Below are 57,671 nucleotides of genomic sequence, written 5' to 3'. Positions count from 1 at the left end.
CGAGATCCCGCTCGACGAGGGTTACCTTTACTACTTCACCGGTGGCACCGGCCCCTGGGACATGCAAATCACTATACACAACTGCCACAGCGGACAAATGGTCAACCAACACATGGCGACCCAAGGCCTCGACGCCACCACCGACAACTTCGGCGACTAAATACCTAAAACGGCCCAAAGGCAGAAAGACAGTACGATGCACAAACGACGGAACCGTATCATCGGACTGCTGACAGCACTCGCCCTGACCACCACCACACTCAGCACCTGCGGCAGCGGACAACCCAACACCACCACCAAATACCCGCTGTAAAAACAACTATCACCCAAACGAATGAAAGGCAAACGATGAGCGGCACCATAGCCAAGAAAGAATCAGCGCGCAAGACTACCACAACCCTCAATGGGACAGTAACCATCGAACTGCCAGACGAATATGAGCCAATCACTGCAGAGACATCTGCTCCCACTGAGACAGAGGCGGCAACAGACACAAAGACCACCACGGAAACACCCGTCAGCAGCACCGCTCTTGGCGATATAGCACAGCAACTTGCCACCTTCGTCGGCGCCGAGTTCTTCCATTACCGCGATGAGGCGTATGTCAGCATCACATCGAGTGACAAACCTTGGCCGGACGATATCAGACCGAGCCTCACCGCCATGGCCCGCTCGTTTATGACACTTCTGCCCCAAGCACAGATAAGCGGCTTCTCCACCAAGCACTACGACAATTTCGACAAGAACGGTAAATACCACACAGCGGATATCGGCATGATACGCTGCACGTTCTCGTCGGCAGAGCGGGATTGCTACGATGTCATGGTGCTGTTGCCCTCGCAAGGCCACGAAGCCACGCTCAATATGATCTGTACTTCCGAACATTTACTGGCACGGGCCATGGAATTCAATGCCATAGCCAATTCCATCGAGTTAATCGAAAATGAAGAGAATCAGAACGAGCCCAGTGATGATTGACTCCCTTGTTGTTGTCATAACCCGCATGACGCAAGTCGCTTCATCAACCGCTATGGTCAAGGCCCCTCAATACGCTGACAAATTTCCTACAGCCCAAAGCGTATAGATGCTTCCCGGAAAAAGATTCAACATGTATCCGCATCGTACTGATGATGCCTAACCGGATTTGACATCGCCCATTATTATGGCCTCATATCAAGCTCGCGCACTGATAACCTCAACACCTCGCTTACTGACGTAAAGTGGTTACACTTGCCACTCGTTCTTCACTATCCGCCTCATATAAAGCCATTTATTGTTATAGACCGGTTCCAGCGAAATTGACCGATCTACCGTAGAACCAATCCAGCGATACGGGCTTGATCGGTCGGACTCGGGGCAGGACGGACAGACTAACACACAAGCGGATCCGTGCTGCCCCCTATATAACCCGCAGTCGGAACCAATCAGACGCCATACACAGTCTTTGTGGTGCGCCGCGTCGCTTCGGCGACTTTACCTACCGGCAAATCAAGAGTATCCGCAAGCGCTTTCAAGGTATAGGGAATCATATATGGGGCGTTGGTGCGGCCGCGATACGGCATCGGCGTGAGGTAGGGGGCATCGGTTTCGACCATGATGTGGTCGAGGCCCACGACGGCGGCGGACTTGCGGATCTCCTCGTTGCCCTTGAAACTGGAAGCACCGGAAAAGCTCAGGTACCAGCCCTGCTCACGCGCGATTTGGGCGAGCTCAGTGTCGCCGGACCAGCTGTGGAAAACGGTGCGTTCGGGACTGCCGTCTCTGATGAGGGTTTCGATGACCTCTTTGTGGGCATCGCGGTCGTGAATCTGCATCGGCAGATTGAGTTCCTTGGCCAGCGCGATATGGGCGCGGAAAGCGTCACGCTGGATCCCCATCGCCGCCTCGCCGGTGCGAAAAAGATCCATACCGGTCTCGCCGATGGCTACCACGTGCTCGGGGTATGTCACGGCCAAACGGTGAACCTCGGCAAGCGCATCCTCGAAACTCACGTCGTGCCAGGGCTGGTATTTCAACGGCAGACCGTCCGGCCCCGGCACTCCCCGATGGCCATGCAGCACCGCCTCGTTCGGGTGAATCGCAAGACCGGCGTGCACCGTACCGGGATGGTCGAGCGCCATCTGGACCGCGACTTTCAGGTTCGGCAGCTCACAGCCCACGTCGATGACGCCCTCGATGCCGACCGCCCTGGCCTGGGCCAAAATCTCGTCGACGCTGTACACCGGCACCGGCGGCTGGTCGCGCTCGAGCGCCTGCCGGTTCATCTCACGCGCGAACGGCACCACACTCGCCACGTGCGTATGGTCGTCGACCACATGCACCCCGTCCGGCAACGCCTCCGGCGCCGGCGCCCAACTACGATCCCGATGTTTCTTGCCCATGCCGCCCAAGTCTAGTGAAAGCCGTAACAGAGCACGCCAGCAAAAGCCAACGATTCTGTGACTTTCAGACGTTCGTTGCCAGTTGTGCTTTAGGAAAATCAACAAAGAGAAAACACAACGCACAGCATAAAACTCACTGCGATGATGAAATATAGCTCAATGATACCTACCGAGCCAATCGCGAACATCACGACGTTAATGAAACCATGACTGAAAACGAATTGGCGGAGATTTTTACGGGACACCCTCGTACCGAACTCAAGCTGCCAATCAAAGGAGAGGCACCAGCTTCTGCTGCTAGGTTGTCTACTCGATCGCTCCACATAACGAACGCGATGCCTACTCCGATTCTTATCTTACCTGTACATCAATCAGAAGAAAAGATGCACCAGGAAAGGAATCAACCCGTTCAAAGGGCCGAGTATCGCGTGAAAAGCACCGATAAGAGGGCCAACAATAGGTCCGAACATCAAAATCACCTCCTTCCATTAAATCGACAACACGCCGTTTTATATCATAAAAGACTGGACATTAACGAAATATCATCATCTATACGTTTTAACTTCGCTCTCGACGCCTCAGCCCACTCACTTCAGCTTGAGAGCGGCAGTGTAGATGGCCTTACGGTTCGGCAGCGAGCCATCAGGAAGCGGATGTTCCTTAATCACCTCGGCGATGGCGTCCTTGATACGCTCGTCGGTTTTGGCGGAACGCTCGACGGCGAGCGCAGCCAGATCATCGACACTCAGGACCGTCGCCGTCGCTTCGCCCGCCTTCAACGCTTCTTCCTCGCTCGCGCCGCCGATGACCAAGACGATTTCGCCGCGCGGCGGGTCGTCGACCACCGACTGGTGGATTTCGGCGATAGTGCCGCGGCGGATCTGCTCGTAGTCCTTCGTCAACTCGCGGCACAGGGCCATCGGGCGATTCGGGCCGAACATTTCAAGCAAATCATCCATTGTCTCGGCGATGCGGTACAGGGTCTCGTAGAAGACGATCGTGCGCCGCTCACCCAGCAAGGAGCGGAAGCGCTGGATGCGTTCGCCCCGCTTGCGAGGCACGAACCCCTCGTAGCAGAACCGGTCGGTCGGCAGGCCGGAAAGCGCGAGCGCGTCAAGCACCGCTGACGGGCCGGGAGCGCAGGTCACCGGCAGGTCGCGCTCGATGGCGCGGCGCACGATGGCCACGCCCGGGTCGTTGACAGTGGGCATGCCCGCGTCCGAAACCACCAAGACGGTCGCCCCGCGTTCGACCTCGTCCAAGAGACCGTCGGCCTTCGCACGTTCGTTGTGGTCATGGTTGGCCACCACACGCCCGCCGACATGCACGCCGAGCCGGTTCGCCAGATCGTAAAGCCGTCGCGTGTCTTCCGCAGCGACGATATCCGCGCGCTCAATCAGCGCCCGCAGCCTAGCCGAAGCGTCGCCGACATTGCCGATCGGCGTCGCCGCCAGCACCACCGTTCCGCGCGGAATCTCGACCATCACGCCGTTCTGCGCCATGTTCTGCTCGCCGGCCTCGTGTTCCGTCGCGTCGCGGACGACGGTTTCATATTCCTCGGATTCCATATCACTAGTCTGCATACTTCAAGTATCCACCACCGCGATGACGCAGGACGTCGAACCGTCTGGCAAGCTTCCTAAAATCCAAGGTAGACGCCGGCACCGCGTATACATCGTGAGAAGTACCAACATACGCAGGCGATCGGCCACGGAAGAAGGGACATCATGCAATACATCACCAAGACCATCAAGGGCATCGATGGCAGTGAGGCAAGCCTGACCGGCTACATCATCGACAATTCCAAGGAAATCGACCCGGATCGACGCCGTCCGGCGGTGCTCATCTTCCCCGGTGGTGGCTTCAACAAGGTCACCGACCGCGAGGCAGAGCCCATCGCAATGATGGCGCTTGGGGCCGGTGTGCAGGCGTTCGTGCTGCGCTACTCCATCGCACCTTCGCGCTATCCGGTGCAGATGCTTGAGGGCGCCGAAGCCATGAAGCTCATCCGCGACAACGCCGAGGAATGGCACGTCGATCCACAGGCCGTCACCGTCATCGGTTTCTCCTGCGGAGGTCAGCTCGCCGCGTCGATGGCCACCACCACCGGCGATGACGTCATGCGCGCCAACGGCTACGATCCGGACGCGGTGCGCGCCAACGGTCTGGCGCTGGGCTACCCGGTGCTGACTGCCGGCGAATACCGCCACGAAGGCACCATCACCAAGCTGCTTGGAGACAAGAAGAGCGACCAGAAGATGCTCGACGAGATCTCCTGCGAGAAGCACGTCGACGCCAAGACCGCGCCGACCTTCATCTGGCAGACCATCACCGACGCCGTGGTGCCGGTGCAGAACTCGCTGCTCTTCATCAACGCCTGCGTCGAAGCCGGGGTGAGCGTCGAAGCGCATCTCTTCCCGCAAGGTCCGCATAGCCTCGCCTTGGCTACCACCGAGACGGCCGCCGCTGGTAACGCCGCGCAGATCGAGCCGAGCGCCCAGGTCTGGCCGAGCCTTTGGGCCGCGTGGATCAAGCGCAATTTCGCAAAATAAAGTATCGAAATCGAAGGGCTGGTTTGTCCAATGACGCAGAAACCAGCCCTTTGACGGTAAAACCGCAGCATTAAAAACTGACCGCCGTTAAAAGCAGGACATCCGTAGCATTGAAGCCAGAAAACACTCGTTTCACGCTTCAATGCTACTTAACACAAAAACATTTAGGGACAGATTCGCGCAATAATGCCGTTTTCTGAATAACGCTCAATGTGCGGACCACCAAAACGCAGCATTAAAGCCCAAAATCACGGTTCCTGTCGTTCCGCGCTATACGCACCGAGGAATATACCACCTCAAAGCGCAAGTTTCCCTGAAATCCAAGAAAGTCAGTCGCCGGATTCTCATTCGGCACTCGAGCCTGCATACCCGTTTCATACAAGGCATTTTGGCCGATAACCGACATTTGGCCGGTCACTCGATTGTAGAGGTGACCGGCCAAATATTTATAGAAAGAAAGGTATGAAATGGGACTGCGATTGCCTGGCCTTACTCGCTCAGGGCTTCGATCATATAGTTGTTGATCGTGGCCTTGACGCTCTCGAGGTGATCGGAGTGCGTGGAGGCGACGAGCTCGCTCTGCGGCTTGTCGATCGCATAGTCCTCGAGCGTGGCCAGCGTGGCGCTGCCGTCTTCGACGCTCTTGCCGATGCCGGAGTCGAAGGAGCTGTAACGCTGGGAGACGAGATCCTCGATGTACTTGTCCTCATGCATCTTCGCGGCGATCAGCAGGCCCGCAGCGAAGGAATCCATGCCCGCGATGTGGGTACGGAAGAGGTCGATGGCCTCAAAGGAGCTACGACGCGGCTTGGCGTCGAAGTTCAGGCCGCCGTGGGGGCCGATCTGGCCTTCGGCGAGGACCTCCCACATCACTGCGGTGGTCTCGTAGAGGTCGGTCGGGAACTCGTCCATATCCCAGCCGATGAGCTTGTCGCCCTGGTTGGCGTCGAGCGAGCCGAGCTCACCGGCGTCGCGCGCGATGCGGATCTCGTGCTGATAGGTGTGGGTGGCGAGGTTGGCGTGGTTGCCTTCGAGGTTCAGCTTGAAGGTGCCCATCAGGTCGTACTTCTGCAGGAACGAGATGGCGGTGGAGGCATCGAAGTCATACTGCAGGCTGCAGGGCTCCTTGGCCTTCGGCTCGATCAGGAACTGAGCGTTCATGCCGATTTCCTTGGCGTAGTCCACGCACATATGGAAGAACTTGGCCATGTGGTCCTTTTCACGGGCCATGTCGGTGTTCCAGAGGTTTTCGTAGCCTTCACGGCCGCCCCAGAAGACGTAGTTCTCGGCGCCGAGGCGCTTGCCAATCTCGAGGCTGTGCTTGAGCTGAGCACCCGAATAAGCGAAAATGTCGGCGAACGGCGAAGTCGAAGCGCCGTCGACGAAGCGCGGGTTGGTGAAGAGCGATGAGGTGTTCCACAGCAGCTTGATGCCGGTGGCCTTCATGTTCTCTTCGATCTTGTCAACGACACGATCGAGGTTGGCGTTGGTCTCGCGCAGGGTGTCACCTTCCGGTGCCAAGTCACGATCATGGAAAGCGAAGTACTCTACGCCAAGCTTTTCGAAGAGCTCGAAGGCGTAATCGACCTTGGCAAGCGACTGATCCATCGGATCGCTGTACTTGTAATAAGGACGATGGGCGGTGCCGTCGCCGAACGGGTCGACGAGCTGCTGATCGAAGGTGTGCCACCAAGCCACGGCGAAGCGCAGCCAGTCCTTCATCTTCTTGCCGGCGACCACGCGGTCGGCGTCATAGTAATGGAAACCAAGCTCTTCCTTGACTCCCTTGTCGTGTCCGACATACGGAATCTTTTCAACATCCCACAACCCCATAGGTTGCTCCTTTGCACACGTGCCGTCGTTGCAGACGACATTGGTTAATTCGTTTCACTTGTATCGTAAACCGCCCGACCCTATTATGTCAAATCATTTAATTATTGTGTGGGAAAAATTCCGTGCTCGCTCGAAGCTATGTTCAAGGCGTCAAATAGCCTGCGCCGATACCCTCACCAATAACGACCTAATAACGACAAACAAAATCCGCCGCCAGCAACATCAATTGCAGGCGGCGGATTCCGTTTCCCCATAAATATTTAATTTAATTGTTTGCGTTAGCCTTCAAGGCTGCGGGCACGCAACTGCGTCTTTCCGATCGTACCGGAGCCGTCGCTATGTTCAATATTGATAGTGGCGCTCGGCGACGCGCCGGACCCGTTGCCGCCATCGAACGTGAGGACATTGGTCGTTGCCTCATCCGCCGTTCCCTCCTGCCAGCTAACCGCCGAAGGAGCAACGGCAACATTGGGGTCGGCACCCCAGAATGTTATGGAACCTTTGAGAGAAGCATCATCAGAGGAGTTCGACCTGGTAAACGAGACGGAAACCGAACCATCGGAGAACTGTTGGGCTTGATAATTCGCACCGTCACTCTGCCACGTTATTGGCGAGTGATCCGAGGACGGCGCAGGTTGCGCGGCGAGAGCAACGGCCGGGCTGACAAACGCCACGCTAGCAAGTAGCGCCACACAGGCAGACGCCGCGCCCAAAAACTTCTTTTTGCTGTTCATGATGCACTTCCTTCGCCAATGAATCGGAGTCGATAAACCGCTTAGCGACAGATTATACCCTATAAGGCAAGCCCAGCGATACCACCATCAATCACATATATGTCGAGAAATACGCACTGCCGATATCGTCAGAAACCACCAAAGAGCACCAAACATCCCGGAGAAAAGACGCCGCGGAAAGTGTTGGTCACAATTCAGACCGTACGGGACTCTCCTTTGACTTTGAGGGTCACCGGGTCGCCGGAAAGGCGATGGATCGAGACCTCGCCGTGGGTGACGTTGACGATCAGACGTGAGCCGCGGACGGTAAGTCTGTAGGTGAGGCTCTCCCAATCTTTCGGTAGGTGCGGGTCGATCGAAAGCTCTTCGCCGCCGGAATCGCGCAGGCCGCCGAAACCGGCGACCACCGACATCCACACGCCGCCGGCCGAAGCCAGATGGATGCCATCGGACGTGTTGCTGTGCAGGTTGGCCACGTCGGCGTAGAGCGACTCCAGGAAGTACTGCATAGCCAGGTCGCCATAGCCGACCTCGGCGGCAAGAATGCACTGGGAAGCCGCGGAAAGCGAAGAATCCCCAGTGGTCAGCGGATCATAGAAGTCGAAATCTCGGCGTTTGGCATCGAGCCCGAACTTCGAGGACAGCAGATACAACGCCAGCACCGTATCCGTCTGCTTCAGGACGCGTCGGCGGTAGATCACCATCGGGTGATAGTGCAGGAGCAGCGGACGCTCGGTGTCGTGCTCGAAATCCCACGGCTCGCGGCGCATGATGTCATCGTCCTGAAGATGGATGCCGAGCTTCTCGTCGTACGGCAGCTTCATCAGTTCGGCGATCTCACGCCAACGCATCGACTCTCCGGGCTTGACCGAAAGGCGCTGGACCACGGCGTTGAGCTCGTCGCCACTCAGCGATTCCAAAGCCTCCGCGGCCTTGCGCAGGTTGAATTGCGCCATGACGTTGGTGTAATAGTTGTCGTCCACCAAAGCGGTGTATTCGTCTGGGCCGGTGACCGTATTGATATGGAAGGTGCCGTCCCAGCCCATATAGCCCAGGCTCGCCCACATCCTCGCGGTCTCGACCAGGATGTCGATGCCTTCGCTCGCCAGAAAATCGTGGTCGCCGGTCACCGCAACATACTGGCAGACGGCGTAGGCGATGTCCGCGTCGATATGGTATTGGGCGGTTCCGGCCTCGAAGAAGGCCGAAGCCTCCTCGCCGTTGATGCTGCGCCACGGGAAAAGCGCGCCTTCCACGCTCATGATGCGGGCACGCTTGCGGGCCGCCGGCAACATGCGGAAGCGGTAGGACAGGATGTCGCGGGCCAGCGCCGGGTTGGTGTAGATGAGGAAGGGAGCGATGTAGGTTTCGGTGTCCCAGAAATAGTGGCCGGAATAGCCGGTGCCGCTCAGGCCCTTGGCCGATACGCCATTGGGAACGGTGGCCGTTGCCTGCGCGAGTTCGAAAAGCTCCCAATGCAGGGTCTGCTGAAGACGGCCATCACCGCCGTCATCGACTTCGACGTCCGATTCCTGCCAGAACCGGGCCAACCATGCGCGTTGCTGCTCCTGCAGCGCCTCAAAACCTTGCGCGACAGCCCATTGCAAGGTTTGCGCGCAAAGCCTGATAAGTTCTGCGGAATTCTGGGTTTCGATGGTGGCAACCTGTAACCCTTCATCGATTCCGATAGGATTTATCCGATATGTATTATAAGCGGCGTACCGCAGCACCCGCTTCTCACCGCCGTCCGGCACAGCGACGTCGAAGACCGCGGGGACCATCTCGCCGTCAACCTGCTGGCAGAAGCCGACGCCCATCGTCAGCTCGGAATGCAGGCAATGGAAAGCACCGAAGCTCTCGTCGGCCACGCCACGCGAAATCGCGTCGACCTCAAGCTTGCGCAGGCCGCCGTCGGCGATCAAATCGGCCTTGCGCGGGTCGACATCGCGCGACACCACCGGCTGATCGGTGTTCATTTTGCCTTCGACATGAACGTTCAGCGCACATCCGTGAGCTTTGAACGTCAGAGCCGTGGCCATAAGGTCGGCACGGAACAGGCAGACCATGGTGACGATATCGACTTCGAGGCTCGCGCCATTGCCGATGTCGTATATATAGGAACGCGTCGCGGTGCCATCCTTGAAATCGAAGCTCTGCGAAACCTGCTGCGCGCGGCCGAGCTCCTTGCCGTCAACGGAGAACTTGAAATCGACTGTGTCGGGCACACCTTGCACGACCTGACCCACGCGCGCGAAACCGTAGGCCTCCTCGGCGTGGCGGATGGCAAACGTCTCATGGAACCCGCTCAGGAACGTACCCGAGCCAAGATTTCGCGGCGCATTGGCCTCACCGCGCACGCCGATAGTGCCGTTGGAAAGGGAAAACAGCGTCGCGCTTTCGGCACTCGGCTCGCCATATTCCGTGAATTTCCATGGGTCGATGGGATAACGGCGAGCGTCAAGCGGGTCGCCTTGCAAATCCAGTTTCCGGATCTCGTTACTGTCCAACGCTTTCCTCCAATATTTTTAATATCGTGCCGTCTACCGGATGCCTCCGCCGATATTACTCACGGTTGGTAAGCATACTCCATATGGAGTAATGGCGCGGCCTGAAGACAACTTTAAAAATCCATAATTTGCGCCATAAACAAGCCACTGACAAACCCCCAGCGGCCCAAAAATGGCGCAACCCGGCAGCCTCGCCATAGGCAAAGCCATGGGGTCTGCTCAGCGGCTTGCTTATGGCGCAGGCACGCTCGAATTGGCGGCGCGGAGGCCCTGCCAGAAGCGCGGAGGCTGGCCGCCGACCAGAGCATGGTGACTCGGACACGGATTTTGTGCCGACTCCGAAGACCAGCCCCCTCACCAGCTTTTTATCGCCGGCAATCTCACCAAAGTTACCTAGGCTGGCGGAAACGGCGACTGCCAATCGGCGGGAAGGGTGCGTGCGGCTCGCACTGATACCAATAGGCGACGCTGGCCACATCGTCGCTGCGCTCGAAGAGTCCAGTCTCGTCGGCACCTATCTGCTGTATGGTCACGCGCAGGTCATCCTCAAAATAAATCGGATCAGGGATGTGCCAACGGTAAAGGCCGCGCGTCACCGGCGTGGTCTGGTCCCAATAGTCGCTTTCGCGACCGACCAAGCTCTGCGAACGGAACGGGAAACCGACGAACGGGGCGCGCAATACGTCTGCTCGTGCATGCGATGATTTTCATCGAAAGCGGCGAAGCTCCAGGCCCCACCGAAGTAATCCTCGGTGCCGGTGCTGGTAATCGTCGGAAAATCGGTGTCGCCATCGAGATAGAACTTGACCTCGCCCTCGCCCCACCAGCGGCTTTCCAACGCCGTCAACGCCAGGTAGGTGCCAACATAGGTGCCCTGGCCACGCACGTTGTCGAGAATGGTGTAATCCCGCTGTTCCTCGGTGATCCGCTCGCGGCGCCACTGGGCATGGAAGCGCATCGCATCAGCCGGCAGCGCGTCGTATTCGGTGTAATCGATCTGGTAGAAGAACGCCGGAACGTCTTCGTTGTGGTCGCTGCGCAAGACGATCTTCGCGTGTTCGAAAGGCATGGCGAAATAGCAGTTGAAACCGCGGTTGGGCGCGACCACGACGGGCATGGAGTTGACGCGGCAATCCTGCGCATGGCCGCAGCAGAAGAAGTCGCCGATCGGGCAGACAACCGACGGGTTTTCTTCGCCGTCCCAGTAGAACTCGAGGATGAGGTTGCGCAAGACGTTCGGGCCGGTAGGGCTGGTCTTATCGGTCACGGTCATCCAGATATGACGGATCACGCCCGGGCCGTCGACGTCCATCAGGGTCACGGATTCGCCCGCCGGAACAGAACCAAGGCAAGGCGTCCCCTTACGAGAAGGGCCAAGTTTGCTGGCGGTTTGCGCCGCGCCCCCTTGTCACCGGTCGGGTTTTCGGCGTTGATGCAACGCGAGCGCCCGCGCGAGGCCATCGCCAGACCGTCCATTATGCCGAGCCCGTAACCTCCAAGCCCTTGGGCCGCCTCCGTCGTTACATCGTTCATCGATTTCGCCTTTCCTTGATTTATATATCATTATTCTTACTGGCACATATGACACTCGCATGACATCGAATCCGATGCCAAAAACCTCCGGTTGCGCCATATATCAGCCACTCATTCACTTCCAGCGGCCCAAAAATGGCACAAAATTTTAATCCCACCATTTTTAAGCCACTCAACTTCTCTCAGCGGCTCGAATGTGGCGACAACATGCACTTGCGCCATATTCAAGCCGCGAGACCGGCCGAAAGCCGGCTACTTCACCGCGCCGGCGACGATGCCCTGGTTGAGCTTACGCTGGAAGATGATGAAGAAGATGATGGTCGGGATGATGCTCAACAACGACGCGGCGGCCAAAGTGGTCGCATCCATCGTGTGCTGGCCCTGCAGGGTGGCGAGCGCCAGCGGGACGGTCTGCACGTTGTCATCCATCAGGAAGGCCATCGGGATCATGTATTCGTTCCAGGTCCATACGAAGAAGAAGACGAACAGGACGCTGATGGTCGACCATGAAATCGGCAGCACGACCTTCAGCAGCGTCTCCCAGCGGGTGGCGCCGTCCAGCGTGGCCGCCTCAAGGATGGCCTGCGGGAACGTGCCGTATACCGAGGAAAGCAGATAGGTGCCGTACGCGCTTTGGATGATGGTGAAGATGACGACGATCGCCCATTGCGTGTTGTAGAGGCCGATATGCTTGAACATCGTGTAAAGCGGGAACAGCAGCGCTTCCTGCGGCATCATGTTGGCGAGCATGATCGCCAGGATGATCCAACGGTTGCCCTTGACCTTGCCGATGCCCAGCGCGAAGGAGTTGAGCACGGAAAGCACCACGCCTAGCACGGCGACGATCAGCGAGATCAGCAGGGAATTGCCCAGCTTCACCGGGAAGTCGCTCATCTTCCAGAAGCCGACGATACCGCTCATCGTGGGGTGCGCCGGCAGGGAAAGCGGACCGGTGGCGTTGTAGTCGCCGATGGTCTTGAAGGCGTTCATGGTCAGGATGATGATCGGGAAAAGCATGATCACAGCACCCACAATCAGGAGGATCAGCGCCATCCAATCGCCCCACGACCTGATGTGCTTGGCTTTGGGATTGACCTGCGCGGTTTTCACCTCACCACTTTGTTCGGCCACAACGGTTTTTGCATTATTTTTTGTTGCGGCAGCGCTGGCCTGCCTCATCTGCGCGTTACGCACGTTGCGCGCGTTGCGCCGTACGGTTTTGATGGCCCTTGACTTGGCACTGGATTGGGCACCGCCCATAGCGGCAGCCGATATTGTTGCTTCAGACATGTTGCACTCCCCTCAGTCGTCCATGTTCTTCTCGACATGGCCCTGGAAAATCGTGAACACCACGGAGAACACGATGATGACCAAAGTCAGCGAAGTCGAGATAGCGGCGCCGTAGCCGACCTGATGGATTTGGAAGAATTGGTTGTAGGAATAATAGGACGGCACGATCGTTGTGGTGCCGGGGCCGCCTTTGGTCAGCAGATAGACCGGGCCGAAGGTCTTCAGCGCGCCGATGGTGGCGGTGAGGATGACGACCATCAGCTCCGGCATGATCGACGGCAAGGTGACCACACGGAACTTCTGCCACCAGTTCGCGCCGTCAAGTCCTGCGGCTTCGTAAAGCTCGGGGTCCACGCGCTGCAGGCCGGACATGAATATCACAATCGGATAGCCCAGCTGAATCCAGATAAGGATGAACATCAGGCTTGGCAGGGCGAGTTTCGGGTTACCGAGCCAGTTGATGGCGACCGGGTCGCTGGTGAATTTGGCGATGAGCGCGTTGATGGCACCGTCGTCCGGGCGGAAGATCCAGCCCATGATGATCGCGGCCACGGCCACCGGCAGCAGCTGCGGAAGATAGTAGAGCGCGCGGATGAACGAGGCCGTCTTGGAGCCGAATTTCTTCTGGATGACGTCAGTCAGTACCGAGGAAATCAGCAGGCCGAGGATGGTCGGGATGACCACGATGGCCACGATGATCCAGAACGAATTGAGGAACGATTTCCAGAACGTGGCGTCGGCCATCAGCCGGATCCAGTTCTTGGTCCCGACGAACTTCAACGGCCCCACCCCGCGCCAACGCGTGAAGCTCAGGCAGACATTCCACAGGAACGGGACGATGATGATGACCGCCAGCCCGAGCACGCCGGGAATGAGGTAGGGAATGAATTTCGAGGATTTATTGCCGGGAAGGCGCGACATTGCGGGCCTCTTGGCTTTGTCTTTTGCATTACAACCTCCTTGGAAGTAATGAACTACTGAATTGATGACTGCGCCGATTGGGGCAGCTCGGAACAGAACGAAAATGCCGCTCAGTCCTTGAAGCCCATGTCGACCACACCGGTGTCGTAGGACTTGTGAAGCGAGTTGAGCACCTGCTTGGGCGTCTCGGTGCCGTTGACGAGCTCCTGGAATTGCGCGGAGATGTCGTCGGTCAGGTTCGAAGCCGGATAATCCGGGTAGTAGGAAAGGTCGCCCTTTTTGGAATACTGCGAATATTCCTTGATCATCTCCTGGTTCTTCACGTTGGTGATCTTGCCCATATCGGCCGCCAACGGGATGCCGCCGGCATTGCCGATGCCGTCTTGGTTCTCCACGGACAGGACGTTGTTCAGGAGCTTCGCGGCGAGGTCCTTGTGATGCGATTTGGTGGGGATCGTCAGCAGATTGCCTGTGCAGCCCTGCAGCATCTTGGTGCCCGGCAGCGCGGCCGCAGTCCATTCGAAGTTCTTGACCTGGTCGATGAAACGGCTTTGGTTCCACGTTCCGGTCTGGTAGATCGGGTATTGACCGCCTTTGATGAAGGAGTTCGTGGTGTCTTCGGCCTTGAGGCCCGTGGCGCTACGCGAGATATAGCCCTCCTTGACCCAATCGTTGATGGTGTTGGTGGCATAGGTCAGCGGTTCGGCGTTCCAGTTGACATCGTGCTTGTACATCTGCCAGTCGGCAATGAATTTCTTGTCGGCCTTCGTACCCACCAGCGACCACCAGAGCCACATCACTCCGTATTCCTGGGCGTCCGCGGCAATCGGGGTGATGCCGTGCGACTTGAATTCCCTGCACGCCTGCTCGAACTCGGCCATCGTGGTGGGAATCTTGATGCCGTATTTGTCGAACATCGTCTTGTTGTAATAGACACGCTGATATTCGGCGTAGCTGGGCAGACCGACCCACTTGGTGCCGTCCATGATGCCCATGGCATCGTATTTGGCGATCGAGGCGTCGGCCTTGGTGATTTTCTTGTCCCAGCCGTATTTCTTGACGTACGGCTTCAGATCGCTTAGAAGCTCCATCGAGGAAAGCATGCCGGCCGAGCCGTTGCCACGGTTCGATTCCATGATGTCCGGAGCCTGGTTCGAGTCGAGGAACTGGCTGGAGTTCTGCGCAATCTGCGTGAACGACTTGACCTCGAATTTCACCTTGACACCAGTCTGTTTGGTGAACTGGTCGGCCGCCTTCTTCCAAGCCTCGGTCTGGGCTGCGGTCGGCAGGTCATAATACCAGAACGAGATGCTTTGCGGATGCGCGTCGTCCTGGGCATTGCTCGACCCGCAGGCCGAAAGCGCCGTCAACGAGAGCACCGCCGCGAGCGCTGTCGCGACAATCTTCCTTATCTTCATCTTTCCTCCTTGAATGTTTACTTATGAATGGAATCAAGCTACTTATAATCGAAACGTTTCGATTTGCGGGACAATAAAACCGCTCTTTCTATTTTCGTGCAGTTTCCTTGCTTCATTGAAAGGCAGAGTCAAAAGCCGTCAGGCGCACCGGTCCCTCATCGCTGAAAGCCTGGCCACCGGGCCACCGGTCCTTCACTCAACTCAACGCTTGGTGTCAAGTCAATCCATAGGCTCCCCTTCCAGATCACTGCTTTGAAGAGCAGAAGCGATTGGTTTCGAAGCCGAAGTTCCGGCGTTCGCGCGGGCCGAATCCTCCGGCTGGGTCTGGTCCGTCCGCCTGCTGTCAAAAGACGCGGAAACGGAAGTCTCATCGTCGCCAGCACCAACATTTTGCGGTGCAGAAGCGAGCGAACCGCGATCGATGAATTTTGGATCGATCAGCGTTACCTGTCCGGCGATACCCTGATGCTTTTCAATCGATGAAACCAACGAGCCCATGGCGATCGAGCAAAGGTGTTCCGGTTCGAACGGTTCCTCGCTGACCGGTCGGCGCATCGGTTCATCACGCAGAAAAGTGCCGCAGGAAAGCACCGAGATATCCTCGGGAATCTTCAACCCGGCGGACATCAAAGCGGTTACCGTCAGGTTCAAAATATTGACCCCGGCCTGACTGACCAAAGCCGTCGGGCGCGGGCTCTGCACGAGCATATCAGCCACGAATTTTCTGGCGTCGAACGTCGCGTTGTCGACGGCGCCGGATTCGAATACCTCAAGCCCGATTTCGCTTGCACGCGCGAGGAACGCCTCGTGGAATAAAAGCACATAACCGGCACGGCGCTCGTAGTCAATCTCCTGGGCGCGCAGCAACACGACCCGACGATGCCCCAACGCAAAAAGCCGATCGGCGCTACGCCGACCCATCTTGGCAAAATCAATGTCGATGCAGGCGCAATCCCTGTGGTTTTTCGGCAGTCCGATGGCCACGCAGGGCTTGCGATATCGGGCGGCATGCGTCACACGCGCATCACGCTCCTCCACGTCGAGCAGGAGCACCCCGTCGACGAGGTTGCTGTGCGTCACGCGTTCAATATCGTCCACGGCATCGGGACCGGTAAGAAACAGCACATCATAGCCGGCACTTCTGGCCTGCCAAGCGGACTGCATGAAGTAGGCACTGTATTGCATCTGGTTCATACCTTCGTGCATCGGTTCACTGATGGCGATGATGTGGTTCAACCGGCCGCGCATCTTCTGCGCACTGGCATCGGGGATATAGCCGAGCTCGTCGATGGCCTTCAGAACCTTGTCGGTGGTTTTCGAGGATATGGGGCGCTTGCCGGACAGCACGTAGGAAACGGTGGAAACGGACACTCCCGCCGCCTTTGCAACGTCCTTGATGCCGGCCATGCGCTCATCTCCTTCTGCATTCCTTGCACGGCGCTGGCGCAAACGACCACTTAGTCGCTTGGTCGCCAGGTTGCACGCTAACCGCTTCCATTTCGATTAATATTATCGAAACGTTTCGAGACTTTTGTTAGTCTATAGTAAAGTTCATTAGAATGTCAATTTTTTGATTTCTTGAACGTTTCTTACCTTATTATCCAATTCACGATTCGCCGCCAAAAGCCGTCAATTACTATGATGCCCGGTTTCAGTGGCTTGAATATGGCGCAACCCATCAATCCTGCCACATTCAAACCACTGGCTAACCCCCAGCAGCCCAATTATGAAGCAAACGGGTGGCGGAACCCGACAGGGGCGGTGTCCGCTTAAGACCGGTCCGCGCCTTCCCACGTCCGCAAGAACGAAAATAAACTCCACCTCTGAGTTTGTGCAGATTCATGGAAAACTCAGTTAACGCCAAGCCTTACCCATGCCTTGGCTGATAAAGTGACGAAGGTTAAAGAACCTTGGGAGCCCAGGCAGGCAGTCCGACATAGAGATGCACGTCGAAGCCCGCGCCGCTCTTCGAGTTTCTCTACAGCGGATTTACGCAACGCCTCCCATTGCGGTTCAAGCGCGAAGGCGACACCACAGATTTCAGCGACAGACGGGACACCATGGGTTTCATTCACTTCCTCATTGAGCTTCTGAAAGACCCTCGAACCATCATCGCCGGCTGGATCTCAATGGGGGTGGCGCCGACGCTTGGCTTCATCTTCCTTATCGTCTTCATCGAAACCGGCGTGGTCTTCTTCCCGTTTCTTCCAGGCGACTCCCTGCTTTTCGCGGCAGGGTTCTTCGCCGCCCCGGACGCCGTGACCGGCAAATCCGCGCTCCCTTTGATTGCGTTGTTACCTGTGGTCTGGATTGCCCCGATTACAGGCGATCAATGCAATTATTTCATCGGTCGCTTCTTTGGACGCAAGATCATCGAAAGCGGGAAAGTCAAGGTCATGACGCCACAGCGCCTTGCCAAAACCGAAGCCATGATCGACAAGTGGGGCCCGCTCGCGGTCTTCCTTGGCCGTTTCTTCCCGTTCATCCGCACGTTCATGCCGTTCATTTCTGGCCTTTCGGGCATGCGCTGGCACCGCTTCACACCGTTCTCGATGCTTGGCGGGCTGACATGGTCGACATTGTTTACCTTGCTCGGTTACTTCTTCGGCGGCATTCCCATCGTCCAGAACAACTTCGAGCTGGTCATCATCGCCATTCTCGTTATTTCGGTTTTGCCTACGGTCATCGGACTCGCCAAGGCCAAGTTCGGCAAGAAAAAGACAACAGCGAAGCCACAGGCGCTTCCGTCACGCTCGAAGAAGGCGAAACCTCCGAGTGAGCGGCGTCTCGTCGGTAAAATTAGATGTCAAACGTTATTATCATCTTAAAAGCTACCATTTATTGGTTAACAGATAATAAAAAAGATTGCTCGTTAGAAACAGCAAAATCAAGCAAAATGCGTTTCGACATCTTCAAAAACGCCACAAACCGATAGAAGTATGGGTTTGGCCTATACTTATTAAATCGGCCAGTTCATTCGGTTGATCGACTTTTCCAAGTCTTGTATTTGCAATAATGCGATAAATATCTAATTTTATCGAGAAATGTGAGCAAAATCACATTGACAAATCTCAATTTATATTAAAAATGGGCTTTTTTCTGATTCTGGACGTATATCGTTATATATGTAGGTTATTTTTTTGATGGGCATCGAACGTTGATATATGCGCAAAGAAGCCATCGACAGAAGCCTGAAAGTAGTGACATCTTAAGGCCAACTTGAAGGAGTCAAGATGAAGGTAGTGATTTTCTCCACTTGCCTGGTCGATCTGATATTTCCCAATGTCGGGAAAGCGATGGTCGAAGTTCTGGAAAGATTCGGCTGTGAAACTTATATGCCGATGCAGCAGATCTGCTGCGGACAGATTACGTTCAACAGCGGATACGTCAAGGAATCCACAAAGGTGATGCATAACGAAATCGACGCTCTGATGGGCGTTGACGCCGATTACATCGTCGGACCTGCCGGTTCCTGCGTCAATATGCTCAAGGAGCTGCAGTTCCACCTGCCCAAGGGAGACAACGCATACAAGGCCAAGGCCCACGCGATGGCCAACAAGACCTACGAGTTCTCGCAGTTCCTCTATCGCGTGCTCGGCGTGCTCGACGCCGGCGCAGAGCTCAATACCGTGGCGACCTACCACCGCTCCTGCCATATGACCAGGTTGCTTGGTGAGCGCGAGAGCCCTTATATCCTTATGGACCACGTCAAGGGACTTACGGTTCGTGAACTGCCGCATATCGAGAACTGCTGCGGTTTCGGCGGCATGTTCTCCATGAAGATGCCCGAAGTCTCCCAGGAAATGGTCAACGAAAAGGTCGCGGACGTGCAAAGCACCGGCGCCAAGGTACTGATTTCCTGCGACCCTGGCTGCCTGATGAACATCGGCGGACGTTTCAATCGAACGGGCAAGAAAATCACCATCATGCATCTGGCGGAAGTGCTCAACAGCAATGTCGATATGAGCCGTGTGAAGTATGTCGATGCAGCCGAGCGCAAGGCCATCGACGAACAGACTTTGCAGCATTCCAACGCACATGAGGAGGCTCTGGTATGAGCACCACACAAATGGATGACACCATGTTCAAGCGCACCGGAAAATCTACCGGTACGATGCTGCAATATGGCGACAAGAACTTCGTGAACCGCGTCAACCAGAGCAAGGCCGACAAGTTCGCACGCGGCGCCATCACCAGCGCTCAGGACGCACAGTGGATCAAGCGTGAAACCGCTCGCGCCGAGCTCGGTAACTGGGAAGGATGGCGCGACCTGAGCGAGCAGATTCGCCAGCAAGTCATTCGTTACCTCCCCGATTATCTCGAGGAGTTCTCCAACAACGTCGAAAAGCGCGGCGGACATGTCTTCTTCGCGCAGACCGACATCGAGGCCCGCGATTTCATCACCGATCTGGTCAAGAAAAAGAAGGCGCACAACATCGTCAAGCCGAAGTCCATGGTCACCTCCGAGATCGGACTCGACAAAGCGCTGCTGAAGATACCGGGCGTCAAGGTCACTGAAACCGATCTGGCCGAGTTCATCTTGGAGCTCGATGATTGGGACGAACCTTCCCACCTCGTCTTCCCCGCTCTGCACAAGAACCGCGACCAGGTACAGAAGCTCTTCGCCAAGCTCGGCTATACCGGCGACAACGACCCGCAGCATGAGGCGCGCTTCTCCCGCAAGGTGCTGCGCGAACGCTTCCTGGAATCTGATATGTCCATCACCGGCTGCAACTTCGCCGTTGCCGATCAAGGCATGGTCAACATCGTCACCAACGAAGGCAACGCCGACCTCTCCATGGCCATCGCGCCCACGCAGGTCGTCGTCATGGGTATGGAACGCCTCGTACCGACCTTGAAAGAGGCCGAGACGATGGACAACATGCTCGTGCGTTCCGCAGTAGGTACGAAGCTCACCTCTTACTGCAGCTTCGTCTCCCCCAAGCTTCCCGACGAGGCCGATGGCCCCGAGGACTTCTACGTGGTCATCGTCGACAACGGGCGTTCCAACGCGCTCGGCACCGAATTCGAGCCGATTCTGCAGTGCATCCGTTGCGCCTCCTGCCTCAACGTCTGCCCGATCTACCGCAACATCGGCGGCAAGGGCTACGGCTCGGTCTATCCGGGGCCAATCGGCGCTGTGCTTTCCCCGTTGCTGCAGGGCGACTACGACGAGTTCCACGACCTGCCGTACGCCTGCTCCCTCTGCTCGGCCTGCACCGCGACCTGCCCCGTGAAGATTCCGCTGCACGAGCTGATCCTGAAGCATCGTGAAATCATGATGAACGACAAGCATATGGGCGACCTGATCGCCGACACCGTGATGAAGGTCGTCGGCATAGGCACCGGCCATTCCTCGCTCTTCCGCACCGCACTCACCTTCGATCACGTCGCGATGAACACCATCGCCAAGAAGGGCGTCAAGAATCCGGCCACGGGTTCGCGCGTACCGGATACCGCCAAGAACTTGAACGAGAACGGCAAGCATGAGGAATGGATGCCATTCGTCTTCGGTGGATGGACCAAGGTCCGCGATCTGCCGGAACCGCCGGCCCATTCCAAGAACTTCCGCACCTGGTTCAACCAGCGCAAGACCAAGCAGTACAAGGACGCGGGCAATGATGTGGAGTTCAACAAGGAACAAGCCAAGATTCTTGCGCAGAACCCGAACACCCCTGACTTCGGATCATATGACAACAGTGTTTCGGCGCGGAAGGCCGCGAAGAACGGCACTACCGAGCCCGCACCGCTTTCGGATGCGACCGTGCCAGTGGCTCTGGGATCGATTGAGGAAGCCGGCACCGGCAACTATGGGAAGAAGGACTGAGCAATGACCGATCGCGAAGTATTTCTTGATTACCTGGCAGCCAAGAGCGGGCGTCCGCGTCATCAGCTCAAGGACCATCCACTCAAGCCGATCAATGACCTTCCCGAAAGCACGCTTTCCGGCCACGCACAGGATGAGTTGCTTGAAATCGCACGCAAGAACGCGTCCGCGGTTCACGTCGATTTCCAAACGACCGACAAGGCCGGGCTGCCTGTAGCGCTTGACAAGTTCATCGCCGCCAAAGCAAACGGAAAGCTCATACTGCCGACCGATGACGAGAATTATCAGGCATTCGGACTGGAGATCTGGCGCGATAGCCTCTATCCGAAGCCCTCGTTCTGGATACCGGGTGCCGGACGCGAAGTCAACATCGACACCGCGAACCACTCGGAAGCGGCCATCGGTTTCGCCGACATGCTCTGTGCGGAATCGTGCACCATCACGGCTCCGACCACACCTGGCCAAGGTCGTGCCTTCCACTTCCTGCCAGTCCACTATCTGAGCATCATTCGCAAGTCGAGGATCGTGGCACGGAGCCGCCAGGCGATGGATTACTATGAGCCGCGTCTTAAGTCCGGCGAGCTCAAGACCTCCAACATCAACTTCATCTCCGGCACCTCTTCAACCGGTGACATCGAGATGGTTCTGGTCGTTGGCGTTCATGGCCCGCTCGATATGACCTATCTGGTCGTCGAGGACATGTAACCCTTCAAATTATTATGATGCGCCATATCTGAGCCGCTCAACTTTAATCAGCGACTCGGATATGGCGCAATTTTTATGTTCCGTCATAATTAGGCCACTGAGTACTGTTCAGTGGCCTAATTATGAACGAAATTTAAAATAACGTAAGCGCGTCAGTGCTGGCCGTAGACGTTCTGGTAGCGGTCATTCAGCTTATCGATATCTTCCTGCGCAATCGGGATGATGTCGCCGATCTGGCGGGCGGCCCACATGGTGTGCGCCACCTCCTCGGTCATCGCCGCAGCCTTGACAGCGGCCTCGGCATCCTTGCCAATGGTGAATGGACCGTGATTCTGCATCAGAACGGCCGGGGAATGCGGATACTTCTTCAAGGTCTCGACCACACCCTTGCCGATGGCTTCCGAACCGATCAGCTCAAACGGACCGACCGGAACCGGGCCGCCAAACTCGTCACCCATCATCGTCAGGCCGCACGGAATGTTCTGGCCCGTGGCAGCCCAAGCGGTCGCGTAAGTGGAATGCGTATGCACGACGCCGTAGACATCAGGCATATTGCGATAGATATAAGCATGCGACTTGGTGTCGGAGCTCGGAGCGGCCAAGCCGTCGACCGGATCGCCGTTCAGATCGCAGACCACCATCGACTCCGGGGTCAGGCTTTCGTAGCGCATGCCGGAAGGCTTGATCACCATCAGATCGGCAGTGCGCAGACGCTGGGAAACGTTGCCCGCCGTCCACACCACAAGATTCCACTTCAAAAGCTGCTCATGCAAAGTGGCCACAACCTCGCGCACCTGCTTGACTTCGGCACGGACCTCGGGCCCGAAATCGTCCAATGTAGTCATAATGGCTGTTCCTTTCAGTTGCGATCACCGCCGACGCGAACGTGACCTCGCGGCACCGGCAATCAACTATTCCTTTTCGATATTTCTAACATACAGTATCTATGTTACCGCTCACATAAGCGCGACAGGACCCGCGGTCGAAACCCGCCGTAAACAAGCCACTGCGAGCGCATAAGCGGCCCAAAATGTCACTACCCAAAAATTCCGCCATATTTGGGCCGCCGACAACAAGTAAGCGGCTTGAATATGGCGGAACCTGACAACAACCTCATCCGACCTTACAGGCTCTCGAGGTCCTTGCCGCGGGTCTCCTTCGCGAACAGGTAGGTGATCGCGCCGATGACCAGGCAGATACCGAAGAAGCTGAACGCCTTGGTGATCACGGAGATGTCGATGTGCTGAGCGACGAAGCTGCCACCGACGAGCACGCCCATGAGCGCCGGGCCGATGACCTTGGCGATGGCGCCGAGGCCGTAGCCCAGGCCGAGGCCGGTGGAACGCACGTCGTTCGAGAACTGCTCGCCGCCAAAGGCATTGAGGATGCCGAAGGCACCGTCGGCGAAGGTCATGATGATGAGAATCGCGATGTAGAACGCCCAGCCGGAGCTGTGGAAGAACGCGGCGTAGAAGCAACCCAGAGCACCGACCATGCCGAAGATGAACATCGTCCAGCGACGGCCGATGACATCAGCAAGCCAGGCGGAGCCGAAGCGGCCGATGCAGTCGGCTACCGAAACGCCCATGAACAGGTAGGCGACCATCTGCGGAGTGAAGTGGAACGCGTCCTTCAAGAGCGTCTGGCCCCAGGACTGGATGGCGAAGCTGCCCATCATGAAGCAGAAGGAGCCGATGGTGATGATGACCAGCGGACGCATGTGCTTGCTGAAGAGCTCGCCGTAGCCGACTTTCTTCTCGACCTCGACAGCCGGCAGGGTGCCGACTTCGCTGACCGGAAGCTCCATGGCCCAAGCGAGGGCTTCGCGGGCCTTATCGTCCTGCCCCTTGGTCTGATAGAAACGAGGGGATTCAGGCACATAGTGCAGCCAGACGAGCAGCAGCACAGGCAGAGCGCCGATGGCGATGAGGATGCGCCAGTTGTCGCCGACGATGCTCTGGGAGAGGGAGCCGAGCAGCAGGCCAAGCGGGATGAAGACCGAAGCGAGGCCGGAAAGCTGCCGCGGTTCTTGCTCGGGACGAACTCCTGGACGTAAGGGATGGAGGTGATGTTGAGACCGCCGACACCCACGCCCACGCCGACGCGCAGGAAGGCAAGCAGCGCCCAGGCGCGATCGGGCAGGAACACCGAAAGGACGGTGAAAATGACGAAACAGATCACGCACCACTGGAAGGCGCGCTTACGGCCGAACTTGTCGGCCAGACGTCCCCAGAGAATGGAGCCGATGACGGTGCCTAGGCCCGAGCAGGCCAGAATCACGCCGGCTTCGAAGCCCGTAAGCTTCCAGGCGGTGGTCAGCAGCGAGACGACGAAACCGATGAGGAACATGTCGAAGAACTCCGAGACGTTGCCCAGGATCACCAGGGAGATGATGCTCTTCTGATGGCCGGTCAGCGGCTTGGAATCCATCTGTTCATACGCCGTGACCGGTTTGGTCGACGCCGCTGGAGCGTTTGTAGTGGTACTCATATTCTTTTTCCTTGTTTCTTTTTAATATTTTGTAATAATACATGCCGTCGTTTTGAAAGCCCAGACCAGCGGCCTTACGAACCAGCGGGCTTAAAGACGAACGGCTTTAGGAACTAACGGTCCACGGACTAACAGACCAACGGCTACCGGTCGATATCGCTGCCAAGCGGGATGTCCAGCTCGTCGGGACGGATACGGGTCAGGTCGCCCTTGTGGGTGATGGCGAACTTGGACGCGCGCTGGCCCCACTTGACACCTTCGGCGATGTCGCCGGAAAGGTAGCCATGCAGCGTGGCGGCGACGAACGAATCGCCGGCGCCGGGGCGGTCGATGACCGGAACCGGGGTGGTTTTGTATTCGGTGAAGCCTTCGTGGGTGCGCAGGTAGGGGCCGTCCATGTGGTTGGTGGAAACGACGTACTCCGGCTCAAAGCGCCTCATGAGTTCGGCGGTCACCTCTTCGGGCGTGCCGGTGATGCCGAAGACCTTCTCGGCGTCCGCAATCGAGCAGAAGATGACATTGGACTCCTCGGCAATGGGGGTGAGCACCTTGCGCGCCTGTTCGCCACTCCACAGCTTGTGGCGGAAATTGACGTCCAACGCGAGTTTGGCACCGCGCTCGATGGCATGATCGGCGGCATAGCGCACCACTTCGGCGGTGGTGTCGGTAAGCGCGGCGGTAATACCGGTGACGAACATGAGCTTGGTATCGAGCATCGAGTCCCAGTCGTAGTCATCGATGCCGGTGTCACGGAACGAGGTCCAATCGCGGTCATAGATGACGTTCGCAGGCATCGGGCCGGCTCCCGGCTCCATGAAGTAGAGGGCCGTGCGGCCGCCGGGCTTGCGCACCATGGTCTTCATGTCGACGCCGACGGAACGGTATTCGGTCAAAATGTAATCGCCGAGATCGCCTTCCGGCAGCGAGCTGGTCCACAGCGTCTTGCGCCCGAGCTGCGCCAGCAAGCCGGCGACGTTCGCTTCGGAGCACGCCGGGTTCATCGCAACCGAACGTGTGAACATGAGACGTTCCCCGCTATTGACAGTGAAACGAATCTGGCCTTCACCGATGGTGGAAAGATCATAAGTTGCCATATCAGCACTTCCTTGTAACTAGTTGCTTTATGCCACGAAACGCCTGGAGAGCGTTACGCCTCTTTTCCCGCCGAATTTCTGGCAGGCTGATATCACGACGATTCGGACGTTGCCGGATTTTGCGTTTTGCGCAGGGAACGGGAAACCGACACCTTCCGAACCGTCATTTCGGGCTGCAACCGCGTCATGCAAACACAGCCGAGCCGAAAACCGTTGACCTATATCCTTCAGTTGACGCAGACAACGGCGAAGCTGCATCCGACCACAATCACGAATGCAGAACCATGAAGTTATGTATTAGCGCAACAGACCTGCTTTGGCACCGGTATCAGCGCCAGGCGAAAGCCGCCTGTTTCGTTGTTTCCAATCGCGGTGATGAATTTGCGGCATTAAAACAGCAGACCACAGACTCATCACCACAATCAGTTGTATTTAATTATAATTATTCAATTATGTTAATTCGTCCATTGCGATATGCTCTGCAACGTTTTGCTTCGAGCCACACGACGCAGGAAACGGCAAACCGTCAGCGCGAAGCGACCTCAATGCCGGCATCAGCCAGCCAACCGGCGACCTTCTGACGGGCCGCGGAGCTGATCTCGCTGGAATTCGGAGCATCGTCGTTCCACATCTCGAGCATCATCCGGCCGGACCAATCCTGCCGCTTGAGCTCCTTGAACGCGGCGGCGAAATCAGTGACGCCGGTGCCCATCGGGATGCGGCGCGGCTGGCCTGGCAGCACGTCCTTGACATGAATGGCAAGCATCCGACCTTCCCCGGCCTTGAGTTCCGAAGTGGTGTCGAGCTGCTGCTCGGCGAGGTTGCCGATATCGGGGTACATCGTCAACCATTGCGAATGAATCTCATCGCAAATCGCGAGACCCTTGGTGATCGAAGTGACATCGTTGCCATCGACGTTCTCGATACCCAGCATCACACCGGCCTGCGCGGCATACGAGGCCGCTCGGCGCAGGGAATCGACGTAACGGGCACGCTGCCCGGCGTCCGGCTCCTCGTAATAGGCGTAATACCCGGCGACCTGCACCACAGGGATACCGGCCTCATGGCAAAGGTCGATAGCCTTGCGGAAGATATCGTCGGCTTCCTGGCGGACTTTCGGATCGGCGGACCCCGGGCCCACCTTGCGATGGCAGCTCAGGCACATGCCTCCGATCTGCACGCCTTGGCGGTCGGCCGCGGCGCGGAATTCACGGGCCTGAGCCGGCGACCAATCGAGACGGGCCATACGCTCGGGCGATTCATCGACGGAGATGTCCATGAACATGAACCCGCCGTCGCGCACCTGGACGAAGAACGAATCCCAGTCGTCGGTGTGCTTGAGCGCCTTCTCGTAGATGCCAAGCCTGACGGTGCTCATTGCGGCCACACCTCGCTGATGGTGTCTTGCAGGTGCTTCGCGGCGGCCAGCGGATCGTCGGCCTTCACGATGCCACGCCCGGAGATGATGACCCCGACCGGCGCACCCTTGAAGAACGGCAGGTCGTCGGCCTTCACGCCGCCGGTGACGGTGACCATGAAGCCCATGTCATGCAGTTCCTTGATGCGCTGGATGTCGTCGGGACCCCAAGTGAGTTTTCCGGCGACTTCCGCGTCACGCGAGCGGTGCACGATGACCTGTGTGGCACCCAAACGACGCCATTCACGGGCCTGCTCCGGGTCGTACTTCTCACCGAGCTCGATCTGGACTTCGCCGCCGAACTCGTTGGCGACCTTGACGACCTGCTCGACCGTGGTCATCGAAGCGCCGGCCACCACCGAAACCCAGTTGGCTCCGGCTTCGAAGCAGTTGCGGGCGATCAGGGCACCGGCCTCGGCGATACGCACGTCGGCCAGGATCGTCTTGTTCGGATAGAGCGCACGCACCTCGCGTACGGCCTTGAGGCCTTCGGCGATGATGAGGATCGTGCCGCATTCGATGACGTCGATCTGGCTTACCGCCCGGTTCAACGGGCGCAAGGCGCTCGGCATATCGGTGGTGTCGAGAGCGATCTGCAGCTTCGGACGTTGCAATTTCTCTGCCATCGCGCTCAGCCTTCCTTCTTGAAGGTGAAGAACTTGGCGGCGTTCTTGATCAGCAGCTTGTCGACATACTCAGGGTCGAAGCCCTCGTCGATCATGCGCGGGCCGTCGACGGCGGGGTTGTAATCCACGCCGGAGACGGAGCCGTAGGCCTTCTGATAGGAGCGCTTGCCGGAATCGGTGCCAAGCAGGATGCGGTCTTCGAAGCCGTCCTTCTTGAACGCGGCGAGTTCCTTCATACGGTTGGAATCCGGCTGGTACTTGATGCGGTTGGTACCGTCGATCTCGAGATAGACGCCCAGGTCGAGGATCTTCTCAAGGTAATAGATATCGGCGTTGCGCTGGATATGGCCGATGGCAATCTGGTCGGCGGGCACGCCCTGCTTCAGCAAGCACTCCTGGGCCTGCTCAAGGCCGCAGGTGCCGTAAGTGGTGTGCGTGTTGATCGGAGCGCCGGTCTCGATGGCGGCGGCAGCAGCGGCTTCGAGGCACTTGTGCTCGAACGGGGTGATTGCGCCGTAAGCGGTGCCGACCTTGATGACGCCGGCCTTGTATGGCGTGCGGTTGACGAACGGTCCGGTGTAATCGTTCTGGTCGACGCCCTCGCGGATGTCGGCGATCACGAGTTCGGTGATCTGGTCGACGGAATAGCGGTTGACCCAATGCGACTGGGTTTCCAGATAAACGTGCTCACGGTGGAAGCCGGTGGCGCCGATGACCTTCAGGTCCTTGACGTTCTTGGCGACCTCGACGAGCTTGGCGGGGTCACGGCCGCAGTTGATGGGGCACATATCAACGATGGTGCCGCCGTACTTGCTCCACTTCTTCGAGGCCTGCGCGAAGCGGGTGGCCTCTTCTTCGGCCTTCTCGACGGAATCGAGCTGATGATCGCCATCGATGTAGACCTCGCCGGCGCCGACGCGGATGAGATGGTCGTGGGCGTCGACCACACCGAGGGTGTTCGGATCGACATCGCCCAGAATCGTACGTGCAAACGACATTGTTAACTCCTTGTTTGATTCGCCAACTGTTGATTTGTGGATTGCCGACTGTCTGCCGCCGAATATTCACGGCCGGCTGCCGGTCACTCGCAATTCCTTTTACGCAACGGGCTGGTCCGGATTGCAGACTTTCAAAGCGACAAATCGAGGCCACGGAACTTTTGCAATCTCGTCCACTGCGTTTCGGTTTTTACGATATGCGATTACCGACGGAATAACCCGCCCACCCATGAACATATGTTCATCAAGAAGTACTACAAAAATTTCTCAATATATTAAAAATCTCACGAAAATCAATATAAAACTTATTAAAATATGATAAGATGAACATATGTTCAGCGACGAATCATTGGCAACCAGCTCATCGCGGCAGCATATTGAACTCGTGCTGCGCGTGGCGCGGTCCTATTATCTGGAAGACAAGACGCAGGCCCAAATCGCCCGCGACATCGGCTACTCCCGCCCCACCGTCTCGCGGCTGCTCAAGGAATCAAGGGACTCGGGGATGGTCCATATCTCCATCGGCCATGAATTGGAACGCATTCGTGAGCTTGAGCAGAAGCTGGAACACAAATTCGGGCTCAAACATGTGCGTGTGGCAACGGTGAACGACGGCGAAAGCTCGGGGCAGGTCGTACCGAGATATGCGGCGGCGCTATTCTGCGAACTTTGCAAGCCTGATTCGCTGGTCACCGTCTCCAACGGGCGGGCCGTGGCGGCGACGGTGCATGAAATGCCGATTTGCGAATGGCCAAAATCTAACGTCGCGCAGATGATCGGCGCTCTGAGCCCCGACAACCCGATGATCGACTCCCCCGACATCTGCCGCATGCTCGCCAGCAGGCTCGGAGGCACTTTCACCGCCCTGCCCGTGCCGATGATTCTTTCAAACGCGAAAATCGCCAACAGCATGCGCAAGGAGCCGCAAATCGCCACGGTTCTGGCACTCGGGGGCGGGGCCGATATCGCCATCGTGGGCGTCGGCGCCGCCACCGAAGAGCGGCTGGGCCACATTTTCGACGAATACGTGGACCCCGCCACCGCCAGAACCCTGCACCAGCGCGGTGTCGTGGGGCACATCTGCGGCCATCTCATCGACGCAGAAGGCAATCTCGTCCATTCCGACCTTTACGAGCGAACGATTTCCATCGATTTCGGCCGGCTCAAAAAAATACCAATGGTCATAGGGGTGGCCTGGGGAGCAGCGAAGGTCAATGCCATCCATGCCTGTCTGGTCGGGCATCTCATCGACGCCCTTGTCACCGACCAAAAAACCGCCGAGGCCTTGCTGGCCTGATAAAACGGGGATCAGGCCTGCCTATCCCGTTCACCGTTTGCGCCATAAACAAGCCACCGACACCGGCCCAGCGGCCCATTCATGACGCAAAAACATAAAACCCGCCATATTCAAGCCGCCAACATGCCAATCCGTGGCCGGCACCGCTTCCCAACCCGCCGAATTGTACTTGGGGCAGGGTTGTACTAGAATATGTAACGTTGTCTTGAGTGATAAGCTTGAAGACATGGGGCTGTAGCTCAGTTGGTAGAGCGCTTCGTTCGCATCGAAGAGGTCGTGGTTTCGATTACCATCAGCTCCACAAGCATGGTTTCCGGGATTTTCTGGAAACCTTTTTTGTTACTTCATGCTCTTCAGCCGCTGCTCGACAAAGCGGTTGAGGGCTTCAGCGGTGAGAGCGTCGTAGCTGTTGATCGAGGCGAATTGCGGGCCGGCGGAGGTGTCCGTCTTGATGAAACCGGTCTGGGCGATGGTCGTCGCACCGGAAGCGACCGCCGACTTGATGCCGGTCATCGAATCCTCGATAGCGATGCATCTTGCCATTTCCTGGCGGAAAGCAACCAATCGCGTATCGTCCGCGGATTCCGAAGAACGACGAGAAGCGGAGACATTGCGATTATCTGCGTTGACGAGACTATCGGAATCCGATATACGAGATGAAATGCCGGTATGGCTGGCAGCGCCATCGTCCGTCCGGGCCGCCATGCCGTTTGCCGTCAGAATCCCTTCCGGAACCTTGATGTCTACAATCTTCGCAGCCGCGAGATACGGCGCGGGATTCGGCTTTTTGGGCAGATCGTCCTCGCCACATACATAGCCGACGAACGCGCCCTCAGGAGCCTGACGTACCAGATTCTCGGCCATGCGCCTCGGCGAAGCCGTGACCAGAACCGACGGAATCCCGGCGGCAATCAGCGAGCGCAACACGTCTTCGACACCTGGAATCCAAGGCATATGTTCCGCTTCCTTGCGCGCCACGCCTTCGATCATTAATCGCCCGACTTCGGGAACCGACAACTTTGTACCCTTATCAATCATGAGCTGTGCGACTTGCGGGACGGGCTTGCCCGAGCACGTCCAGCCAATCTCCTCGCTCCAATAGCCGCCATGCTCGCCGGCGATATCCATCTCAACCTGATGCCAGTAGGGCTCGGAATCAATCAACGTACCGTCCATATCCCAGAGCACGGCCTTCAGCATCCAATCAGAACCCGTTCCATCATTTTCACGTTGCAAGGCCAAAGGTGACTCCATCTCGTCTTATCCGTTTTCACTTGACACAAAATCTATATTCCATCATGCCATGACCACCGGTTTTAACAGATAAATCGGCGTAGAACAAGGTCAGTCGAAATAATGGCCCCAGACGACCAACGAACGTGGATCGACGAACGGATCGGCATACGAACCGTCGGCGGATTTTGCGGCATGGCGAGGCTTGTGGGCAGACTGCCCCTGCGAAGTATCGGCTCCAGCGGCGTCACCACCCTCCGTTTGCGCACTCGATGCATACGAGCCGGCGGCATCGCTGGCATAGTATGGCCGTCCCGGAAGCTCACGGGTACGGGTCTGCACCTCATGCCGCCAGCGACGGGCCTGACGCGAACGCTGAATCTCGGTGATATCGCCGTCGGAATCGGCCGCGAAAATGCTGGAACCGCGTGGACGCTCGAGACGCTTCACCTCGCGCCGCAACTGGCGGTTCTCTTCCTGCAATTCGAGGATCCGCGAGATGCCGGCAAGGTTGATGCCGTCTTCCTGGCTCATCTGCTGGGCCACAGCGAGCTTGTGTACGTCACGCAGGGAATAACGGCGGGCGCCGCCTTCCGTGCGTTGCGGGACGATGAGCCCCTGGCGGTCATACTGACGTAGGGTCTGCGGATGGATGTCAGCCAGCTGCGCGGCACGGCCCACGCTGAAAACAGGTAGGTCGATATCGAAACCGACGTCATCGGCGCCGTCCAGATCGGCACGTTGCTCGACCAACGCAACGGCGCACAATCCATACAGAGCCTGCACCTCACGGGAAATCCGAGCCATCGCATTCACCTCCGCTCGTCCTTGTCTACCACTTCATTCATCGCATATGGCATTGACCGCAATATCCATCAATACCATACATACTGTCTAGCCAACCCAGAAACGCTTAATTGGCCCATCCGTACCTATTTCGGAATTACGAATGGACCAATCAAGCCACGCGAATCACTCGCGTTCTTTGGCCACCTCGTCGACGAACTCGCCGGAATTCTTGTCGAATTCCTTGGCATCGTGCTTCTGCACCATGCTGGGCCTCGACGGCACGCGAATCTCCACGCGTCCGACCAAGTCGCCATCATGGCCAGGAACACCCTTGCCGCCGACACGCACCTCGGCGCCGCTCGACGTACCGGCCGGCACGCGGAACGTCACTTCATTGCCGTCGAAGTCTAGCGCCTTGACGCGGGCACCTGCCACGGCCTCGCCGATGGTGACCGGCAGCGGCATCACGATGTCGTTGCCATCGAGGCTGAACTTCGTATCGTTCTTCACGCTGATCTGCAGGTACATATCGCCTGCCGACCCGCCATTGGAACCGAGCTTGCCCTTGCCGGGAAGCCGAATCTTCTGCCCGTCCTTCACACCTGCCGGAATGTGGGTCTTGAACTTGCGCCCGCCCGCCTTCAGGGAGACGGTCGCGCCTTTCACGGCCTGACGGAAGGTCAGCGTGATCTTCGAGTTACGGTCCTCGCCACGCACCGGACGCTGCGGTTCGCGGTAGGTGCTCGATCCGCCGCCGTAAGGCGAGCCCGCACCGGCATACCCGCCGGCACCCTGACCGGCAGCGTTACCGAACATCGAGAAGATATCGTTGAGGTTGGTCGGACCGCCACCGGAGGTCGAGAAACGCACCCCACCGGGTCCGCCGGCACCGCCACCGAACATCGAGAAGATATCGGAGAAGTCGGAGGCGCCGCCACCGAATCCGCCTTGTCCGCTCCCGCCGGCGAATCGTGCACCGCCGCCCGCGAATTGGCGAATCGCGTCGTACTTGCGCCGCTGATCGGCGTTGTTGAGCACGTCGTAGGCCTCGGAGATGTCCTTGAACTTCTCCTCGGCCTCCTTGGTCTTGTTGAGATCAGGGTGGTACTTGCGCGCCAGCTTGCGGTACGCCTTGGTGATCTCCTCGCTCGTCGCGTCTTTGGAGACGCCGAGCATCTTATAAAAATCTTTATCTAGCCATTCATTCTCAGCCATATCACTGCCCTCCTTTTCGGGCTCTTAGCCGCTTACATCACCTGCAACGACCTTGCAAACGACAAGTGCGACCCTCCGGCCACGCGGGGAATCGCACTCTACGTATCACGTCATTGCAGATAGCCGCTAGGCCTTCGGGGAAGCCACCACCACACGGGCGGCTCGGATCACGCGGTCGCCGATGCGATAGCCCGCCTCTACGACGGTGTCCACAATCTCTTCGGTCGCGTTGGCGTCCGGTTTGTGAAGAATCGCCTCGTGCTTGGTCGGGTCGAAGGTTTCGCCCTTCTTGCCGAACTTCTCCACGCCGAACTTCTCGAACGTCTTGTCGATCTTGTTGGCCACGGCGGTAAACGAATCGTCCATCTCGCTGTGCTCACGGATGCGGTCGATATCGTCGAGAGCGGGGAGCAACGCGGTCAGCACGTCGATGATGCCGTGCTGGCGGAAGATCTCCTGCTCTTTCTTGGAGCGGTTGCGGAAATTGACGAATTCGGCACGCTCACGTTGGAGCGCATCGAGATAATCCGCGGCTTCCTTCTTCGCCTGCCCGAGCGGGGTCAGCGTGTTCTCGCTGTCCTTGCCACTTTTGCCATTGGCAGCATCGGCTGCATTATCGGCCTTGTCTGCATCTTCCGCTGCGTTGTCTCCGTTAGTGTGAGCACTACCGGAAGTACCATCTGCAGCAGCAGGCTGACCATTGTCGGCCTGATTCGCAGCCGCTTGCGTGGAATCGCTATTCACGTTCGTATTGTCGTTGTTGGCAGCTGAGGCGGCAGCACCCTGTGGGCTCTGCTTCGCTTCGTCGTCGGCCTTATTATTCGACTGTTCGGAGCTCATTGTTTCACCCGCCTTTTCGCCGGTTGTGCCGGCATTGTTCTGTTCAGGTTCGCCCGGACCAGCACCATCTGCCGGACCGCCGAATCCCGCAGCCGACGCATCGAACCCAGCCATGGAGTTGAGCCATGCGTCATCGGGATCCGGCAGATCCTTCAGATAATCGTCCTTATCGAACCCGGACACGATTACTTGTTGTCCTTCTTGTCGTCATTGTCGTCAACGACCTCGGCGTCCACCACGTCGTCGTCATCAGACGAGGACGAAGCAGAGTCAGCCGCGCCGGCCGCGCCTGCAGCAGCACCGGCACCCGCGGCGCCAGCGGCACCCTCGGCACCCTGCTGCGCATAGAGCGCCTGACCGATCTTCTGCGAGGAAGTGGTCAGCTTCTGCTGAGCGGACTTGATCTTGTCGATATCGTCGCCCTTCAGAGCTTCCTTGAGCGCGTTGACATCGTCAGTGACTTCCTTGACCACATCATCGGAGAGCTTGGCCTTGTTGTCGTTGACCATCTTCTCCATCGAGTAGGCGAAGGACTCGGCGGTGTTGCGGGTCTCGGCGTCTTCCTTACGCTTCTTGTCATCGGCCTCGTGGGCTTCGGCTTCCTTGACCATGCGGTCGATCTCGTCCTTCGGCAGAGCGGATCCGCCGGTGATGGTCATGGACTGTTCCTTGCCGGTGCCCTTGTCCTTGGCGGAGACATGCACGATGCCGTTGGCGTCGATGTCGAAGGTGACCTCGATCTGCGGGACGCCACGAGGAGCCGGAGCGATGCCGGTCAGCTCGAAGGTGCCCAGCGGCTTGTTGTCACGGGCGAACTCGCGCTCACCCTGATAGACCTGAATCAGCACGGAGGGCTGGTTGTCCTCAGCGGTCGAGAAGACCTCGCTGCGCTTGGTCGGGATGGCGGTGTTGCGGTCGATGAGCTTGGTCATGATGCCGCCCTTGGTCTCGATACCCAGCGAAAGCGGGGTGACGTCGATCAGCAGGACGTCCTTGCGGTCGCCCTTGATGACGCCGGACTGCACCGCAGCGCCGACCGCCACGACCTCATCCGGGTTGACGGACTGGCTTGCGGCCTTGCCACCGGTGAGCTCCTTGACGAGTTCCTTGACGGCAGGCATGCGGGTAGAGCCGCCGACGAGGACCACGTGGTCGATGTCGGAAACCGAGATGTTCGCATCGTGCAGCACGTTGTTGAACGGCGTGCGGCAACGGCCGAGCAAGTCGGAAGTCATTTCCTCGAAGTGTGCGCGGGTCAGCGTCTCGTCCAGGTGGACAGGCGTGCCGTCAGGGGTCATGGCCAGGTACTGCATCGAAATCGAGGTCTCGGTGGAGCTGGAGAGCTCCTTCTTGGCCTGCTCAGCGGCTTCCTTCAGGCGCTGCAGCGCGATCTTGTCCTTGGACAGGTCGACGCCGTACTTGTTCTTGACTTCGCCGACGAGCCAATCGATGATCTTCTGATCCCAATCGTCGCCGCCGAGCTTGTTGTCGCCGTTCGTGGCCTGCACCTGAATGGTGGCGAAGCCGTCGTCGTCCTTGCCGATCTCCAGCAGGGACACATCGAAGGTGCCGCCGCCGAGGTCGAAGACCAGGATGCGCTCGTCTTCCTTGCCCTTTTCAAGGCCGTAAGCCAAAGCCGCAGCCGTCGGCTCGTTGATGATACGCAGCACGTTCAGGCCCGCAATCTTGCCCGCGTCCTTGGTGGCCTGACGCTGTGCGTCGTTGAAGTATGCAGGGCAGGTGATGACCGCATCGGTCACCGGCTCGCCCAAATAAGCCTCGGCATCGCGCTTGAGCTTCATCAGCACCTGCGCGGAAATCTCCTGCGGGGTCCACTTCTTGCCGTCGATGTCCACCGACCAGTCGGTGCCCATGTGGCGCTTGACCGAGCTGATGGTGCGGTCAACGTTGGTCACGGCCTGACGCTTGGCGACCTCGCCGACGAGGATCTCGCCGGACTTGCTGAACGCGACCACCGACGGGGTGGTGCGGGCGCCCTCGGCGTTCACGATGACCGTGGGCTCGCCGCCTTCGAGCGTTGCGATGCAAGAGTTTGTGGTACCAAGATCAATACCTACTGCACGTCCCATATTCGTTTCTCCTTATATTCGTACGTTTCACATCTGTTCGCTCGGGTCCGGCCCCGCAACGCGACGTTCGTTTCGTCGCTCGCGGCCCGCATCCAGGTTCGCACCTGTTACATGTTCCAAAACCTGAGCCTACTACACTCAACTTTTAATCGCAAATTATATTCCCAAAATACAGAAAAAACTTGAGTCTTTTTGGCTCAAGTTTTTGAAAAAGATAGTTCAACAGCATGAAAACGTTGATATTCCAACAGTCTTCAGATTCCATCAACGGAAAAATATATCTAAAACTTTATTGTTTAAATCAACCAGACCACAGCAAAACAGCAAAATCCACACCGCTGAACACCGACCCACGCCGAAAACTCGGAAGAAATCTGCGTACGAGGCGCCATCAACGGGTCCGCTCAAGCTCCGCAACAACCCGGTTGAGAGCAGCGGTAAGCGTCTTCATGTCATCGCCGACAGGTTCGGTAAACACACTATGGATAAATGCAACGTGACTCCGAACGGCCTCTTGGCATACCTCACGCCCTTTATCGGTAATCCGGGCAAGGATGGCACGCTGATTGCCTTCGGCATGACCACGCTTCACAAGCCCAGCCTTCTCCAGCTGGCCTATCTGATAAGTCATGCCGTTGCGTGAATGATTGAGACGCGCAGCGAGATCATACATACGCAGGCCGCCCTTTGATTGAGTAAGCGCATATAGAATCTCAAGCTGGATGGCAGTGAGCCCACCATCGGTTGCGGCTTGGCGCTCGGACGCCTGACCGAGAAGCTTGGCGCAGCGCATGAGGGCAACGTAGCCATCAGTTTCTTCCGGAGTAGGGCGCACAGTAGTCATGGCAGCCATTCTACCCCTTCCTTGAATTCCAATTAGAATTCATGGTATAGTAGTTGAGTTCGAATAAGAACTCAACCAGGAGGATACGGGATGAAGGCCATTATCTATACGAAGTCAGGCGCTTTGGATGGGCTGAAGATTCAAGATGTGCCAACCCCAACACCCAACGACGACCAAGCGCTGATCAGAGTCAAGGCATGCGCGCTGAACGTCCTCGAATTTACCCATTTTGCGAATATGGACAAGAAACCAAGCCTATTCAGCAAACTTACCGACAAAATGACCGGAGCCCTGGGCCATCCTCTAGGAGGAGAAGTCGCAGGCATCGTCGAACGGGTAGGCGGAAACGTGACGGGACTTAAGAAGGGTGACGCCGTGTTCGGCGTCACGCCGGGAGCAACACCATCAGGTGGCCTCGCGGAATACGCCGTGCTCGACAAGAACAACGTAGCACTCAAACCGGCAAACCTGTCATTTGCTCAAGCCGCTTCCGCCACGCTCATGTTCGAAACGGCTTTAGGCGCACTGCGCAAGGCAAAAGTAAAAAGCGGCGACCAGGTCTTGATCTATGGTGCCTCCGGCGGAGTCGGACAGTATGCGGCTCAAATCGCCAAAGCCATGGGCGCGGAAGTCACAGGGGTATGCAGCACCAGAAACGTCGAACTGGCCAAGGAGATGGGCTGCACACAAGTCATCGATTACAAAACACAGGACTTCAGGAAAATCAACACTCGTTTCGACGTCATCATCGCCGTCAACGGCTCAGCGGACGTCAAGGACCTGCTGGGAATGCTCAAATCCGACGGAACGCTCATCCCCATCGGCCAGCACTATACCAAGGCCTTGCTGCGAGCGCCGTTCAACAAACACATCGCCACCTACTCGCAGCCAATGGCCCCGCAAAAGGATTATCTGAAAGTGGCCACCAAACTCGCCGACACAGGCAAACTGGCACCTCATGTTGACCACGTCTGGCCGGCCTCCGAAGCCAAACAAGCATTCGAATACGCACTCACCCAACATCCACAAGGCAAGATTGTCATCGCTACTGACTTTTCCGAATGACGATTCGGACTACTGGCCAAAGTTATCCCCACGAACCCTATGAAATCGTAAAGATGACTACGCCCTCAAGCTATCTCATTCGGCTTCTTGCCAAGTCAGAAGGGTTTGAAATCTATCGCGGTTCCTAAGCATGTAACTTATACTAGCAAGTGCAAGGCCCCGTGAAAGTCACTCATGCGAAACATCATGAAACTCCGGGGTCAATTCATTTAAAAGTATAGGATTTCTCCAAAAACAAACAGCAGTAATGTTATTTTTAGAGACTCGGAAATCAAAATTCGTTTGAATCTAGCGAATACCACTAAGACATCGCAACATATACCATCTGATCCTCGAATTTTACAATTTCCATCAATCCTACTGATCAATTTACATAAGTTCTATTGATCAATCTGCATAACTTTTTCTGTTACCTATAACAAAACAGACGAGCTATCTCCAGACGATATCGTTCAAAATCAGGACGGCCGCATAGAGAACAACGATGACGACCGAGATGACCTTAGGAAGGATGTCATTTCGATGAGTACGGTCGATTTTTTGACCCGTCGAATACCGCACAAGCTCACGGAATGTCTTGACATCGACGTTTTTCTCCAATTTTCCGAGACGCGTCGAAGCACCAATCCCCAACGCCGCAATCAAACACCCCAAATCACTAAGCCATCCTACCGGGCTTTCGCCATTGGCATGTGGCACGATCGCGAAAATACAATACGAAACCACCGATATAGCAATCAAGACCCAAGAGACCGCAAACCAAAGAAGCATTTGCTCCCGATTGTGTTTGATTTCCTCACTCATGGTTTCTACGTCTCCTTTGACCAGTTCGTCCAGTGTGATGCCGAAAAGATTGCCAAGGAGCAGGAGATTCTGCACATCGGGATAGGTATGGCCGGTCTCCCAGTTCGAGACCGTCTGACGCGAGACGAAGATCCGGCCGGCCAGATCGTCCTGCGACAGGCCCATCGCCTCACGATGCTCTCGAATCTGCCCGCCCAGCTTCATCTCGACCGCCATCGTTGTGCCTTTCCTTCTTACCACCCTGCAACCGTTCCGCTGCCATGCGCTCAATCAAGAGTACTTCAAATCGTCCTTGCTTCCGCAATTGCGAATGAATACTCTTGCTCAAACCGCAAGAATCATTCCGACGATTTCAACGTAACCCGCCACGCCCGGACACTCCAAGCCAGAACACGAAAAAGCCCTGTCAAAAGTCTTTGACATGGCGGAATTCCAACGATTTTAGGTTCGTATTTTACGCTTCCACCTTGTCGCGTTTGGCGGCACGGGCGACCCAGACGGAGGCAAGGAGGCCGATGGCGAGCAGGACGATGGCGGCCACCAGCGTCCATTGACCGGCGCGGGTGAAGGCGGAGGTCATCGCGTCGACCACCTGCGGGCCAAGGGCGCCAAGCTTGCCATGGCTGCCCTGTGCGCGGATGCCGACGATGGCCGAACCGGCCGAAGCGTCGAGCGACTTGGTGAGGCCGGAAACCAACTGTGAAGGCAACCCGCGTACGCCGGAAAGCGCGGACGGCGCGATATTCGTGACCATCACGGAAAGCACCAAGCCGGCGAGCGCCGCACCGATGCCGGTGCCGAGCTGGCGGATGGTCGATTGCGTCGCGGACCCTTCTCCGGACTGGGCAACGGGCACTTCGGAAAGCACAAGACTGGTGAGCTGAGCGGCGGCGAAACCGAGACCAAGGCCGTAGAGCACGAACGGCACCAGCATCCACGCGACCGGCAGATTTGGCCGCATCATCGCCATCAGGATGACCACGCTCAGGATTTCGACGATCAGGCCGAGCTGTACGGTGTGTGGTGCGCCGATTTTTGCGGTGACCGGACGCGCGAGACCACCGGAGACGATGGCGCCGAGGCCCATGACGGCCAAGAGGGCACCCGTGGGGATCATATCGAGGCCGCGCACATTAATAAGGTAGAGCGGCAACACGAACATGATCACGAATTCGCCGGCCTGGATCGCGCCCGCAGCGATGTTGCCCATCGCGAAGGTCGGGATCTTAAAGAGCGACAAATCGAGCATCACCGGCAATGCACGGCGAGCACGGCTTGTCTCGGTGAAAACGAAGAGCGCGAAGAAAACGATGCCGAGCACGATGCAGATCGGAATAACCGAAACCGGCCATTCGTGACGCCATTCGAAGCCACCGATGCCGAAGTCGCCCTTAGGTCGCCACCAGCCGTAGGTCTGGCCTTCGATGAGGCCGAAAAGCAGGAACGCGGAACCTAGCGCGGAAAGCACGACGCCCAGCGGGTCGAAGCCGTCGGGTTTGGCGGCAGACTTGGAGGAATCGGACGCAGCCAGTTTCTGCGCGGCGGCGCCCATCGCGGAGGCCCCGGCCTTACCGCCGGTCTGCGGCACGAAGAAGATGGCGGAAATGAAGACGATGACGCCCAGCGGCACATTGACCAGGAAAATCCAGCGCCAACCGATGGTCTGGGTAAAGAGACCACCGAGGAACGGGCCGATGGCCGCAGCCGCACTCATCACCGAACCCCACACGCCAAACGCGATGGCGCGGTTCTTGCCACGGAACGAGGCCGAAACGATGGAAAGCGTCGAGGGCATCACCAATGCCCCACCAACGGCCTGCACCGCACGGGCGCTCAGCAGGAGCGTTGCCCCGTTGGACGAGGCGGCCAGAACCGAACCGGCGACGAAGATGACCACGCCGACCTGCAGGGTCAGCTTGCGGCCTTTGAGGTCGCCGAGCTTGCCGAACGGCAGCAACAGGGCAGCCAAGATGACGTTGTACAGCGAGGTGACCCACTGCGCGTCGGTCAGATTCAGGCCGATCTCGCGGATCATCACCGGTATGGAAACGTTGACGATGGAGCCGTCGAGCACGATCATCGCCAGCGCGAGCGCCAGCACCCACAGGGCGTTCCACGGCGGTTTGACGGCGGTGGCCTTCTCTTTGTCGACCTGAGCAGCTCGGCTTTCTTGTCGTTGAGTCATAAGTAGTCTTTCCTAATGACGGCGATATGCATCGAATCTTTATAAGACAAACCGTCAACGAATGCGTGTTTTGCGACTCTATGTCGCAAACCTTGAGCGACTATACGCCTTAACCATACGTCACGCAAATTCGCAGCCTCGTTTTAGCCGGAAGCCCAGAAACCAAGGAGCAACGCAGTGCGGACAAGGTGCCTCGATAATATGGGATATAACGATGCCGCCAGCAGCAACGCTACAGAAAACGAGAGGACGATATGCCACGCATCAATGAGGCCAATCTTGAGGAACATCGCCGTCACACCATGAACGCGCTGCTCGATTCGGCGGAAACAATCATGCGCGAGCAGGGCGGCGAAGCCCTCACACCAGCCAACGTCAGCCGCGGGGCCGGCATCGCCCGCAACTCGATCTATCGATACGTCAAAGACATGAAGGACCTGCGCCGTCAGCTCATGGCAAGGCATATGCCGCAGTGGGTCGCGGCGCTGGAAAAGGGCCTGGGCGGCGTCACCGATCCCGCGGAAATCATCGTGCAGTGGGTGAAGATCAATCTCGAGCAGTCGATACTGCAGGGGCACGATTGGATGACGCAGATACCGTTGAGCGACGCCGAGACCTATCGCGACGACAAAGATCTTTGGCCAAAGCCCGGCAACGACAACGACGATGACCACGAAACAGAAGACCGGTCCGCAGCAAATTGCGCTCAATCAGCGGGAAATGACGAGAACGTAACAGGCAACGTTTCGCGGTGCCCGATAGACATATCATCGGCCGCCTTGCGCGAGGGCGACGCACAAGCCCCCACCGACCAACCGCTCGAACCGACACAACCGAGCCTGCACGAACGCATAAACGCCCCCATCGTCAGAGCTTGGGGCCAATTGAGCCCGGCCAGCCCGCAAGTCGGCATCGCGACGACCGAAGGCCTAGTTTCCAGCGGTATGAAATTGCTCAGCGGCAAAAAACAGACCGAAGAACTGCAAGCAGCCGAAATCGACGACATCGAACGCGCCATCCGCGCCATCGTCAAGGAACTGCGCGAAGACCGGTAGGCTCACGAATACTCGCAGTCGACCAGACATTTTCGCAACCCCAGGTAGCGGTATACCGTTTCTTAGAAAACCGAAATCGCCATATCAAAACGTTCGCGCTACCACAGCAGATTCCTGCACACCGAATCAAACAGCTCGCCTTGCACTTGTAGCGATCTTAAAGTCATTATAAAAAGATAATTATCATTCTTTATAGTAGTATGGAATCATTTCAACATGGAGATGAGCCAATGCCGTATTCCGATACCATTCGCGGCAAAATCGCGAGCCTCGACCACAGGGCGTCCGACATCAATGTCGAACGGGAAAGAATGCAACGCAGACTCGCAGGCCTGCAGCAGCTTCATGCCCACGTAACCGATCAATCCAAAGCATTCGAAAACCAACATGCCAGCAGGCAACTCGCGTTGCAGAACCTCGGGCAATCGATGCTGGAAAACCGATCCGTGGAACGCTATCTGGACATGATGAACGCCCAGATGATGAACAACGCAAATCATGCGAACGCCGTGGACGCCTTCCAGCAATCATTGCATCGACTCGAAATCCAGATAGAAGAGGCCGAAGCTCAGATAAGAGACTTCGGCAACGCCCTGAACAACATTGCCGAAGAACGCCAATACCAACAGCAACAACTCAATAGAGCCGTCGCCGAAGAACAATGGCAACAACAACAGGAGCGCCTCCATGAGGAAGCGCGGAGAAGAGGGGAATGGTAATGAACAGCGACCCGAATTTGATCATCAGCGATGATTACACCAACGAAGTCGGCAACACATGCCGGGACCGAGGGGGCAACCTTGACGATGCCATGAACAGTTATCTGTCGTTACTCGACCAGGTCGCCTCCGAGGCAATCCCGTCCGGAGCGCAACACGACGCTTTGGTTGCCTTTACGAACGTCGCGAGACAACTTTACGGCGGGAAAACCGGCACGCTTAAAGAGACATCAAAAACATTGCAAACCACTTGCGAGGATTTCATCGCGGAAGTGGACGCCGACGACCAATTCCGGTCTTTGAATGGGGCATGATATGACAGAAATAAAGGTCAATAAAGAGAAACTGGACAGCCTTATCAAGCAAATAAGGGACCTCAGCACCGACAAATCCGGCGCAGGTAAGGCGATAGGAACCACAGATATGCGGGGCGCGCAAGGCGCTTCGATGACCGCTTTGCGTCAGACCGAAGAAGAATACTCGGCGCTCGCGGTATCGATGCAAACGTTGTTCAACAACACTGCGGACTTTCTGGAACAAGCCGGCACGCTGATGGAATTCAACGACATGCTATCCGGCCGGCAATTCAACGCTTAGCCTCCCGACAAGGCAACGAACGAAAGAGCAACGATGCAAGAACTCAGAGATTTCACGGATCATACCAAGCAGCAGTTTCTCCAATGGGCCAAGGAAGCGGAACCGAAAAACGACTGGGAACGATTCTGGGACCCAATCAAAAACGGATACCTCGCCAACGAACTCTCACAACAAGAAGTGGCCGCGGCACAGGCGGGCACTGAACTCGCAGCAGGCTACGAACGCGACATCATTGACATGAACAATATGTCCGTCCAGCAAATCAATCAGATCTGGCAGAAGGTGAACGATGCCGCCAACCAAGCGTTGTCGAAATTCGTTGCCACTCGGGGCGACCTTGAAGGGTTTCAGCAGCAACTCGACGCGCTGGCGAACACCATGTCCAATGGCACGGGAAGCGGAACGCTCGACATCGACTACATCAATGGCGGGCTCAGCGCGAGCATCGCCTCCTATAAGAAGCTCGATGCAATCTACAAGGACATCGAAGGCAAAGGGCTGACTGAGGCCGAGGCATCACAATCGCCCGACGTGACGGCCGGAGTGCTTAAGTCCATGGGCAACAACATCCTCCAACTGGAGCCTGAACTCGCAGCAAACGAAACATTCGAAATGGGGCTCGGGCCTGGACTCGTGATGACCCTGTCGATATCGACTGAAAGCGAATACCGCGCGGCCTTAAAATCACCGTTCCAAATTCCGTCATCAACGGCCAGAGAGACGAGCTAAAGGGCCTCATCTCCTTTGACCCAGAAGGACTGGTTGTCAGTGCCGACGGACAGCCGGTCAATAACCCACAGCTAAAGAACCAGGGATACGGAGATTGGAAACTCAACCCAACCGTTTTCAATAGCGACGGAAGCTTTACACAAAGTGCTACTAGACAGCACGGCGAAAAGTCACAGACGTATTCACGTATTTTTGACCCAATTGGAGGGTCTTTCGAGATGTCTGCCGGAGTCACCCAACCTGTGGAAGGAGGCTCTGTTTCTACCGATCTAGGGCTTAAAGCCACAAAAGATTCTCATTGGCATCTTTTCCGTAAGCCCGACCCGGTCAAAGGCCCAGTAAGAGTTCCTGTACCAAGCCTACCTCATTGGGATTGGGAGCCTGCACGCGAGCCGGTACCAGGGCGTTCGCCAGTACCGCTACTCCCATTCCCAATCCCTCCCTTCGTCCCCGCACTCTGAAAGAACCTCCGAATGGAAAAATCTCAGTCACGACAGAAAACCGGCTTGCAGACAACAACCGCACTGCTGCTCGTCACCCTCACCATGCTCTTCGCCACCGCATGCGGTTCAGCACCCCCGGCCAGCACACCGACACCTTCTCCAAGACCGGGACCCAAAACCGAACAAGTTGTTTACCCAGCACAATTCCTATACACCTTTGGCTTTGAGAAAAATCTTAACGGATCGCGCAAAGCAGCTAAAAAATTCAAAGAGACAGGCGATTTCACGGATGTCTACGTGAAGAAAAACGGCGACGTCATTATCGTAGTCACGGAACAGCAACGGCAAGAACGGATACAAAAAAACGACAAATGGATTGAAACTGGAGAAGAAAATTTCCAGCAAGTCAGTTCCAATTATCGATATGAAATCAATTCCGACGGGACCGCCATGACCATATGGACAGACAGAAACCTCACTCCTACTGGTGGGGACATTCTCACCGTCACGCCCATAGAATACGGCTACAACTACTACTTGAAAGGCAACACCGGCATCTGGGATATGACAATCACAGTCCGCAACTGCCACACCGATCAGCTCATCCACCAATACCAATTCTCACAAGGCTGGGGTTTCAATGCTGACCAACTCGGCGACTAATCTAAGGACAAATATGCAACACGGAAACCGCACACGCCAAGAAGCGAGACCAGCCGCTTCCCGGCAGCGCAAGAAACAGCAGACCAGCCTACAGACAACCGCCACACTGCTGCTCGCCGTGCTCTCCATGCTCCTCGTCACTGCATGCGGATCCGCACCCACGGCCCACACGAAGCAAACCGACAAGTCACAGCCCAAGACCGAAAAAATCGTATACCCCGCCCAATTCGTACGTACCTTCGGGTACCACGATGACATAAAAACACCTGCCGCCGTGGCAAAAGCATGGAAGACACCGGCCAGAAGTACGTGACCAAAGCATACGCCGATAACAACGGCGACGTCGTCGCGCTCGTCACCGAGCGGCAACGGCAAGCCAACATCCAAGCCAACAACGAATGGATCGCACAAGGAGAAAAGGACTTCCGGAAAGGCAGCCCAGACTACCGCTACCAAATCAACCAGGACGGCACCACCATGACCGTATGGACCGACAGGCGTCTAACCCCCAACCCCAGTATCGGCATCTTCACCACAGTGCCCGGCTACAGCGGCTACAACTACTACCTGAAAGGCCACACCGGCCCATGGGACATGGACATCACCATACGCAACAGCCACACCAGCCAACAAGTCGGGCACTTCAAAGCCACACAGGGCTTCACCCTCAACCCCTCCACCTTCGGCGACTGAGCGCGATAAAGACGTTATGGAACAAACAGATACTTTGAATAAGGAGCAGAGATGAAGGAAGAAAACATTTTCGACGGGGCGGTAACGCTTACGATTCCGGATAGCTACAAACGCTGGGACGAGAACACACAGCAATCTGATGACACCACAGAAAACGCGGCGCAGCAGACCAGTGCTGCCAATGATCCGTACAGCACCCAATTCATCCAAAGCCTCGCGCCCAACGGCTTGTTCAAAGCGCATGCCGACACATACGTCACCGGAATGAAAAGTGAAAATCCTTGGCAACCCGACAAGCTCAGCGATCGTCTTAACGACTATTACCAAACCGCCGTGCGTAGCCTGCCGATGGTGCGCAACGCTGAAATCGGAACACACCCCGCCCCATGCGGCGAGAAAACGCAGGAAATCGGCATGCTCCAATACACGTTTGCGACCCCGACATGCGACTGGTTCGCCTGTACGATTCTCCTACCGGTCGCCTCCAATGAAGCCATGCTCACCATGCTGTGCACGCTCGACCATGCCGTCTTAGGAGCTATGGAATTCATGTCCATCGCCGACTCCATCACGCTCAACCAGCTTTCGCCGGCACAGGAATAATTCTTGTTCCGATTCTCGTAATTGATAATCCGGAATCTGGAAAATCGCGTATTTATCCACAGACATATCCACGTTTTTCCACATCAATTCACTTGTCTATTTTCTTTTGCCGGCTTGTATTGTGAAATAGCCCACATCGTATGTAATACACAATGTTACGCCTCTTTGCGCCACCCGTTGCGGCGTCTACCTTTACGGACCTTAAGCACTATATCTAGTGGTTCTTCTAACGACACGCTACTAGAAGTTGGGGTTCAGTTTGGAACCACATCCATGTAGTCTGAACATTTGAAAGCTTACAAGACATCGATTTGGAGGTTACGATGACCGTTACCGTTTTCAGCAAACCACGCTGCCCGCAGTGCGAAGCGACCAAGCGTCAGCTCACCCGAGCCAACATCGCGTTCGAGACCGTGAACCTGGCTGAAAATCCCTCCACCCTCGAGCAGCTCACCCAGGCCGGCTTCCGCCAGGCCCCAGTCGTCATCACGCCCGACGCCTCATGGAGCGGCTACCGTCCGGATCTCATCAAACAGCTCGCGGCCGGCACCATCAAGGCATCCTCCGACGCCGGCACCCAGCAGACCGTTCTCGCCTGACCTGATGATGAATCAGACCAGTCCAACCAACGACATCAATATCGAGAGAGAAGGCGACGATGGCGGACGCGAATACCGATGACGCCACCACGGCTACACAGCCGTATGACGACGAGTGCGTGACGCCGAGCGTCCCTGAAGCCAAGGCCGAGGGCGAGCACATCGGCGCAGTGGTCTATTTCTCGTCGGTGTCCAACAACACCGCACGCTTCATCGAAAGCTGCGGTTTCCCGGACGTTGGCATCAACGTCTACCGCATCCCACTGCGCCCGAAAGAGACACCGCTTCAGGTCCGTGAACCCTACGTGCTCATCGTGCCGACCTACGGCGGCGGCAACATCGCCAAGGCGCTGCTCCCCCAAATCCGCAAATTCCTGAACGGCCACAAGAACCGCAGCTTCATCCGCGGCGTCATCAGCTCCGGCAACAGGAACTTCGCCACCGCCTACTGCGCGGCCGGCGATGTGATCTCCAAGAAGTGCCATGTACCGTTCATGTATAATTTCGAACTCTTGGGCACCCAGGACGACCAGCGCCAAGTGCGCGAAGGCGTGAGGGATTTCTTCCTGAATCAGAAGAACTAGAGTTACAAAAGTCGGCGATACGAAATTTTTATAGCGAAATTCCGCCATTGATAATTTGTATCTTTCACTTTTGTAACCGTCAGATTTTCCATTCATCATTATCAGACGCGGCCCAGCCGCCGACAACCAACCGAAAGGACACCCACATATGGGACTCAACGATTCCGCGCTGAGCATGGACAACACCGTCGAAGACACCGGTTTCGACCCGGAGCACGACTACCATTCGCTCAATGCCATGCTCAATCTCTACGATGAGGACGGCAAGATCCAGTTCGACAAGGACAAGGAGGCCGAGCGCGCCTACGTCAACGGCCACGTCGCGCAGAACACCATGAAATTCGGCTCCACTGCCGAACGCATCAAGTACCTCGAAGACAACCTCTACTACGAGAAGGCCGTCTTCGACCAGTACACCCCTGAGTTCCTCGACTCCTTCTATAAGCACGTCGAGGACTTCGGCTTCGAGTTCGAGACCTTCCTGGGCGCCTTCAAGTTCTACCGCTCCTACGCGCTGAAGACCTTCGACGGCAAGCAGTACCTCGAGGACTTCCCGCAGCGCTGCGCCGCCGTGTCGCTCGAGCTGGCCGCCGGAGACGAAAAGCTCGCCATGAAGTACGTCGATGAGATCCTCTCCGGCCGCTTCCAGCCCGCCACCCCGACCTTCCTCAACTTGGGCAAGGCCCAGCGCGGCGAGCCCGTCTCCTGCTTCCTCGTGCGCATCGAGGACAACATGGAGTCCATCTCCCGCGGCATCAACTCCGCCCTGCAGCTTTCCAAGCGCGGCGGCGGCGTGGCTCTGCTACTGACGAACCTGCGTGAGCAGGGCGCTCCGATCAAGCACATCGAGCATCAGTCCAGCGGCGTCGTGCCGGTCATGAAACTTCTGGAGGACTCCTTCTCCTACGCCAACCAGCTGGGCGCACGCCAGGGCGCCGGTGCGGTGTACTTGAACGCCCACCATCCCGACATCCTGCGCTTCCTCGACACCAAGCGCGAGAACGCCGACGAGAAGACCCGTATCAAGTCGCTCTCCCTGGGCGTCGTGATCCCCGACATCACCTTCGAGCTGGCCAAGCGCAAGGAGAAGATGGCCCTCTTCTCCCCCTACGACGTCGAGCGCGTCTACGGCAAGCCGTTCGCCGACATTTCGGTTACTGAAAAGTACGACGAGATGCTCAACGACGACCGCATCCACAAGACCTACATCGACGCCCGTGAGTTCTTCATGACCTTGGGCGAAGTGCAGTTCGAGTCTGGCTACCCCTACATCCTCTTCGAGGACACCGTCAACCGCGCCAACCCGATCGATGGCCGCGTCACGATGTCGAACCTGTGCTCCGAGATCCTGCAGGTGCAGGAACCGTCGACCTACAACGACGACCTGAGCTACGACCACGTCGGCAAGGACATCTCCTGCAACCTGGGTTCGCTCAACATCGCTAAGGCGATGGACGGCGGCCTGGCCGACCCGGTCGAGACCGCGATCCGCGCGCTGACTTCTGTCTCCGAGCAGACCCACATCGACTCCGTGCCGTCCATCAAGCGCGGCAACGAAGAGGGCCACTCCATCGGCCTGGGCCAGATGAACCTGCACGGCTTCCTCGCACGCGAGCACATGTTCTATGGCTCGGAAGAAGCGCTGGACTTCACCGACATGTACTTCATGACCGTGGCCTACCACGCCTACAAGGCCTCGCACAAGCTGGCCGTCGAGCGCGGCCACGCCTTTGCGACCTTCGAGACGTCCGATTACGCCAAGCCGGCCGGAGCGGGCAACTACTTCGACAAGTACACCGACGGCCGCCGCTCGCTGGAGCCCAAGACCCAGATCGTCAAGGACCTCTTCGAGCGCTTCGGCATCGCCATCCCCACCGTCGCCGATTGGCAGACGCTGCGCGACGAGATCCTGAAGGACGGCATCTACAACGAGTACCTGCAGGCCGTGCCGCCGACGGGTTCGATCTCCTACATCAACCACTCCACCTCCTCGATCCACCCAATCGCTTCGAAGATCGAGATCCGCAAGGAAGGCAAGGTCGGCCGCGTCTACTACCCGGCGCCGTACATGACCAACGACAACCTCGAGTACTTCGAGGATGCCTACGAAATCGGCTGGAAGAAGATCGTCGACACCTACGCCGAGGCCACCCAGCACGTCGACCAGGGCCTTTCGCTGACCCTGTTCTTCCCCGCCGGCGTGACCACCCGCGAGCTCAACAAGGCGCAGATCTACGCCTGGCGCAAGGGCATCAAGACCCTCTACTACATCCGCATCCGCCAGCAGGCGCTTGAGGGCACCGAAGTCGAGGGCTGCGTGAGCTGCATGCTCTAAATCCAGCGCTCAAGCCTCGAGCTGAAAAACACAAGTGCCCGCCAAATATCCGTTGATATTGGCGGGCACTTGCATAGATGCCTCTTACGAAATTGAGCAGCCGTGCGATACTGATAGATAATCACATACTTTATAAAGGAACTTTCATGACTTTTACCGCGATGGACTGGAATCTTGGCGGAGCGGACGCCGATGCGGACCGCGACACATTCAACACCATGACCGCGAATCTCTGGACACCCGAGCAGGTCTCACTTGCCGACGACGCAGAGGATATACACGGGTTGAAAGACGCCGAGCAAATTGCACTGAGCCGCGTCTTCGCAGGGCTCTCCGCCATTGAATCACTGCAGGCCGGCAGCGCGACCCGCTCCTTGAGTAGCGGCGCTGAACGGGATTGCACCGGGACAAGGCAGGCCGTTTTGACCGCCATCGCCTTCGCCGAGTCGATGCATACGAAGGCTTATTCTGCGCTTATCGCCGTGCTTGATAACGCCAGCGACAACACCGACAGCACAAACGCCTCCAACAACGCACCTGTAAACTCGACAGATTCTGCTGCCCATACCGGGCGTGCCAACGATTCCACACAATCCCCATTCGCTTGGGTACAACAGAACGAATCAATGCAGGAAAAACTGCGGCTACTCAATGACGTGTATGCGACTGCGCCCAATAGCACAGACAACGCCGCCGATCTGTCCATAAATCCGGCCGTTGACTCGACCCAGAGCAAAGACACGTCCGCTGATTCGTCAAGCATTACCTCGCCCACGGAAATCGCCACGCCAAATGTCTCAGCTTCTGATTCCGCTGACGCTCATGCTTGCAATAGCAGCCGAGATTCCAGCCCTGCCGCCGACCTCGGTGCACTCAAACGGCTCGCGGCGGCGGTGCTGGCAGAGGCTCTGCTGGCGGAATCCGGTTTCTATCTGCCGATGTGGCTTTCCAGCCGCGGGTCGATGACGAAATCTGCCGACATCATCCGCCTGATCAACCGCGACATCGTAGCGTCCGGTTCCTATCTTGGCGCCGTTTATCAGCAAAAACTGGAGATCTTTGACGACATTACCCGCGAATCCATGCGCCAGTATGTCTACGACCTGGCCAACAACCTGTATTTCGCCGAGGAGGACTACAGCTACGAGCTGCCCTACGGTGACCTCGGCCTCGAGGACGATATCGAAAAATTCCTGAGCTATAACGCCAACAAAGCCCTCTCCTATCTGGGATATCCGGCATTATTCCCCGCTGAGATCAGCCAGCCGAACCCGGCCGTCACCGACGAATTGAACGATATGGAATCGCTGGCATCCGCGCTTAAACCCGCCAGCCTGTTCGGCGGCAGCGGCATCAGTTTCGGGTCAACCGCTTCCGCGAGCGCCACCACCAGAACGCCATCTTCCTCGACCGCAACTTCAACGGGCGCCACCTCCGCGAACAAAGCCGAGGAAACCAGCGACGATGACTGGGACTTCTGATGCCGACCCATCGCGTCCTTCGACTGAAGGTTGCACCAAAACAAGCCACTGACCAACCTCCTGGATTACCCTTCAGCGGCCCAAATATGGCGGGAACCAAACAGTTGCAGAAGATTTGGACCCTAAGTCCACCTCAGCGACTCGAAAATGGCTGAACCGGGAAATTGCGCCATTTTTACCCCACCTATGGGTCGTCAGTGGCTTGTTTATGGCTGTATTGGAGGGATCATCCGCGGCCGGACCACTTCGGGTTGATGCTCATGGTCTGGAAACGCTGCTGCATCACCGAATTGCCAAAATGCTCGCCAAAGAATTGGGCAACCGGCGAGGTTTGCGGCAGCCCGGCGATACGGCCATACCAGCAATCCAGCGCCATCAGGGTGACGACGATATCGATAAGCATGAATACCAGCGCAATCGCCGTCAAGGTGTAACGCCACTTCCACGGGATGAGATTGATGAACTTCAGAATCCTCGGCAACAACTCCCGCAACCAAAGCAGGCCTGCCAGCCCCCAAAAGACCATGTATTTGCCGCTGGTCCGCCCGCCGAAAAGCGGCAGCCAGGCGTTCGAATAATCCCAAGCGACGATGCCGAACGCGACCTGCAAGAACCAGCTGACAAACGCTTCAAACAAGCCACCGATAATCGCGCTGAAAAAGAAAATCAGGACGGCGTTGGCATGCCAAAGCCGATTCAGACACATGGTCAGCACCACGGCGCCGAACCCGTATATCGGCGAGAACGGCCCCCAAATCAACCCTGCGCGGTCCTGCCAAACGTTGAAGAAAATCAGATGGTAGATTTCCTCGGCGATAAGCCCGCCGACGCAACCGACGACAAAAAGCCAGAACACGTTGAAAACATTGAGTTTGACATACCCTTTGCCGCTTGGATCGCGACCGAGCATACCGGCGCCTTTGGCCTCGATATACTCGTCGCGCTCGTCCATTCGCTTCAATTTGCGCTGAACGGCACGCTCGCCGATCAACGCGGGGTCAAGGGCGATCGCGAGCGCCACCAAAATCGCAATCTGGACCACGGAAAGCCCCACGCCAATACCGAGCCCTTGCAACGCCAGCGAGAGCATGCCCTGGGCCACCGTCACGCCCATCAGCACGTAAGCCCATTGCGCCGCGTGCTTGCGCAGGCCTCTCAGCAACATGACACCGAACACAATCAGAACGACGGCGTCGACAAGCGAGACGACAGTCCGCGTACAGGTGAGCAGGAACGTGAGATCAAGCGGATCGGCGTGAAGCCGGCCGGTAAAGAATGCATGGGCGCCATAGAAAATCGCATAACCGACGTACGGCACGCTGACGAGTCCGACCAGCAGAACCAAAACACCGTAGACACGGCCAATCAAAGTGAGATGCTCGGACGCATGGTTGGCGAGGTTGCGGGAAGCGTCACTGACGCCTTCGGCGGCGCGGGCGGCTGAATGCGCCACAGCATCTGCGGCAGAGCTCGCCGCTTTGCCAAGTACGTTTGCCGTTTGCCGAGGATTTAGCCGAGACCGTCACCCTGTCCAGAGCATTCGTCGGAGATTTCGCGGGATTACGCAAAGTTTTGTCGGCATTTCCGGCGCTGTCGGCCTCGCCGACTTTACTCGCCCATCCTGCCTTGCCGGCGTTGCCGATTTTGCCGGCCTTGCGGGTGAGCGGTTCGCTCGAATCTTCGTCACCAGGAGCAGTCCCCATAGTCTTACTCCTCTTCATAGCGTATCTTCTCAGTAATCCTCTCAAGGGTACCTTGCACTGCGGTCGGGTTCAAATTCGATTTGAAAAGAATCAATATGAATTAATCAATATATTCTTATTTGTCCCATAAAACCGATACGTTGGATTTGGGGATATTTCATATATCACACCGAAGATGGCGTGACGTCATCGCGCATAATTAAACATGCAATCTTTCCGATTGCAGACTACGCGAACAAATGAAAATCAGGAAAATCAAAATCCATAATTAGACAAGTATATAGAAACAACTGACTGTCCGACTAACGAATAATCAGGAAATCAAATGAAGACACGAAACGTAATAGCCACTGCGGCCGCTTCCCTGGCCGCTGCCGCCCTTGCCATAGTGCCGCAAACTGCGATGGCCGGCGAGCATCAGCCATCCTCCGAGAACACCAAGCAGACATCAGCTGCTCAAGCTCACTGCGATGCCAGCAAACGCTCGTTCGGCACCGACGCTTACTGGCAGTTGAGTTCGGACTGCTCGCAGCTGCATCTTGGCAGCAGATACGAAGGACGCATCGGCACCTTGCCGAACACCCGCCCATGGTATTCCGTGAGGTACTCGATCAAGCAGGTGACGGTGGATACGCCGCTCAAGGCCCACGCCGACTCCTCCCAGATGTTTTATGACATGCCGTATCTGACCAGCATCGATTTGACGGGATTGGACACCAGCGACGCTACCAGCATGAAGCAAATGTTCTACAAGAACCCATCGCTCGGCAGCATCACTTTTGGCGATAAATTCGACACCAGCAATGTTACCGATATGAGCTATATGTTTGCTTCGGATTCCACACTTAAAAACCTCGACTTGTCAGAGAAATTCGACACGTCCAAAGTCACCAACATGGATCAAATGTTCGGAGGAATGAAAAGCGCGACATCAATCAATCTCGGCTCCTCGTTCACGACGGGCAACGTGTTCACCATGGCTTCCATGTTCCGGGGCGACTCTGCGCTGACACGGCTCGACCTTTCCGGCTTCAACACCAGCAAAATCAGCAGTGACGACCGAATCGACAATATGCTCGAAGGATGCACCAATCTGCGTTTCGTCAATGTCGGGGCCAATGCGGCGTTCAGAGGCGCGGCGAACGCACCTTCCGCCAAATGGAAAAGCCAGGACGGTAATTGGACAGGTGATCCGGCCCTCGGTTTCGGGCAGGATTCGCCGAGCACGACCTGGTACGGCAAGGCCGAGGTTTCCGTGAGCTTCAGCGCCAACGGAGCGCAAGGTAACGCTCCGACGACGATGACACGTGACGCTTGGCCGGGCACGTCAGCCGAATTCGAGATGCCCGGACAAGGCGAAATGATCAATGCGGACCATACCTTGGCGGGATGGGCACACGATCAGGATGCGCAGGAACCCCATTATCTGGCTGGTTCCGTATTCACTGCGAACAATAACGACGATGCCACGATGCACGCGGTGTGGCAGCGTTCGGGAGGCGAAGACGGAACCGAGATTGGCGAGGGAGAAACCGCACCCGGTGAAGGTGAAGTCAGCGGTAGCGAGGGAGAGAACGAGATCGACGAAGTCGAATCCGAAGAAGGCGAAACCGACATCGACGAAGGTGAAGTCGAGCCAGAAGACGAGGAAACCGAGCCAATCGTCGCCGGGCCGACGTTGCCGGGAACGCCCGGCCACTCACCGATGACCACTCCGGGCCGCATCCCATCGCCCGCAGCCTTCACGCAAAAGCCCGCAGAAGCGCCCAAAGCACCCGACCAGCAGCAAACAGGAGGCGCACATCGGCAAAGCGGGCTGGCGCAGACCGGCTCACCCATCCTGCACCTCGCCATCATCGCCGTCACCCTGACGCTCACCGGTCTGGCCATAACCTTGCGCAGGTTCCCGGTCGACCGCCAATCGATCTAGACAAAACCATCCCAATCAACGAAGCACGCGCAACACGGCGGGAATGGAAGCACCGGCTCCATTCTCGCCGCATTCATAACCTCGCAGCAACAACCGTTCCGACCGTGCAATCACACAGCCCGCAAAACCGTCAGATTTATTCGCTTTGAACAGAAGATTCAGGGCATCAAATAGGGTGATACATCGGGGATAATAGTAGATACAAGCAGGGAATCGTCAGATCGAGTCCGACGTCGTTATTCCCTCCCCGATAGGACAAGCCCAAAGGAGCCCATTTATGAGCAATGTGCTGGCCATCGTACGGCGCGACATCGTGCGTCTGTTGCGTGTACCAGCCGCATGGGTAGTCCTGTTCGGGCTCGTGTTCATCCCGCCGCTGTATGCGTGGTTCAATATCGCAGGTTTTTGGAATCCTTACGGCAACACGAACGGCATCGAAGTGATCGTGGTCAACAACGACCGCGGCACCGATTCCAAAGCCATCGGCAAGATGAATATGGGCGCGCAGATCGTGCGCCAGCTCAAAGGCAACCACCAGCTTGGCTGGAAATTCGCCGGCCAGCGTGATGCCATGCAACGCGTTCAATCCGGGGAAAGCTATGCCTCCATCATCATCCCGGATAATTTCAGTGACCGTGTCGCCGGCGTCATCGAGGGACGCGGCGCACGCCCGACACTGGAATATTACGTCAACGAAAAGGCCAACGCACTGGCCAGCCGCATGACGGACACCGGCGCTTCGACGGTCGACAGCCAGGTCAACGAGACGTTCGTTTCCACGGTAAGCAAGGTGGTTTCCGGCATCGTCAACAAAACCGATGCCGACATCAACGCCAAAGCCGACACAGCCACCGCCGATACCCTCGCCGATCTGGACAAAGCCCAGCAATCCGTCGCCCAGATACGCAGCGATATCACCGACCTCACCGCCACGCTCAACGATGTTCCCGGCAAGACCAGGACAGCGCGCACAATACTCGACAAAACGCAAAAAGCCGGAGCACAGACCTCCAGACAGCTCAAGGGCGCCGCCGATGCAATCGACAATACACAGAACACGCTCAACGATTGGCGCAATAACGCCGACAGCACCCTGAACAACAGCTCGAATCTGCTTTCACAAGCCAGCTCGAACGCGAACATCGCCATCAATTCGGTCGCGGCGGGCCTCACAAAAGCCAACGGAGACGTAGGCTCAGCGCTTTCGACGGCCCAGCAGATCAACAACGACACCAATAGCCTCATCGGCCTTTTAGAGGAAGCCGGCATACCCGGCAGCTCCAGTGCCATCGCCGGTCTCCAAGCGCAGAACAAGCGCCTCGGCGATGCCATCAACGTCTTGAACGACCTCAATTCCAGCGAAAATCTCGGCGCGACAACGACCAATACCGTTTCCGCGGCCAACGGCATCGACACTGCCACGCAATCGGCTTTGGGCAACGCCGCGAATGCCAGGAAAACCATCACGACCGGAGCATTGCCCCAGCTGAACAACGGCTTGAACGGCCTTTCGACGGTAGCCGCCACATCCTCGGCCAACCTCGCTTCGCAAGGCTCGCTCATCACGCAATCCTCGCTCGTCTTGAACCAGGTCGACCAGGCCGCAGCCACCGCGGCCAAAGCGCTGGCCGGCACCGACAAAGGATTGGCGAACCTGCAACAGCATCTGTCCACGCTCACCACCGACATCACGGCGCTTTCCAGCTCCTCCACGCTTTCCGGCTCCGGCATTCTGGCAAAATCCGTGGGTGGCGACGGCAAGCTTGACGCTGCAAAAATCGCGGACTTCATGCTCTCACCCACCGTCCTCAACACGAAAGTGGTCTATCCGGTCACCACCTACGGCTCCGGCATGGCACCGCTATTCACGAACCTGACGCTGTGGGTCGGGGCATTCATGCTGGTGGTGCTGATGAAGCTGGAAGTGGACGACGAAGGGCTGGAAGACGAGCCGACGCCCGGGCAGCGTTATTGGGGACGTTGGATTCTTCTCGCGTTGATTGCGACGACACAGGCCATCGTCACCGTGCTAGGCGAGCTCGTCATCGGCGTGCAATGCCACAATGTGCCGATCTTCCTCATCACCTCGATGCTCGCCTCGATGGTCTACGTCAGCATCACCTACGCGCTCTCGACCTCGTTCATGCACGTCGGCAAGGCGCTGTGCGTGGCCTTGGTCATCGTTCAGATTCCAGGTTCGTCGGGCATGTACCCCATCGAGATGATGCCGAAGTTCTTCCGCGACATGTACCCCTACTTCCCGTTCACCTATTCCATCAACGCGTTGCGCGAGACCATCGCGGGCTTTTACCATGCCGACTGGTTCATCAATATGGGTCATCTGATGATTTTCGCCGTCCTGTTCTTTATCCTGGGCCTCGCGGTCAAGCCGCATATGGGCAATCTGCACAGCCTGGTCGACCGTCAGCTCAAGGCCAGCGACATCATCACCAATGAACCCGCGTTGCACAAGACCCACGAATACCGGATTTCACAGGCTCTGAGCATGTTGGCCAACAAAGAGGAATATCGCGCCGGCATCGAGGAAAGAGCCCGCAAATTCGCCTTGCTCTACCCCAAGCTGATGCGCGGGGCATTGGCATGCGGCATTGCCATACCCGCGGCCATGGCCATCACCTTCTCCCTGACCACAGGCACTAAGGTGGTTGCGCTGGCCGCATGGGTCATCTGGTTTTTGGTCACCATCATTTTCCTGGCTGCCGTCGAGTCGATCCGCGACAGCCTCGCCCGTCAGGTCCGCCTGGGCAATCTTGAAGACGATGCGGTACGTTCGTTGCTCTACGTCCGTCAACGGCCGCGCAAGAAGACAAAAGCCAAAACGGGTCATA

Annotated in this window: 50 protein-coding genes, 1 tRNA gene and 1 pseudogene (2 of these 52 only partly in view); 26 read left to right on the top strand and 26 right to left on the bottom strand. The window is 57.2% G+C overall.

Annotated elements, in window-relative coordinates; all coding sequences use genetic code 11:
• On the top strand, positions 1-160 hold the final stretch of the coding sequence (locus OZX74_RS00870) for a hypothetical protein (RefSeq protein ID WP_277156725.1). Its footprint begins 503 nt before the window's first position; 160 of the gene's 663 nt are visible here — the last part of the coding sequence; its start codon lies beyond the left edge, outside the window; its stop codon occupies positions 158-160.
• A 188-nt stretch (positions 161-348) separates the two neighbouring features.
• Entirely contained in the window at positions 349-978 is a 630-nt protein-coding gene (locus tag OZX74_RS00865; protein WP_277156724.1) for a hypothetical protein, read from the top strand.
• Positions 979-1,424: 446 nt separating this feature from the next.
• Here the strand turns inward: OZX74_RS00865 and OZX74_RS00860 are convergent, their stop codons facing one another.
• Both OZX74_RS00860 and rsmI read right to left on the bottom strand, forming a co-directional pair.
• Positions 1,425-2,381 carry a TatD family hydrolase gene (locus OZX74_RS00860; RefSeq protein WP_277156723.1) on the bottom strand — a complete coding sequence of 319 codons (957 nt, stop codon included), beginning with the start codon at positions 2,379-2,381 and terminating at the stop codon, positions 1,425-1,427.
• 587 nt (positions 2,382-2,968) lie between these two features.
• A complete protein-coding gene (rsmI, locus tag OZX74_RS00855) occupies positions 2,969-3,964 on the bottom strand; it encodes a 16S rRNA (cytidine(1402)-2'-O)-methyltransferase (protein ID WP_277156722.1) in 996 nt (331 codons plus the stop codon).
• Between the two features lie 144 nt (positions 3,965-4,108).
• Between rsmI and OZX74_RS00850 the strand changes: the two genes are divergently transcribed.
• On the top strand, positions 4,109-4,933 hold the full coding sequence (locus OZX74_RS00850; RefSeq protein ID WP_277156721.1) for an alpha/beta hydrolase: 825 nt from the start codon (positions 4,109-4,111) through the stop codon (positions 4,931-4,933).
• 489 nt (positions 4,934-5,422) lie between these two features.
• On the opposite strand, the gene xylA is transcribed toward OZX74_RS00850, so the two are convergent.
• From xylA to OZX74_RS00810, 8 genes and pseudogenes are all read right to left on the bottom strand, one after another.
• Positions 5,423-6,766, bottom strand: coding sequence for a xylose isomerase (gene xylA, locus OZX74_RS00845; RefSeq protein ID WP_277156720.1), 1,344 nt, complete (start codon positions 6,764-6,766; stop codon positions 5,423-5,425).
• A gap of 278 nt (positions 6,767-7,044) precedes the next feature.
• Positions 7,045-7,500, bottom strand: coding sequence for a hypothetical protein (locus OZX74_RS00840; protein ID WP_277156719.1), 456 nt, complete (start codon positions 7,498-7,500; stop codon positions 7,045-7,047).
• Positions 7,501-7,694: 194 nt separating this feature from the next.
• Positions 7,695-10,007 (bottom strand): glycosyl hydrolase family 65 protein, encoded by a 2,313-nt coding sequence (locus tag OZX74_RS00835; protein WP_277156718.1) that lies wholly within the window; start codon positions 10,005-10,007, stop codon positions 7,695-7,697.
• A 389-nt stretch (positions 10,008-10,396) separates the two neighbouring features.
• A pseudogene (locus OZX74_RS00830) lies at positions 10,397-11,540 on the bottom strand (glycoside hydrolase family 172 protein).
• 252 nt (positions 11,541-11,792) lie between these two features.
• Complete coding sequence (locus OZX74_RS00825; RefSeq protein ID WP_277157364.1) at positions 11,793-12,593, bottom strand: carbohydrate ABC transporter permease; 801 nt, start codon at positions 12,591-12,593, stop codon at positions 11,793-11,795.
• A gap of 249 nt (positions 12,594-12,842) precedes the next feature.
• The gene (locus OZX74_RS00820; protein WP_277156717.1) at positions 12,843-13,751 is read right to left on the bottom strand and encodes a sugar ABC transporter permease; all 909 of its coding nucleotides are present in this window, start codon (positions 13,749-13,751) and stop codon (positions 12,843-12,845) included.
• Between the two features lie 110 nt (positions 13,752-13,861).
• Complete coding sequence (locus OZX74_RS00815) at positions 13,862-15,169, bottom strand: ABC transporter substrate-binding protein (RefSeq protein WP_277156716.1); 1,308 nt, start codon at positions 15,167-15,169, stop codon at positions 13,862-13,864.
• 219 nt (positions 15,170-15,388) lie between these two features.
• A complete protein-coding gene (locus tag OZX74_RS00810; protein WP_277156715.1) occupies positions 15,389-16,576 on the bottom strand; it encodes a LacI family DNA-binding transcriptional regulator in 1,188 nt (395 codons plus the stop codon).
• Between the two features lie 653 nt (positions 16,577-17,229).
• Between OZX74_RS00810 and OZX74_RS00805 the strand changes: the two genes are divergently transcribed.
• The 4 genes from OZX74_RS00805 (at position 17,230) to OZX74_RS00790 (ending at position 21,701) form a co-directional block, all read left to right on the top strand.
• The gene (locus tag OZX74_RS00805; protein WP_277157363.1) at positions 17,230-17,997 is read left to right on the top strand and encodes a VTT domain-containing protein; all 768 of its coding nucleotides are present in this window, start codon (positions 17,230-17,232) and stop codon (positions 17,995-17,997) included.
• Between the two features lie 405 nt (positions 17,998-18,402).
• Complete coding sequence (locus tag OZX74_RS00800) at positions 18,403-19,227, top strand: (Fe-S)-binding protein (protein ID WP_277156714.1); 825 nt, start codon at positions 18,403-18,405, stop codon at positions 19,225-19,227.
• Positions 19,224-20,996, top strand: coding sequence for a LutB/LldF family L-lactate oxidation iron-sulfur protein (locus tag OZX74_RS00795; RefSeq protein WP_277156713.1), 1,773 nt, complete (start codon positions 19,224-19,226; stop codon positions 20,994-20,996). The genes OZX74_RS00800 and OZX74_RS00795 overlap by 4 nt, the downstream gene beginning before the upstream one ends.
• Before the next feature lie 3 nt (positions 20,997-20,999).
• Positions 21,000-21,701: a lactate utilization protein C gene (locus tag OZX74_RS00790; protein WP_277156712.1), complete on the top strand. Its 702-nt coding sequence runs from the start codon at positions 21,000-21,002 to the stop codon at positions 21,699-21,701.
• Positions 21,702-21,853: 152 nt separating this feature from the next.
• Here OZX74_RS00790 and OZX74_RS00785 read toward each other — a convergent pair whose 3' ends face one another.
• Both OZX74_RS00785 and OZX74_RS00780 read right to left on the bottom strand, forming a co-directional pair.
• The gene (locus OZX74_RS00785) at positions 21,854-22,546 is read right to left on the bottom strand and encodes an L-ribulose-5-phosphate 4-epimerase (protein WP_277156711.1); all 693 of its coding nucleotides are present in this window, start codon (positions 22,544-22,546) and stop codon (positions 21,854-21,856) included.
• 278 nt (positions 22,547-22,824) lie between these two features.
• The gene (locus tag OZX74_RS00780) at positions 22,825-23,886 is read right to left on the bottom strand and encodes an MFS transporter (RefSeq protein WP_277156709.1); all 1,062 of its coding nucleotides are present in this window, start codon (positions 23,884-23,886) and stop codon (positions 22,825-22,827) included.
• Between the two features lie 60 nt (positions 23,887-23,946).
• On the opposite strand from OZX74_RS00780, the gene OZX74_RS00775 reads away from it, so the two are divergent.
• A complete protein-coding gene (locus tag OZX74_RS00775; protein ID WP_277156707.1) occupies positions 23,947-24,105 on the top strand; it encodes a hypothetical protein in 159 nt (52 codons plus the stop codon).
• Between the two features lie 229 nt (positions 24,106-24,334).
• On the opposite strand, the gene OZX74_RS00770 is transcribed toward OZX74_RS00775, so the two are convergent.
• The 4 genes from OZX74_RS00770 to OZX74_RS00755 form a co-directional block, all read right to left on the bottom strand.
• A complete protein-coding gene (locus OZX74_RS00770; protein WP_277156705.1) occupies positions 24,335-25,285 on the bottom strand; it encodes a sugar kinase in 951 nt (316 codons plus the stop codon).
• A gap of 526 nt (positions 25,286-25,811) precedes the next feature.
• A complete protein-coding gene (locus OZX74_RS00765; protein ID WP_277156704.1) occupies positions 25,812-26,663 on the bottom strand; it encodes an L-ribulose-5-phosphate 3-epimerase in 852 nt (283 codons plus the stop codon).
• Positions 26,660-27,328 (bottom strand): 3-keto-L-gulonate-6-phosphate decarboxylase UlaD, encoded by a 669-nt coding sequence (locus tag OZX74_RS00760; protein ID WP_277156703.1) that lies wholly within the window; start codon positions 27,326-27,328, stop codon positions 26,660-26,662. The genes OZX74_RS00765 and OZX74_RS00760 overlap by 4 nt, the downstream gene beginning before the upstream one ends.
• A gap of 5 nt (positions 27,329-27,333) precedes the next feature.
• Positions 27,334-28,326 carry a hypothetical protein gene (locus tag OZX74_RS00755; protein WP_277156702.1) on the bottom strand — a complete coding sequence of 331 codons (993 nt, stop codon included), beginning with the start codon at positions 28,324-28,326 and terminating at the stop codon, positions 27,334-27,336.
• Between the two features lie 331 nt (positions 28,327-28,657).
• On the opposite strand from OZX74_RS00755, the gene OZX74_RS00750 reads away from it, so the two are divergent.
• Positions 28,658-29,623 carry a sugar-binding domain-containing protein gene (locus OZX74_RS00750; protein WP_277156701.1) on the top strand — a complete coding sequence of 322 codons (966 nt, stop codon included), beginning with the start codon at positions 28,658-28,660 and terminating at the stop codon, positions 29,621-29,623.
• Between the two features lie 228 nt (positions 29,624-29,851).
• Positions 29,852-29,924: transfer RNA gene (locus tag OZX74_RS00745), tRNA-Ala, on the top strand.
• 38 nt (positions 29,925-29,962) lie between these two features.
• Here the strand turns inward: OZX74_RS00745 and OZX74_RS00740 are convergent.
• The 6 genes from OZX74_RS00740 to OZX74_RS00715 form a co-directional block, all read right to left on the bottom strand.
• Positions 29,963-30,865 (bottom strand): HAD family phosphatase, encoded by a 903-nt coding sequence (locus tag OZX74_RS00740; protein ID WP_277156700.1) that lies wholly within the window; start codon positions 30,863-30,865, stop codon positions 29,963-29,965.
• Positions 30,866-30,967: 102 nt separating this feature from the next.
• The gene (locus OZX74_RS00735) at positions 30,968-31,663 is read right to left on the bottom strand and encodes a helix-turn-helix transcriptional regulator (protein WP_277156699.1); all 696 of its coding nucleotides are present in this window, start codon (positions 31,661-31,663) and stop codon (positions 30,968-30,970) included.
• A gap of 165 nt (positions 31,664-31,828) precedes the next feature.
• Complete coding sequence (locus OZX74_RS00730; RefSeq protein ID WP_277156698.1) at positions 31,829-32,860, bottom strand: DnaJ C-terminal domain-containing protein; 1,032 nt, start codon at positions 32,858-32,860, stop codon at positions 31,829-31,831.
• 126 nt (positions 32,861-32,986) lie between these two features.
• The gene (gene grpE / locus OZX74_RS00725) at positions 32,987-33,700 is read right to left on the bottom strand and encodes a nucleotide exchange factor GrpE (protein WP_277157362.1); all 714 of its coding nucleotides are present in this window, start codon (positions 33,698-33,700) and stop codon (positions 32,987-32,989) included.
• A gap of 185 nt (positions 33,701-33,885) precedes the next feature.
• Positions 33,886-35,790: a molecular chaperone DnaK gene (gene dnaK, locus OZX74_RS00720; protein WP_277156697.1), complete on the bottom strand. Its 1,905-nt coding sequence runs from the start codon at positions 35,788-35,790 to the stop codon at positions 33,886-33,888.
• A 391-nt stretch (positions 35,791-36,181) separates the two neighbouring features.
• On the bottom strand, positions 36,182-36,643 hold the full coding sequence (locus OZX74_RS00715; protein ID WP_277156696.1) for a MarR family transcriptional regulator: 462 nt from the start codon (positions 36,641-36,643) through the stop codon (positions 36,182-36,184).
• Positions 36,644-36,724: 81 nt separating this feature from the next.
• On the opposite strand from OZX74_RS00715, the gene OZX74_RS00710 reads away from it, so the two are divergent.
• Complete coding sequence (locus OZX74_RS00710) at positions 36,725-37,699, top strand: NAD(P)-dependent alcohol dehydrogenase (RefSeq protein WP_277156695.1); 975 nt, start codon at positions 36,725-36,727, stop codon at positions 37,697-37,699.
• A gap of 432 nt (positions 37,700-38,131) precedes the next feature.
• On the opposite strand, the gene OZX74_RS00705 is transcribed toward OZX74_RS00710, so the two are convergent.
• Entirely contained in the window at positions 38,132-38,719 is a 588-nt protein-coding gene (locus tag OZX74_RS00705) for a helix-turn-helix domain-containing protein (protein ID WP_277156694.1), read from the bottom strand.
• 238 nt (positions 38,720-38,957) lie between these two features.
• Positions 38,958-40,688, bottom strand: a complete 1,731-nt coding sequence (locus OZX74_RS00700; RefSeq protein ID WP_277156693.1) for an MFS transporter — start codon at positions 40,686-40,688, stop codon at positions 38,958-38,960.
• Positions 40,689-40,942: 254 nt separating this feature from the next.
• Between OZX74_RS00700 and OZX74_RS00695 the strand changes: the two genes are divergently transcribed.
• From OZX74_RS00695 to OZX74_RS00635, 13 genes are all read left to right on the top strand, one after another.
• Positions 40,943-41,743: a TetR/AcrR family transcriptional regulator gene (locus OZX74_RS00695; RefSeq protein WP_277156692.1), complete on the top strand. Its 801-nt coding sequence runs from the start codon at positions 40,943-40,945 to the stop codon at positions 41,741-41,743.
• Positions 41,744-41,973: 230 nt separating this feature from the next.
• A complete protein-coding gene (locus OZX74_RS00690; RefSeq protein WP_277156691.1) occupies positions 41,974-42,462 on the top strand; it encodes a hypothetical protein in 489 nt (162 codons plus the stop codon).
• Positions 42,456-42,776, top strand: a complete 321-nt coding sequence (locus tag OZX74_RS00685; protein WP_277156690.1) for a hypothetical protein — start codon at positions 42,456-42,458, stop codon at positions 42,774-42,776. The genes OZX74_RS00690 and OZX74_RS00685 overlap by 7 nt, the downstream gene beginning before the upstream one ends.
• A gap of 1 nt (position 42,777) precedes the next feature.
• Complete coding sequence (locus tag OZX74_RS00680; RefSeq protein ID WP_277156689.1) at positions 42,778-43,059, top strand: hypothetical protein; 282 nt, start codon at positions 42,778-42,780, stop codon at positions 43,057-43,059.
• Between the two features lie 33 nt (positions 43,060-43,092).
• The gene (locus tag OZX74_RS00675) at positions 43,093-43,788 is read left to right on the top strand and encodes a hypothetical protein (protein WP_277156688.1); all 696 of its coding nucleotides are present in this window, start codon (positions 43,093-43,095) and stop codon (positions 43,786-43,788) included.
• A gap of 473 nt (positions 43,789-44,261) precedes the next feature.
• Complete coding sequence (locus OZX74_RS00670) at positions 44,262-44,894, top strand: hypothetical protein (protein WP_277156687.1); 633 nt, start codon at positions 44,262-44,264, stop codon at positions 44,892-44,894.
• A 13-nt stretch (positions 44,895-44,907) separates the two neighbouring features.
• Positions 44,908-45,207: a hypothetical protein gene (locus OZX74_RS00665; protein WP_277156686.1), complete on the top strand. Its 300-nt coding sequence runs from the start codon at positions 44,908-44,910 to the stop codon at positions 45,205-45,207.
• On the top strand, positions 45,180-45,587 hold the full coding sequence (locus OZX74_RS00660) for a hypothetical protein (RefSeq protein WP_277156685.1): 408 nt from the start codon (positions 45,180-45,182) through the stop codon (positions 45,585-45,587). The genes OZX74_RS00665 and OZX74_RS00660 overlap by 28 nt, the downstream gene beginning before the upstream one ends.
• A gap of 51 nt (positions 45,588-45,638) precedes the next feature.
• Positions 45,639-46,190 carry a hypothetical protein gene (locus OZX74_RS00655; RefSeq protein ID WP_277156684.1) on the top strand — a complete coding sequence of 184 codons (552 nt, stop codon included), beginning with the start codon at positions 45,639-45,641 and terminating at the stop codon, positions 46,188-46,190.
• Positions 46,191-46,513: 323 nt separating this feature from the next.
• Positions 46,514-46,789 (top strand): glutaredoxin-like protein NrdH, encoded by a 276-nt coding sequence (gene nrdH, locus OZX74_RS00650; RefSeq protein ID WP_277156683.1) that lies wholly within the window; start codon positions 46,514-46,516, stop codon positions 46,787-46,789.
• A 59-nt stretch (positions 46,790-46,848) separates the two neighbouring features.
• On the top strand, positions 46,849-47,373 hold the full coding sequence (gene nrdI / locus OZX74_RS00645; RefSeq protein WP_277156682.1) for a class Ib ribonucleoside-diphosphate reductase assembly flavoprotein NrdI: 525 nt from the start codon (positions 46,849-46,851) through the stop codon (positions 47,371-47,373).
• A 175-nt stretch (positions 47,374-47,548) separates the two neighbouring features.
• The gene (nrdE, locus tag OZX74_RS00640) at positions 47,549-49,708 is read left to right on the top strand and encodes a class 1b ribonucleoside-diphosphate reductase subunit alpha (RefSeq protein WP_277157361.1); all 2,160 of its coding nucleotides are present in this window, start codon (positions 47,549-47,551) and stop codon (positions 49,706-49,708) included.
• 146 nt (positions 49,709-49,854) lie between these two features.
• The gene (locus OZX74_RS00635) at positions 49,855-51,189 is read left to right on the top strand and encodes a ribonucleotide-diphosphate reductase subunit beta (RefSeq protein WP_277156681.1); all 1,335 of its coding nucleotides are present in this window, start codon (positions 49,855-49,857) and stop codon (positions 51,187-51,189) included.
• Between the two features lie 226 nt (positions 51,190-51,415).
• Here OZX74_RS00635 and OZX74_RS00630 read toward each other — a convergent pair whose 3' ends face one another.
• A complete protein-coding gene (locus OZX74_RS00630; RefSeq protein ID WP_277156680.1) occupies positions 51,416-52,642 on the bottom strand; it encodes a putative ABC transporter permease in 1,227 nt (408 codons plus the stop codon).
• Positions 52,602-52,892, bottom strand: coding sequence for a hypothetical protein (locus tag OZX74_RS00625; RefSeq protein ID WP_277156679.1), 291 nt, complete (start codon positions 52,890-52,892; stop codon positions 52,602-52,604). Before OZX74_RS00625 ends, OZX74_RS00630 begins: the two co-directional genes overlap by 41 nt.
• Before the next feature lie 325 nt (positions 52,893-53,217).
• Between OZX74_RS00625 and OZX74_RS00620 the strand changes: the two genes are divergently transcribed.
• Both OZX74_RS00620 and OZX74_RS00615 read left to right on the top strand, forming a co-directional pair.
• Positions 53,218-54,822: a BspA family leucine-rich repeat surface protein gene (locus tag OZX74_RS00620; protein WP_277156678.1), complete on the top strand. Its 1,605-nt coding sequence runs from the start codon at positions 53,218-53,220 to the stop codon at positions 54,820-54,822.
• Between the two features lie 277 nt (positions 54,823-55,099).
• A protein-coding gene (locus tag OZX74_RS00615; RefSeq protein ID WP_277156677.1) for a YhgE/Pip domain-containing protein crosses the window boundary here: on the top strand, positions 55,100-57,671 show its 5' portion. Its footprint extends 29 nt past the window's final position; the window shows 2,572 of its 2,601 coding nt (coding positions 1-2,572); the start codon lies at positions 55,100-55,102; the stop codon falls past the right edge of the window.

It is taken from the genome of Bifidobacterium sp. ESL0798 (assembly GCF_029395415.1).
In the GTDB taxonomy this organism is placed as follows: Bacteria; Actinomycetota; Actinomycetes; order Actinomycetales; family Bifidobacteriaceae; genus Bifidobacterium.
Note: the sequence above shows the minus strand (reverse complement) of the source record. Positions and strands in the feature narration are given on the sequence as shown.

Coding starts and splice junctions, on each gene's coding strand:
- OZX74_RS00865 (WP_277156724.1), top strand. CDS start 349: ATGAGCGGCACCATAGCCAAGAAAGAATCAGCGCGCAAGACTACCACA.
- OZX74_RS00860 (WP_277156723.1), bottom strand. CDS start 2,381: ATGGGCAAGAAACATCGGGATCGTAGTTGGGCGCCGGCGCCGGAGGCG.
- rsmI (WP_277156722.1), bottom strand. CDS start 3,964: ATGCAGACTAGTGATATGGAATCCGAGGAATATGAAACCGTCGTCCGC.
- OZX74_RS00850 (WP_277156721.1), top strand. CDS start 4,109: ATGCAATACATCACCAAGACCATCAAGGGCATCGATGGCAGTGAGGCA.
- xylA (WP_277156720.1), bottom strand. CDS start 6,766: ATGGGGTTGTGGGATGTTGAAAAGATTCCGTATGTCGGACACGACAAG.
- OZX74_RS00840 (WP_277156719.1), bottom strand. CDS start 7,500: ATGAACAGCAAAAAGAAGTTTTTGGGCGCGGCGTCTGCCTGTGTGGCG.
- OZX74_RS00825 (WP_277157364.1), bottom strand. CDS start 12,593: ATGGCGCTGATCCTCCTGATTGTGGGTGCTGTGATCATGCTTTTCCCG.
- OZX74_RS00820 (WP_277156717.1), bottom strand. CDS start 13,751: ATGTCGCGCCTTCCCGGCAATAAATCCTCGAAATTCATTCCCTACCTC.
- OZX74_RS00815 (WP_277156716.1), bottom strand. CDS start 15,169: ATGAAGATAAGGAAGATTGTCGCGACAGCGCTCGCGGCGGTGCTCTCG.
- OZX74_RS00810 (WP_277156715.1), bottom strand. CDS start 16,576: ATGGCCGGCATCAAGGACGTTGCAAAGGCGGCGGGAGTGTCCGTTTCC.
- OZX74_RS00805 (WP_277157363.1), top strand. CDS start 17,230: ATGGGTTTCATTCACTTCCTCATTGAGCTTCTGAAAGACCCTCGAACC.
- OZX74_RS00800 (WP_277156714.1), top strand. CDS start 18,403: ATGAAGGTAGTGATTTTCTCCACTTGCCTGGTCGATCTGATATTTCCC.
- OZX74_RS00795 (WP_277156713.1), top strand. CDS start 19,224: ATGAGCACCACACAAATGGATGACACCATGTTCAAGCGCACCGGAAAA.
- OZX74_RS00790 (WP_277156712.1), top strand. CDS start 21,000: ATGACCGATCGCGAAGTATTTCTTGATTACCTGGCAGCCAAGAGCGGG.
- OZX74_RS00785 (WP_277156711.1), bottom strand. CDS start 22,546: ATGACTACATTGGACGATTTCGGGCCCGAGGTCCGTGCCGAAGTCAAG.
- OZX74_RS00775 (WP_277156707.1), top strand. CDS start 23,947: ATGACGGTGCCTAGGCCCGAGCAGGCCAGAATCACGCCGGCTTCGAAG.
- OZX74_RS00770 (WP_277156705.1), bottom strand. CDS start 25,285: ATGGCAACTTATGATCTTTCCACCATCGGTGAAGGCCAGATTCGTTTC.
- OZX74_RS00765 (WP_277156704.1), bottom strand. CDS start 26,663: ATGAGCACCGTCAGGCTTGGCATCTACGAGAAGGCGCTCAAGCACACC.
- OZX74_RS00760 (WP_277156703.1), bottom strand. CDS start 27,328: ATGGCAGAGAAATTGCAACGTCCGAAGCTGCAGATCGCTCTCGACACC.
- OZX74_RS00755 (WP_277156702.1), bottom strand. CDS start 28,326: ATGTCGTTTGCACGTACGATTCTGGGCGATGTCGATCCGAACACCCTC.
- OZX74_RS00750 (WP_277156701.1), top strand. CDS start 28,658: ATGTTCAGCGACGAATCATTGGCAACCAGCTCATCGCGGCAGCATATT.
- OZX74_RS00735 (WP_277156699.1), bottom strand. CDS start 31,663: ATGGCTCGGATTTCCCGTGAGGTGCAGGCTCTGTATGGATTGTGCGCC.
- OZX74_RS00730 (WP_277156698.1), bottom strand. CDS start 32,860: ATGGCTGAGAATGAATGGCTAGATAAAGATTTTTATAAGATGCTCGGC.
- grpE (WP_277157362.1), bottom strand. CDS start 33,700: ATGAGCTCCGAACAGTCGAATAATAAGGCCGACGACGAAGCGAAGCAG.
- dnaK (WP_277156697.1), bottom strand. CDS start 35,790: ATGGGACGTGCAGTAGGTATTGATCTTGGTACCACAAACTCTTGCATC.
- OZX74_RS00715 (WP_277156696.1), bottom strand. CDS start 36,643: ATGGCTGCCATGACTACTGTGCGCCCTACTCCGGAAGAAACTGATGGC.
- OZX74_RS00710 (WP_277156695.1), top strand. CDS start 36,725: ATGAAGGCCATTATCTATACGAAGTCAGGCGCTTTGGATGGGCTGAAG.
- OZX74_RS00705 (WP_277156694.1), bottom strand. CDS start 38,719: ATGGCGGTCGAGATGAAGCTGGGCGGGCAGATTCGAGAGCATCGTGAG.
- OZX74_RS00700 (WP_277156693.1), bottom strand. CDS start 40,688: ATGACTCAACGACAAGAAAGCCGAGCTGCTCAGGTCGACAAAGAGAAG.
- OZX74_RS00695 (WP_277156692.1), top strand. CDS start 40,943: ATGCCACGCATCAATGAGGCCAATCTTGAGGAACATCGCCGTCACACC.
- OZX74_RS00690 (WP_277156691.1), top strand. CDS start 41,974: ATGCCGTATTCCGATACCATTCGCGGCAAAATCGCGAGCCTCGACCAC.
- OZX74_RS00685 (WP_277156690.1), top strand. CDS start 42,456: ATGGTAATGAACAGCGACCCGAATTTGATCATCAGCGATGATTACACC.
- OZX74_RS00680 (WP_277156689.1), top strand. CDS start 42,778: ATGACAGAAATAAAGGTCAATAAAGAGAAACTGGACAGCCTTATCAAG.
- OZX74_RS00675 (WP_277156688.1), top strand. CDS start 43,093: ATGCAAGAACTCAGAGATTTCACGGATCATACCAAGCAGCAGTTTCTC.
- OZX74_RS00670 (WP_277156687.1), top strand. CDS start 44,262: ATGGAAAAATCTCAGTCACGACAGAAAACCGGCTTGCAGACAACAACC.
- OZX74_RS00665 (WP_277156686.1), top strand. CDS start 44,908: ATGCAACACGGAAACCGCACACGCCAAGAAGCGAGACCAGCCGCTTCC.
- OZX74_RS00660 (WP_277156685.1), top strand. CDS start 45,180: ATGGAAGACACCGGCCAGAAGTACGTGACCAAAGCATACGCCGATAAC.
- OZX74_RS00655 (WP_277156684.1), top strand. CDS start 45,639: ATGAAGGAAGAAAACATTTTCGACGGGGCGGTAACGCTTACGATTCCG.
- nrdH (WP_277156683.1), top strand. CDS start 46,514: ATGACCGTTACCGTTTTCAGCAAACCACGCTGCCCGCAGTGCGAAGCG.
- nrdI (WP_277156682.1), top strand. CDS start 46,849: ATGGCGGACGCGAATACCGATGACGCCACCACGGCTACACAGCCGTAT.
- nrdE (WP_277157361.1), top strand. CDS start 47,549: ATGGACAACACCGTCGAAGACACCGGTTTCGACCCGGAGCACGACTAC.
- OZX74_RS00635 (WP_277156681.1), top strand. CDS start 49,855: ATGACTTTTACCGCGATGGACTGGAATCTTGGCGGAGCGGACGCCGAT.
- OZX74_RS00625 (WP_277156679.1), bottom strand. CDS start 52,892: ATGGGGACTGCTCCTGGTGACGAAGATTCGAGCGAACCGCTCACCCGC.
- OZX74_RS00620 (WP_277156678.1), top strand. CDS start 53,218: ATGAAGACACGAAACGTAATAGCCACTGCGGCCGCTTCCCTGGCCGCT.